Raw genomic sequence first — 45,172 nt, 5'->3', positions numbered from 1 at the left:
CCGGTATGTCTGCGTCCGGTAGATCAGACGGGTCTCACGACCCGGCCTGACGCGGATCATCCCGGCCATCAGGACCCGACCCGAGCCCTTGCCCGTGACTCTGACCAGCGGCGTCCGCCCGCGCCGTGACCAGGTGCGGCCTTCGCCGGGTTTCAGGTCCTGCCCGGCCTCGTCCTCGAAGACTATCCACGCGCCCAGGAGCTGGACCGTCCTCTTACCCGTGACCACTGCTCCGACCGCCACCGTGTCACGGCCTGCTCGTCGCGCTCGACCGCCCGGTGCGCGGGGACCTGCGGTGACCAGCCCAGCCGGTGCAGCAGGTAACGGAGGAGTCGGCCGAGCTGCTGGAGTAGCGAGCCGGTGCCGGGTGGGTGCTACCGGGCGCCGTTCGAGGGGGAGGGCGGCGTAGGGCAGTCCACGATCTGATGGGCGTGATCATCGCCCGGGGCGAGCGCCTGTACCACTCGCTCGGCCTCCTGGCGCCGATTGGTCTCGCACAGCAACCGGAGGAGGGCGTAGAGGGCGTCCCGGTCTCCGTCGGTCGCCCGGCTGCGCAGCTCCGAGTCCATGCCGCGTTCCCTGAGCGCTCTGTTCAGTCGACGGCGTGCGTGGACATCCGCGAGAGCGCGCTCTGCCAGTTCCGCGAACCGTCCGGCGCGGGCGAGCAGGTCCATGTGCCAGAGATGGTTGTCATGCCTGTGGTGATCAATGGAGTAGCACTCGGCGTGGGGTTGTACCAACGCGATGGCCTCCTCCCAGTCCTGGCGGTGTTCTGCGGTGAGGACGCGCTCGTGCCACTTCATTGAGGGATCGTCGCCCCGGCCGCGTGCCCTTTTGAAGCCCTGCGGGGCGGGCGTCCCCTCGGCGCCTGGGCTGCCCTGCGTCACACCCCCGGCGTCCGCATCGACATGAGGAGGTGCTGGTGGGTGGGGCCTGCGGTGAGGAGGGCGCGTTGGCCGGTGCCCTGGAGGTGGAGGTGGAGGGTGGGGGCCTCGAAGGTGGTGAGGGCTTCCAGGAGGTACGCCGGGTTGAAGGCGACCGTCAGTGGGGCTTCGCCCGCCAGGTGGGCAGGGACGTGCTGGGAGGCCACGTCGTCCTCGTGGCCGGCCTGGAGGTGGACCGTGTCGCCGGTGAACGTCAGGTGGATCGGGTTGTCCCGTTCCGCCACCACCGCCACGCGCTTCACCGCCTCCGTCAGGGGCGCGCGGTCGAGCGTGGCCGTCGCCGGGGTGCCGCCCAGGGCGAAGAGCTTGTCGTGGCGGGGCAGTCTGCCCTCCAGGAGGCGGGTCGTCGCGCGGCGCGTGGAGGTCGCCAGGGCCAAGGTGCCGTCGTCGAGGGCCACGGTCAGGGTGCCCGGTTCGGTCGCGAGGGCGCGGGTCAGTTCCGCCAGGCGGCGGGCGGGGACCAGGGCTTCCAGCAAGTGGGCCTCCACCGCGGGAGCCGCAGCCGCAGCCGCAACGCCTACCGCCGTAGGGGTCTCCATCGCGGAGGCCCCAGTCTCGGGGGCGTCTGTCTCGCGCGCTTCGGTCTCCGGGGCCGCTGAGGGGAGCCCCGCAGGTGCCGTGTCCGGTTCCGTCGGCTTCCACGGGATCGTGCGGAGGGCGTAGCGGTAGCGGTCCGTCGCCGTCAGGGTGAGCGTTTCAGAGGTGAGCGCCAGGCGGAGGCCCGTCAGCGCGGGGAGCGTCTCGTCCCGGCCCGCAGCGGCCGCCACCTGTGCCACCGCCGCCGCGAACGACGGCGCGTCCACCTCTCCGCGCACCTGCGGTACGGCTGGGGGCGCCGGGTAGTCCTGCAAGGGGAGGAGGGACAGGCCGAAGCGGGCGCCCCCGGCGCCGAGCGTCAGCCGCGACGGGCTGTCCACCGCGCAGGTGACCATGCCTTCCGGCAGCACCCGGCACACGTCCAGGAGTCTGCGGCCCATGACCAGGGCCCGGCCCGGCCGTATGGTCTCCGCCTCGGTCTCGACTCCGGCCGACGCTTCGTGGTCGAGGCCCGAGACGCGGAGGCGGCCGTCCTCCGCCTCCAGCAGCAGGCCGCCGAGGAGGGGCACTGGCGACCGGGTGGGCAGGACCCTGGCCGCCCATGTCACGGCCTCGGTCAACGCGTGCTGCTCGATGCGCAGTTCCATGCCGTCGACGCTAACGGCTGCCACTGACAACGGCCGGGAGCCGCCGGTGCCGGTCCGGGTATGGGCGGCTGTGGCGGCGGATAGGCCGGGGCAGCGGGCGGCGGTCGCGGTCTCGCGGCGGGGGTACGGGCGCTATCAGCCGTCCCGGCCCTCCGGCCACGCGTACCACTCGGCGAAGGTGGGGATGCGGCCGTCCGGGCCCCGCAGGGGGATGATGCGGTCGCTCGTGGCCCGCTGGTCGAACCACATCGTGTCCCGGTACCGGCCCGAGACCACGTACAGCGTGCGGAAGCCGTGGCCGTGCTCCACCAGGTGCACCGCACCCGCCGTCTTGCGGTCCTCCAGCTCCTCGCACGCCTCGTCCCACGCCTGCCAGGCCGCCGAGAACTCCGCCCGGGCCGCGAAGTCCTCCTCCCGCGGTTCCCCGTCGGCGAGCGCCTCGTCGTCCTCCCGGTACGTGTCCGGGTGCGGGAACGGGGCGGGCAGGAGGGGCAGGACGGTGTACGGATCGTCCTCCCAGCCCCAGCCGTTCGGGCCGAGACGCAGGGGCTTGAGCATCCCGCCCGCGTGCGGTCGGCGGCCTCCGGCGCTGACGTGGAGGAGGTGGTGGCGGTACGCGGCCGGGAAGACCACCCCGAGCGCGGCTTCCGCCGTCTCCAGTTCCCGGAGGGTCAGTGGTGGGCGCGGGCCGGTGTCGTGCATGTGGTGAGCGTAGGCATGGCCGGATCGGTGTACGGAATGCGGGGCGGGCCGGGGGAGTTGTCGCCCTCGTACGACTGATCTTGTTCCAGCTCATGACCAGTGGGGAGTCGCGGCGATGGCTGCAGAGACAGAGCGGACGTTTCTTTTCGTACTGGGGAGCTCACGCCCGGACGGCAACACCGAGCAGCTCACCCGGCGAGCGGCCGAGCGGCTGCCCGCGGGTGTGCGGCAGGAGTGGGCGGACCTGCGGCAGCTGGCGCTCCCGGAGTACGTGGACCTGCGGCACACCGGGGACGGGACGCACCCGGCCCCCGACGGGGACGCCAAGTGGCTGATGGACGCCACCCTGGGCGCGACGGACGTCGTGATCGCCTCACCGCTGTACTGGTACAGCTTCTCCACGCCGGTGAAGCACTACCTCGACCACTGGACGGGGTGGATGCGGGTGCCGGGGCTCGACTTCAAGGAGCGCATGGCCGGCAAGACGCTGTGGGGGGTCAGCGTGCTGGCCGAGGAGGACCGGGCGGTGGCGGACCCGCTGGACGTGGCGCTGCGGTACACCGCCTCCTACATGGAGATGCGTTGGGGTGGGCTGCTGCTCGGCAACGGGAGTGCTCCCGGGCAGGTCCTCGCCGACGAGGGCGCCCTGGCCGAGGCGGAGGGGTTCTTCGCGCGTGAGCCGGTCGACGCTGCGGAGGCCGTGACCGCGGCTGGTTGACGTCGCCCGCGCGGCGGTCGGGGGCCTGGCCGGTGTTGCCCGGGTGGGACCTACCGGGCAGGAGGGCCACGGGTGCAAGGCCGGGACCCGGGCGAATCCGCCCTGGTCGGACCGGGTCGCGGTGGGCCGCGTCCCGGTCGCCCGGGACATCTTCCAGGGAAAGAACGAAGGAGGTAAGGCACCTTCCCCACCCACCCCTACCTACCCGTCACTCACACGAGTGGATTGTCCAACTGAGGTCAGGGTTCGGATGGTTGGGCGGCATATGCTCGCACCGAGAGCGAAGCCAACCACCGCAGACATGCGGCGGCCCCCAGCCAGGACTACCGATCCTTGGAGGGGGCCTGACCACTCAGGAATGGACGTTCCCAAATGGATACCCAGCAGCTTAGCGCGGTGCCCCCCGCAGAGGACCCGCTTCACCCGACCGCCCCACGATCAGGCGTCCTTCACGTCAACGCCCGGCACACGCACCACTTCACCGTGGTGGGCAACCACCTCGCCCAGCACCGGCGGCTCAGCCTCCTCGCCATCGGACTCGCCCTGCACATCCAGTCCCTGCCGGACGGCGCCCGGATCAGCATCCGGTTCCTCGCCGCCCGCTTCCCGGAGAGCGAGGAGCGGATCGCCGCCGGGCTGCGGGAGCTGGAGGCCGCCGGATACCTGACGCGGGAGCGCACGCGGCTCCCCAACGGCAAGCTCGTCACGCGGACCGTCTTCTACAACCAGCCCAAGAGCTGCGGCGGGGACCACCTGAAGGCCACCGCCGGCACGGCTGCACCCGGCCCGGCGCGCGGGGCGGGGGCGGGCGCCGGCCCCGGCGGGCGGGCACCGGGCGCTGTGCCCGGCGTGGGCCTGGGCGCCGTTCCCGACACGGGTCCCGCGGCCGTGCGCTCGGCTGCGCTCGACGTGGACGGGGGGTCCGTCGACGCTCACTGGGCTGCTGCTCACGCCTCCGCCCCCACCTCCGCCCCTGCCCCCGCCGCTGCTTCTGCCTCCGCCCCTGCCTCCGCCTCGGCCCCTGCCTCCGTTCGGCCGGTGGCTTCTGCTCAGCCGGTGGATCTTGCGGGGCCGGTGGTCCCCGCTCAGCCGGTGCCTCCTGCGGGGCCCGTGCCTCCTGCGGGGCCCGTGCCCCCTGCGGGGCTGGTGCCGCCTACACAACCGGTGGTTGCTGACCAGCCTGTGGTTTCTGCCTGGCCCGTGACTCCTGCTGCGTCCGCTGGGCCTGCCGTCCGGGACACCCCGCAAGCGTGCGCGACGGTGGCCTTGCCCAAGCCCGTTGGGGAGCCGGTGCCCGCCGCCACTGGGCACGGTGCCCCCGTTCGCGGGCCCGCCGTGCAGTCCGTACCCGCCGCTGGCGGGGAAGTCCCCGGCCCCGCCGCGCGGCCGGCTCCCGCCGCCCAGGCAGCCCCCGCCTACGGGGTCACGACAACCCCCGCCCCCGAGGCCAAGGCAGCCCCGTCCCTCACGGTTCGGGAAGCGCCCGCGCCTGCTCGGACCGCCGTGCCCGCCGCCGCTGCGGAGGCAGGCACGGTCACCGCCCGGCACACCGCGCCCGCCGCCAGGCGCAAAGCGCCGCTGCCCGTGCCGCGCGACGCCGATCCCGAGCGGCTGCGGGTGGCCGCCGAGCTGCTGACCGGCCTTCGCTGCCACGACCCGCGACTGCTGCTCGCCGAGGCGGACGTGCTGCGCCTCGCCCCCGCCGTCGCCGCCTGGCTGGAGCGGGACGCCGCCCCCGCCGCCGTACGCCAGGGGCTCACGCACGGGCTGCCCGAGAAGATGGCGTACCCCGCAGGGTTCCTGGCGCACCGGCTCACCGCACTCATCCCGCCGCCCCTGCCAAACCGGCCCGCTCCCGACCGGCCGCACCCCCTCCACACGTGCGAGGGCTGCGACCGCGCCTTCCGGGCCCCGCAGCCCGGCCGCTGCCGGGACTGCCTCCCGACGCCGTCCTGACCCCGCAGGCGCCTCGGCCGTCGTCGCAGCAGGTCCCGTCCCGCCCCAGGAGCAGCGACGCCGAGGCCCCTGCGGGGGGTGCCCGCCCGTCCCGTTCCGCTACGCGGGCCGGTCCCGGCCCCCGTCGCCGGTGTGCGTACGCCAGTCGCGGACCAGGTCTTCCACATCGAGGGGCTTCAGGTTCAGGGCAGGGCCCGGCGGCGGGCGGCGGACCGCGGCGGCGATCTTCTCGTTGAGGTCCGTCGCGAGGCGGCGCACCTCCGCCTCCGAGGACGCCCGGGCGATCTGCTCCAGGGCCTCCTCGGCCTCCTTGCGCAGGGCCAGCGCGGGCGGCAGGGCGGACAGGCCCTCGCGTCGCATCTTGCCCTTGATCCACCACAGTTCGTCGTACGGCGCCGAGTCGTCGGGCAGCGGTTTTCCCAGGCCCGCGAGGTCCTGGAAGGCGCCGCGCTCGGCGGCCTCGCGGATCTGCCTGTCGACCCATGACTCGAAGGTGACACCGGGAGGTTTCCGCTCGGTCATGGCTCCAGCGTACGAGGCGGCACGCCCTCCCGGGAGGACGGGCACTTCACGCCCGCGCGCCACGTTGATCACACGTCAGCCGACACGACAGGGGAGGAACCGCGTGAGCGTGAACGGACGTCTGACCGTGGCCGTGCTGGGACCCGGAGGGGTGGGCGGGCTGCTCGCCGGCCTGCTCGCACGGGGCGGGCACCGGGTGGTCTGCCTGGCGGGGGAGGAGACCGCGGGTGCGCTGCGCGACGGGGGGATACGGGTCCGCAGCGGGCAGCACGGGGACTTCCACGTGGCCGTCGAGGCCGCCACGCGGCTCGCGGACGCCCCTGACCTGGTGCTGGTCGCTGTGAAGGAGACCGCCCTGCGGGAAGCGCTGGAGCGGGTGCCCGCCGACGTGCTGCGCGACGACACCCTGGTCGTGCCCCTGCTGAACGGGATCGAGCACCTGGAGCTGCTCCGCGAGCGGTACGGGACCGGAAGGGTCGCGGCCGGGGTGATCCGGGTGGAGGCCACGCGGGTCGCGCCCGGGGTGATCGAGCACGGCACACCGTTCACGGAGGTGGAACTGGCGGGACCCGAGGCGCTGCGGGCACGGCTGGAGGCACTGGCCGGGGTGCTGCGCGGCGTCGGCGTCGGCGTGAGCGTGGGGCAGGACGTGGCGGCGGCCCTGTGGGGGAAGCTGGCGCTGCTCGCGCCGTTCGCGCTGCTCACCACGCGGTACGGCCTGCCCGTCGGCGAGGTGCGCGTGGAGCGGCGTGACGAGCTGGTCGCCGCCGTGGGCGAAGCCGTCGCCGTGGCCCGGGCCGCCGGCGTCTCCCTCGACCCCGAAGCGGTCATGGCGCGGTACGACGCGTTCCCCGCGGCCACGAAGTCGTCCATGCAGCGGGACGCCGAGGCGGGGCGGCTCCTGGAGGTGGACGCCGTCGGCGGGGCGCTGCTGCGGGCCGCCGAGCGGCACTCCGTGCCCGTGCCGGTGTTGTCCCGGCTGGTCCGGGAGATCGGCTGACGGGGCCCGTACGGATGGGGCCCGTACGGATGGGGCTCGTACGGACGGGGCCCGTACGCGTGCGACCGCCGCCACGTCCGCGGCGGCGGCCGTGCGTCCGGGCCCGGACGGGCGCCTTCCGGAGCCGAGGGGGCTTGCCGGCGGGCCGCGGTCCGGCCGGTCCGCAAGCTCCCGCCCGGGATTTGCCTTCGGGAAAAAGGGCAGGGGCCCCGTTCGCAGCAGAAACGCTGGAACAGGGCCCCTTGGGGTACTGCTAAGTCAGGAGACCGTGACGTTCTCCGCCTGCGGGCCCTTCGGGCCCTGCGTCACGTCGAAGGTCACGACCTGGTTCTCCTCAAGCGAACGGAAACCGTTCGCGTTGATCGCGGAGTAGTGGACGAAGACATCCGGGCCGCCGCCGTCCTGGGCGATGAAGCCGAAGCCCTTTTCAGCGTTGAACCACTTGACGGTTCCGGTAGCCATAAAGCCCTCCTTGGGCCAAAGGGTCGCCCTGCTCCAGAACCTGCAAACAAGTCTGAAAACTACGAGAGCCCGCGGTCACATGCTCCGCAGGCTCTGTACTGCAAGGGAAACCAAACTGCAACTTGCGTTGAGCCTAGCACGCACGGTCCGAGCAGCGGTAGAGGGAAAGATCACCCCTTCCAGATGTCACCCGGATGTTTGAACGGGGGCAGGTCGGGCCAAGGGCGGTTTTCGGGTCGCCGGTACGGCGCCCGGTCCCCGGCCGACGGGCAAGGTGGAGGAGGCGGGCGGCAGGGCATCGGCGTATCGGCGGGGCCGGAATCCCGTGGTTTCGCAGGGTACCGGCTGGGATTTCCCGCCCTTCTGTCGGGTTCGGTGCCGTCCCTGTCGGGGTCCGGGAGGGCGGTGGCAGGGTTCCGGGACGGCGGCGCATGAGGCGGGCTTCACCGGGCGGTACGGCCGGATGGGGGTAGACGGGGCTGGGCCCTCGCTTCCCGGGGCGTGGCCCGGTGGGAAGGCCGGACGGAGAAGGCTCGATCGAGGAGGCCCGATGGAGAAGGCCGGGGGAGAGCCGGACGGAAAGCCTGGGGCGTGTTGGACGGGAAGGTCCGGCAGAAGGGTGCGGCGGGGAGGGCCGGACGGAAGGGACCGGCGGGGAGGGCAGGGCGCAAGGGCCTGGCGGGGGCGCCGGGCGGGCAGGGGAGAGAAGCGTCTGCTGCTGCGCCGGTCGCGGGGCGTTCCGCGTGTCGGCGGGATGTGGGCGCGGGCGTGGCCGGCCCGCCGGGTGGGTCCCGGGGCGGCGGTAGGGGTGGCGCAGACGGGAGGCGAAGGGGGCAAGAGGGAGGGGGCGGCGGCCGCAGGAGAGGGAGGGGGCGGCGACTCCGGGACGGGTGCCGGGCGGACGGGTGCCGGGCGGGCGGTGCCAGGTGCCGGGCGGTGGGTGACGGGTCTCGGGCCGGGCAGGCTTCCGGGTCGGAAGGAACTCGGGGCGGTTCCCGCGCGGCGCGTGCCCGCTGGTGAGGGCGGCCACCCGGTGGGACGGGGGTGGTCAGGCGGGGTCTAGCCTCACCATGTGGACACAGTGGACACCTCTCGGCGTACCCGGCCCCGTGTCGGGCACATCCAGTTCCTGAACTGCCTGCCGCTCTACTGGGGGCTCGCCCGCACCGGGACCCTGCTCGACCTGGAGCTCAGCAAGGACACCCCGGAGCGGCTCAGCGAGCAGCTCGTCGCCGGGGGCCTCGACATCGGCCCGATCACCCTCGTGGAGTACCTGCGGCACGCCGACGAGCTCGTGGCCTTCCCGGACATCGCCGTCGGCTGCGACGGGCCCGTCATGTCCTGCGTGATCGTCTCCCAGCGGCCCCTGGAGGAACTGGACGGCGCCCGGGTCGCGCTCGGCTCCACGTCCCGCACGTCCGTGCGGCTCGCGCGGCTGCTGCTCGCCGAGCGGTACGGCGTGGCGCCCGACTACTACGCCTGCCCGCCCGACCTGGGCGTGATGATGCAGGAGGCGGAGGCGGCCGTGCTGATCGGCGACGCCGCGCTGCGGGCCTCCCTGCACGACGCGCCGCGGCTCGGGCTCCAGGTCCACGACCTGGGGTCGATGTGGAAGGAGTGGACCGGGCTGCCCTTCGTGTTCGCGGTGTGGGCGGCGCGCAAGGACTACCTGGCCGCCGCCCCCGAGGTCGTACGGGAGGTGCACACGGCGTTCCTGGCGTCCCGGGACCTGTCGCTGGAGGAGGTCGGGAAGGTCGCCGAGCAGGCCGCGCGGTGGGAGACGTTCGACGCGGACCTGCTGGAACGCTACTTCACGACGCTGGACTTCCGGTTCGGCCCCGAACAGCTCGCCGGCGTGCGGGAGTTCGCCCGCCGGGTCGGACCCACGACCGGGTTCCCGGCGGACGTGCGCGTCGAACTGCTGGGGCGTCAGCGCGGGTGACTCACGGGGCGGGGACGGGCGCCTGCATGTGCTTGCTGATCCACTCGATGGAGCCGTCCCCCATGCCCCGCACATAGCTCCTGGCGTTGTGGCCGCCGTCCTGGATGACCTCCAGGCGGGTCTTGACCGGGCCCTTGCCGTACTTCCCCATGAACGAGCGGAGGTTCTGCAGGCCGGACTCCTCCGAGCCGATCTGGAACGCGATGTAGACGTCCTTGGCGGGGTCGCTCGGCTGTCTCGACAGGGCCTCGGCCAGCTTCTCCGGGTTGTTCGCCTGCTTCTCCGCCTCGTGGCCCGCCCAGAGCGGTGAGTCCGGCACGGTGTCGGGGCCCGACGCGATCACCGCCTTGAACTTCTCCGGGTGCTTGAGGACCGACTTCAGGCCGACGAAGGCGCCCGAGGAGGAGCCCATGAACGCCCACCCGTCCCGCGAGGTGAATGTGCGGAAATTCGCCTTGACGAAATCGGGAACGTCTTCCGTCATCCAGGTGCCCATCTTCTCGCGGCCCGGTATGTCGCTGCCGTCGTAGTAGTGGGTGTCGTCCGGGTTGAGCACCGGCATCACGACGATGAAGGGCAGGCTCCTGCCTTCCTTCGACCACCGGCTGATGCTGCTCTGCAGCTTCAGGTCGGTGCCCATCCAGTAATTCTTGGGGTAGCCGTTGCCGCCCGGCAGGGCGATCAGCACCGGGAACCCGCTCTTGGCGTACCGCGGTTCGAAATACTGCGGCGGGGCCCAGACCCACACCTGCCCCCTGAAGCCGGACTTCCTGCCCTCCAGGGTCGTGACGGCGATCTTCGTGCCGTCCTCGACGGTGTTCGCCTCGGTGAACTCGGCGCGCGGGCCGGTCGGGAGCAGGGTCCTCGCCGCCGCCCCGTCGGCCGGGTCCCCGTTCTTCCCGGCGTCGCGCCCCGCGTGTGCGTCCCCCCGGGCGGCCGGCGGGGCGGCCGTGGCAGCCGGGGTGTCGAACGACACGGGCTCGCCGGAGCAGCCCGCGGCCAGGGTGAGCGTGCCGAGCAAGGCGGCTGCCGCGAGGGTCTTCAGCGGACGTTTCATCGAAGGTCTCCGGGACGTGTGCTTCTGGTGGCGGACGGGCGGGGGCGTTGTCGACTACGGCCAGATAGAGGGGGGATTGCCCGGATCGGTTGGCTCGCGCGGTCCGTGTTCCGGCAGGCAATCCCTGGGAGGGCGGCCGCGGCGGGCTCTACGCTGCTGTCGCGGAGCCGCTGCGAACGCCGTGGCGAACACGGTGCCGCGCGGGCGCCGCGGCACCGCCGCGGGCCACCGGGCCGCAGCGGACGTACGGGTACGGAATCGGGGGAGCACGGGCACATGCAGCCGTTGGATGCGGACGAGCCGCACGTCATCGGTCCCTACCGGCTGCTCGGCAGGCTCGGTGCGGGCGGCATGGGCCGGGTCTACCTGGCCCGCACCCAGGGCGGCAGGACGGTGGCCGTGAAGGTCGTCCACCCGCACTTCGCGCTGGACGAGCAGTTCCGCGAGCGGTTCCGCCGCGAGGTCGCCTCCGCCCGGCGCGTCGGCGCCCGGTGGACCGCGCCCGTCCTGGACGCCGACCCGGAGGCGCCCGTCCCGTGGGTCGCCACCGGCTATGTCGCCGGGCCGTCGCTCGCCGAGGCCGCCGCCGCGCACGGGCCGCTGCCCGAGCGGTCCGTGCGGGCCCTGGGCGCCGGGCTCGCGGAGGCGCTCGCCGCCGTCCACGCCCTCGGGCTCGTCCACCGCGACGTCAAACCGTCCAACGTGCTGCTCGCCCTGGACGGCCCCCGGCTCATCGACTTCGGGATCGCCCGCGCCACCGACAGCACCGCCTCCCTGACCTCCACGGGCGTGTCCGTCGGCTCGCCCGGCTACATGTCGCCCGAGCAGATCCTCGGCAAGGCGGGCGGCCAGGGCGTCGACGGGGCCACGGACGTCTTCTCCCTGGGCGCCGTGCTCGCCTTCGCCGCGACCGGAGTCCCGCCCTTCTCCGGTGACTCGTCGGCGGCGCTGCTGTACAAGGTCGTGCACGAGGAACCCGAGCTGGCGCCCGGGCTGGCGGGCACGCTGCGGGAGCTGGTGGCCGCGTGCCTGGCCAAGGACCCGGCCGCCCGCCCCGCGCCGGACGAGCTGGCCCGTGCCCTGGCACCGGACGGCGCGGCCGCGTCGATGGCGGGCGGCTGGCTGCCGCCGCCGGTCGTGGAGGACGTCAGCCGCGCCGCCGTACGGCTGCTGGACCTGGAGGCGGGGCCGCACGCCGCCGCGCCGGGGCCGGATGCGGGGCCGCACGCCGGGCCCGGAGCGGGCGCCGACTCCGGCGCGGGACCGGCCGCGGGCGCGAGTGCGGAGCCCCTGCCTGGTACGGGGCCGGGGTCGTTCACCGGCACGGCGACCCCGCCCCCGCCCACGGCCGCCGACTCCGCCGGGGCGTTCGGGCCGCCGCCCGTCGCCCACCTCCCCACCGCGGACGCGGTGCCCCCGCCGCCCCGCACCCCGCCCGTCTCCCTGTCGGTCACCACCAGCGCCGAACCCGCCGGGCCGCGCGGCGGGCGCAAGGTGAGCTGCAGCGTCGCGCTGGCCGTGGCGGGGGCGCTCGCCGCCGTCACCGTGGGCGCGGCGGTGCTCTTCGACGTGCTCCCGGGCGGCGACAGGCCCGAAGACGGACCCGTCGCCGCCTCTCAGGGGCCCAGCGCCTCCGCCTCCGCGCCCGGGGGCGGCGCTGGCGGCACCGCGCCGACCGGCCCCTCACCCTCCGGTTCCGGGTCGCCCGCGCCCGTGACCTCCGTGCCGGAGGCGTTCGTCGGCACGTGGAAGGGCCCCTTCAAGCTGACCTTCGCGGGCACCGAGATCTCCGCGGGCACCTTCACCGTGGTCATCACCGAAGGCGCCACCGGCGAACGCGTCGGCACGGTCAACCAGTTCGACGCGTTCGGCAACTTCACCTGCGAGGACGACATCACGCTCACCAGCGCCACCGAGGACACGCTGCTGGTCGAGGGCAGGGCCAGCGCCAAACCCCTCAACCGGTGCACCAGCGGCACCCACACGGTGAAGCTCACGCTGAACGGGGAGCGGCTGGAGTACGCCTCGGACGAGCCGCGCGCGGGCAATCCGTCCGCCACCCTCGACCGCTTCCGCTGAGCGCAGCGCGCCGCGCCCTCCAAGCGGGCCGGAGGCCACGGCCCCCGCCGGCACCACGTACCGGGCAGCGCCCCCCCCGCTCCGGGCGGACCGCCCCTGCGGTGAGCGGCGGAGCCCCCTGCACGCGGGCGGCCGCCGCTCCGGCCGGCCGACGCCCTTCGCTTCGGGCGGCCCGCCGCTGCGGTCAGCGAGGGACCCGGCCCACCCGGAGCCCCGCCCCTGCGCGGAGCGGTCACCCCGCGCCTGTGGTGAGCGGTGGGCGCGGCGCCTCGGGTGACTCGGCTGCGCGGGAACACCGCGCCCCTCCGGCGGACGAGTACGCGGGCCCCGCCCCTCCGGCGGACGGCTGCGCGGGCCCTGGTGCCCCGGACGGCCCGCTGCCCCCGTGGGCGAAGGCCCCGGGCAGCCCGCGCGACCCCCTGGCGTAGGCTGAACCAGTCCGCCCGCAACCCGCCGAAAGGTACGCAACCGGTGACCGAGAAGGCCGAGCTCCAGTCCGTTCTCGACCGCGCCGCCGACGGCGGGCGGATCACCCCCGAGGAGGCGCTGGAGCTGTACCGCTCCGCGCCCCTGCACGCCCCCGGGGTCGCCGCCGACGCCGTGCGGCGCCGCCGCTACGCCGGTACGGAGCACATCGCGACGTACATCATCGAGCGGAACATCAACTACACGAACGTCTGCGTCACCGCCTGCAAGTTCTGCGCGTTCTACGCCCCGCCGAAGAGCGACAAGGGCTGGACCCGCGGCCTCGACGACATCCTGCGCCGCTGCGCCGAGACCGTCGAGCTCGGCGGCACGCAGATCATGTTCCAGGGCGGCCACCACCCGGACTTCGGCGTCGAGTACTACGAGGAGCACTTCTCCGCCATCAAGAAGGAGTTCCCGCAGCTCGTCATCCACTCCCTCGGGGCGTCCGAGGTGGAGCACATGGCGCGGATCTCCGGTGTCGGCGTGGAGGAGGCCATCCGCCGCATCCACGCCGCCGGCCTCGACTCCTTCGCGGGCGCCGGCGCCGAACTGCTGCCGGAGCGGCCCCGCAAGGCCATCGCCCCGCTGAAGGAGTCCGGCGAGCGGTGGCTGGAGATCATGGAGATCGCGCACGGGCTGGGCGTGGAGTCGACCTCCACGATGCTCATGGGCACGGGCGAGACCAACGCCGAGCGCATCGAGCACCTGCGGATGATCCGCGACGTCCAGGACCGCACGGGCGGCTTCCGCGCCTTCATCCCGTACACGTACCAGCCCGAGAACAACCACCTGAAGGGCCGGACGCAGGCGACCCTCTTCGAGTACCTGCGCGTGATCGCCGTCGCGCGGATCTTCCTCGACAACGTCGCCCACATCCAGGGCTCCTGGCTCACCACCGGCAAGGAGATCGGCCAGCTGTCGCTGCACTACGGCGCGGACGACCTCGGCTCGATCATGCTGGAGGAGAACGTCGTGTCCTCCGCGGGCGCCAGGCACCGCTCCAACCGGATGGAGATCATCGACCTCATCCGCAAGTCCGGGCGCGTGCCCGCGCAGCGGTCCACGACGTACGAGCACCTCGTCGTCCACGAGGACCCGGCGAACGACCCGGTCGACGACCGCGTGGTCTCGCACATCTCCTCGACGGCCATCGAGGGCGGCACCGCCCACCCCGAACTGAAGCTGCTCGCCCCCAACTGACGGGCGGGACCGCCATGCTCACCCTGCACGCCGCGCCCCTCGTCGTCCCCCTGGCCGGTGAGCTCGTGCCGGAGGGCGCCGTGCTCGTGGACGGCGGGCGGATCGCCGCCGTCGGCCCGTACGAGGAGCTGGCCGCCGCCCGCCCCGAGGCACGGGTGCGGCGCTGGCCGGGGCTGCTGACGCCCGGGCTGCGGCAGTGGCACACCCGCTGGCTGCTCACGCGGCTCTACCACCCCGACCCCAGGGAAGCGGACCGGCTGGGCACCGAGCCCGTGCCCGTCGACGCGCTGGCCGCGCCCGAGACGTACGACTGGGCGGGCAGCGCACGGCGCGGGATCCAGCGCATGCTGGCGCACGGCACCACCGCCGTCGCCGCCGCGGGCGACTTCCCGGACCCGGTGCGCCCGGCCGTGGCCCGGTCCGGGCTGCGGGTGGTGTCCGCGCACGGCGGCCCCGGCATCCTCGTGTCCGGCCCGAACCTCGACCCGCTCGTGGAGGGCCGCGGCCTGCCGGGCGCCGTGCACGGGCCGCTGGAGGCGGGCGGCCCCGCCGACCTCGCGGTCTTCGACGTCCCGGACCCTGCCGCCCTCCTGGAACGCGGCGCGGCGACCTGCGTGGCGACCGTCCTGGGCGGCCGGCTCGTCCACCGGCGGGCCTGACGGACCGCACGGCCGGAGGGCCGCGGTCCGTGCTCGTGCGGCGGCGGCGCGGGACCACGGCGGGGCCTCCGGGCCGGCCGTGCGACGCGGGGCCCGGGCCCGGGGCGTGCCGTCCGGGCCCTGCCGCGGCCCTGCTTGAATGGGCTGCGTGACCCGAGCAAAGCTGGACAAGCAGCCGCACGAAGTCGCCTCGATGTTCGACGACGTCGCGGCCCACTACGACCTCACCAACGACGTCCTCTCCCTCTTCCAGGACCGGCGCTGGCGCAAGGAGGTGGCCGGGGCCGTCGACGCCCGGCCCGGGCAGACCGTCCTGGACCTGGCCGCGGGCACCGGGACGTCGTCCCTGGCGTTCGTGGAGAGCGGCGCCTACGTCGTGCCGTGCGACTTCTCCCTCGGCATGCTGAAGGAGGGCAAGCGGCGCCACCCGTGGCTGCCGCTCACCGCCGGCGACGCGACGCGGCTGCCGTTCCGCGACGACGCGTTCGACGCGACGACCATCTCCTTCGGGCTGCGCAACGTGCAGGACACGGACGCCGCCCTGCGCGAGCTGTACCGGGTGACGAAGCCCGGCGGGCGGGTCGTGATCTGCGAGTTCTCGCACCCCACGTGGGCGCCGTTCCGCACGGTGTACGAGGAGTACCTGATGCGGGCCCTGCCGCCGATCGCCCGCGCGGTCTCGTCGAACCCCGACGCGTACGTCTACCTCGCCGAGTCCATCCAGAGCTGGCCCGAGCAGCGGGACCTCGCCGGCATGCTGCAGAAGGCGGGCTGGTCCCAGGTGGCCTGGCGCAACCTGACGGGCGGTGTCGTCGCCCTGCACCGGGGAGTCAAGGCGCCCTGACGGCACGGGCGTTGCTGCCGTGGCGGTGCGGGGAGGGGGCAGGGCCGGTCCACGGCTGCCCGGCCCCGGCGGCGCGCCCGGGGGCGGAGAGCCGACCGGCGCCCGCGCCCCCGTACCCCGGCAGCGTGAGGGCCGGCGGGCGGAGGCCCAGCGGCAGGCGACCCGGTCGCCGCGGCGGGCGCCGCCCGAGGAGGCCGCGGGGTGGGGACAGGCAGGGGGCGGGACGGCGGCGGGTCCCCCATAGACTGCCGGGTGTCCAGTGCCCCTGCACGCGAACTCGAGCCTCGGGAGACCCGCCGTGACCGCCGTGACCGAGACCCCCTCGACCCCCTCCGAACGCACCGCGGACGTGATCGTCGTCGGGGCGGGACCGGCCGGTTCGACCGCCGCCTACCACCTCGCCAAGTCGGGTCTCGACGTGCTCCTGCTGGAGAAGACCTCGTTCCCGCGCGAGAAGGTGTGCGGCGACGGCCTCACGCCCCGCGCGGTGAAGCAGCTCGTCGCCATGGGCATCGACATCTCCGAGGAGGCGGGCTGGCTCCGCAACAAGGGGCTGCGGATCATCGGCGGCGGGGCGCGGCTCCAGCTCGACTGGCCCGACCTCGCCTCGTACCCGGACTACGGACTGGTCCGCAAGCGCGACGACTTCGACGAGCAGCTGGCCCGGCAGGCACAGAAGGCGGGCGCCCGGCTGTACGAGCAGTGCAACGTCGGCGCGCCGGTCGTCGACGACCGCACCGGGCGGATCACCGGCGTGCACGCCAAGCTCGGCGAGGAGAAGACGCCGGTCACCTTCCACGCCCCACTGGTCGTGGCCGCCGACGGCAACTCCACGCGGCTGTCGCTGGCGATGGGGCTGCACCGGCGCGACGACCGGCCTATGGGCGTCGCCGTCCGCACCTACTTCACGACCCCGCGGCACGAGGACGACTACCTGGAGTCCTGGCTGGAGCTGTGGGACCGGCGCGGCCCGCAGGACCGGCTGCTGCCCGGCTACGGCTGGATCTTCGGCATGGGCGACGGCACGTCCAACGTGGGCCTGGGCATCCTGAACTCCTCGTCCGCCTTCCGGGAGCTGGACTGGCGGGAGGTGCTGAAGGCGTGGTGCGCGTCCATGCCGGAGGACTGGGGCTTCACGCCCGACAACATGACCCAGCCCATCCGGGGCGCCGCGCTGCCGATGGCGTTCAACCGGCAGCCGCACTACACGCGCGGGCTGCTGCTGGTCGGTGACGCGGGCGGGCTGGTCAACCCGTTCAACGGCGAGGGCATCGCGTACGCCATGGAGTCCGGGCAGCTGGCCGCGGACGTCGTCGTGCAGGCCCACGCCCGCACGACGCCGGCGCAGCGGGAGCTGGCCCTGCAGAACTACCCGAAGATCCTGAAGGACACCTACGGCGGGTACTACACGCTCGGCCGCGGGTTCGTGAAGCTGATCGGCAACCCGAAGGTCATGAAGATCGCCGCCCAGCGCGGGCTGACCCACCCGATGCTGATGAGGTTCACGCTGAAGCTGCTGGCGAACCTCACCGACCCGACGGGCGGCGACGCGATGGACCGGATCATCAACGGGCTGTCGAAGGTGGCGCCGAAGGCGTGACCCCATGACGAAGGGCCGGTGCTCACCCCGTCAGGGGGAGGCACCGGCCCTTCGCCGTGCTTCCGTGGTGACCGCAGCCTGGCCCGGCCCGGTCGGGCCCGGTCATCCGGCGGGGCCCCCGGCCGTGCACGGGTCACGGCGCAGCGCAGGCCCCGAGCCGGGCAGGCCGGCAGGCCGTCCGCTCACCGGGCTGTACAGGGGCCGGGCCCGCCTGGCGCCGTCGTCCACGCGTCAGCGCACCGCGTGCGTCAGAGGATGCGCACCGCGCCCGACGGGCGGTCCCAGTCGAGGGAGCGCTCGACGACGCCCGTGCTCGGGTTCTGCGCGCCGACGAACTTGCCGCCGCCCACGTAGATCGCCACGTGGTACGAGCCGCTGCGGCTGCCCCAGTAGAGGATGTCGCCGGGCTGCAGGGCGCTCAGGGACACGGAGCGGCCCATGCTGGACTGGGAGCCGGAGACGCGCGGCAGGTCGATGCCGGCCTGCCGGTAGGCGGCCTGCACCAGGCCGGAGCAGTCCCAGGCGTTGGGGCCGGTGGCGCCCATGACGTACGCGTCGCCGACCTGGGCGCGGGCGAAGGCCACGATGGCGGCGGCGGAGCCGCTGGCGGGGGCGGAGGCGGTGCTGCTGCCCGTGCTCGCGGAGGTGGAGGCGGAAGCGGGAGCGGACAGGGTGGTGCGCTCGCTGCTGCGGGAGGCGCGCTCCTGGGCCTCGGCGCGGGCGCGCTCCTCGGCCTCGCGGGCCTTGCGCTCCTCGGCCTCCTTGGCCTTGCGCTCGGCCTCGGCCTTGCGGTCCGCCTCGTCCTTGGCCTTCTTGGCGTCCTTGGCCGCCTTCTCGGCCGCCGCGTCCTCCTGCGCCCGCAGATCCTGGACGAGGGCGTCGTGCTGGGTCGCCTCGGCGGAGGCGGCGACCGCGGTGGACAGCGCCTCGGAGAGGTCCACGCCGGCGAGCGTGGGCATCTCGACGGTCTCGGTCACCGTCTCTGCCTGGGCGGGCGAGGCGGCCACCGCGATGGTGCTGAGGACGCCACCGGCAACTCCGGCGCGCAGCGTGAGCTTCGACGCGCTGCGGCGGGGCTTCCGGTGGCTGGGTATGTGAGCGGTGTGGGACATGGGAACAACCGCTATCAGGGCGTTACGGTTCCCATCAAGAAACGTGGTGTGCGACACAGTTGTGCTTGGAGGGGTTGAATCCGCTTCCTCCGCACCTTTATTGACGCCGTAACGGACATTTCGGTCCCGAGGTGTCGGGCCTATGATCAAGGGCTTTCGGTAAAACGCCCGAATTGCCGCCCGCTTACCACTTGTTGCTGCGATTGGCCAAGCCCGTCATTTCTGACGGGTTGTCGTACGTGGCGCAGGTCACAGGACGGCAACATCGTTCGGCATGTGCTTCTCGTGAACGCGTGCACGTGGGACGTCCGCGTCCACCTCCGTACCCGGAGGGCCCTCGCGCGGGTGGGGTGAGTCCCTCTATCACCCGCAGGAGTCCATAGCGAATTTGCTTGCTACGGGAACCCTTTGATAGAGCGCACCCCCTCTGACCAGCGCTGACCGGCGCAGATGTCGCGTATCGTCACCACTTGAACACGCCTGGTGCGAGGAGGACCGTTCATCCGAATTCATGATCGTTCGCCAGGTGGCAGAGATCACAAAGACGTTGACGTACCCCGTGTCGCAGATCACAGATCGACGGGCATAGGATGCGTGGCAGACGGGCTTGTGAACTGCCTCACATGAAACCGATCTTCCCGCTCCGAGAGGGGCCGGCGGGTCTGCGGAAGCGAGGCGGCGGAACGCACGCCCGCGGTGCGGTCCAACGGTCAAGGACGACTGGAAGGAGCGAGGAGCGTGAACATCTACACGCCCATCCTCGTGCTCGGCGCCCTCGGCGCGGCGTTTGCGATCTTCTCCGTGGTCATGGCCACGCTCATCGGCCCCAAGAGGTACAACCGGGCCAAGCTGGAGGCGTACGAGTGCGGCATCGAGCCGACGCCCACGCCGGCCGGAGGCGGCCGCTTTCCCATCAAGTACTACCTGACGGCGATGCTCTTCATCGTCTTCGACATCGAGATCATCTTCCTCTATCCCTGGGCCGTCACCTTCGACGCGCTGGGGCTCTTCGGCCTCGTCGAGATGCTGCTCTTCGTCCTCACCGTCTTCGTCGCCTACGCCTACGTGTGGCGGCGGGGCGGCCTGGAGTGGGACTGAGCAGGCATCGGGGCCAGTGGGGTTACTGAGGAGTTACTGAGGGGCTGAGGGCACACTCATGGGACTCGAAGAGAAGCTGCCGAGCGGATTTCTGCTGACGACGGTCGAGCAGGCCGCGGGATGGGTGCGCAAGGCGTCCGTCTTCCCCGCGACCTTCGGCCTCGCGTGCTGCGCCATCGAGATGATGACGACGGGCGCGGGGCGCTACGACATGGCCCGCTTCGGCATGGAGGTCTTCCGCGGCTCCCCGCGCCAGGCCGACCTGATGATCGTGGCGGGCCGGGTCAGCCAGAAGATGGCGCCCGTCCTGCGCCAGGTCTACGACCAGATGCCCAACCCGAAGTGGGTCATCTCCATGGGCGTCTGCGCCTCCTCGGGCGGCATGTTCAACAACTACGCGATCGTGCAGGGCGTCGACCACGTCGTCCCCGTCGACATCTATCTGCCCGGCTGCCCGCCGCGCCCCGAGATGCTGCTGGACGCGATCCTCAAGCTCCACCAGAAGATCCAGACGTCCAAGCTCGGCGTCAACGCGCGCGAGGCGGCCCGCGAGGCGGAGGAAGCGGCGCTCAAGGCGCTGCCGACGATCGAGATGAAGGGGCTGCTGCGGTGACCGACAGCCAGGCGAACGGGCCCGAGCCGATCCGGCGCGAGTCGAACCAGCCCAAGCCGACCCGGCCGGACTCCGGGCCGCCCGAGCCCACCCGGCCCGAGCGCTCACGCGAACCCGCCGAGGCGCACGAGCCGAACCCCGAGAAGGACCTCTCCGCGCAGAACCTCCCGGGGCAGCGCGGCGAGCACGGCGAGGAGATCCGCGTCCAGCGCGGCATGTTCGGGGCGAGCAAGGGCGGCGACACCTCCGGATACGGCGGCCTCGTCCGCTCCGTCCGCCTGCCCGGCGCGGCCACCCGCCCCTACGGCGGGTACTTCGACGAGGTCGCCGACGAGCTCGAAGGCGCCCTGGACGAGCAGGGGCTCCTGCCCGAGAACGCCATCGAGAAGACCGTCGTGGACCGCGGCGAACTGACCTTCCACATCGCCCGCGAGCACCTGCCCCTCGTCGCCCGCACCCTGCGCGACGACCCGGCCCTCCGGTTCGAGCTGTGCCTCGGCGTCAGCGGGGTCCACTACCCCGGCGACACCGGCCGCGAGCTGCACGCCGTCTACCACCTGCGCTCGATCACCCACGGGCGGCGGCTGCGCCTGGAGGTCAGCGCGCCGGACGGCGACCCGCACATCCCGTCGCTCGTCGCGGTCTACCCGACCAACGACTGGCACGAGCGCGAGACGTACGACTTCTTCGGCATCGTCTTCGACGGCCACCCGGCCCTGACCCGGATCATGATGCCGGACGACTGGCAGGGCCACCCGCAGCGCAAGGACTACCCCCTCGGCGGCATCCCCGTCGAGTACAAGGGCGCCCAGATCCCGGCTCCGGACCAGCGGAGGTCCTACTCGTGACCAGCTACCACGCGCCAGAAGCGGAAGCCCGGGAGACCACCGAGGGCACCGTCTACACCGTCACCGGCGGCGACTGGGACGAGGTCGCCGAGTCCGCGGTCAAGGCCGACGACGAGCGGATCGTCGTCAACATGGGCCCCCAGCACCCCTCCACGCACGGCGTGCTCCGGCTGATCCTGGAGATCGACGGCGAGACCGTCACCGAGGCCCGCTGCGGCATCGGCTACCTCCACACCGGCATCGAGAAGAACCTCGAGTACCGGACGTGGACCCAGGGCACCACGTTCGTGACGCGCATGGACTACCTGACGTCGTTCTTCAACGAGACGGCGTACTGCCTCGGCGTGGAGAAGCTCCTCGGCATCGAGGACCAGGTGCCCGACCGGGCCACCGTCATCCGCGTCCTGCTCATGGAGCTCAACCGGCTCTCCTCCCACCTCGTGGCCATCGCCACCGGCGGCATGGAACTGGGCGCCACCACGATCATGATCTACGGCTTCCGGGACCGCGAACTGATCCTGGACCTGTACGAGCTGATCACCGGGCTGCGCATGAACCACGCGTTCATCCGCCCCGGCGGCCTCGCGCAGGACCTGCCGCCCGGCGCCGTCGACCAGATCCGCGAGTGCGTGAAGACGCTCCGCAAGAACCTGCCGGAGTACGACAAGCTCGCCACCGGCAACCCCATCTTCAAGGCCCGCATGCAGGACATCGGCCACCTCGACCTGGCCGGCTGCATGGCCCTCGGCGCCACCGGGCCGATCCTCCGGGCCACCGGCCTCCCGCACGACCTGCGCAAGTCCGACCCGTACTGCGGCTACGAGACGTACGAGTTCGACATCCCGACCGCCGACACCTGCGACTCCTACGGCCGCTTCCTCATCCGCCTGGAGGAGATGCGCCAGTCGCTGCGGATCGTCGAGCAGTGCCTGGACCGGCTCGAACCCGGCCCCGTCATGGTCGCCGACAAGAAGATCGCCTGGCCCGCCCAGCTCGCCCTCGGGCCCGACGGCCTCGGCAACTCCCTCGACCACATCAAGAAGATCATGGGCACCTCCATGGAGGCCCTGATCCACCACTTCAAGCTGGTCACCGAGGGCTTCCGGGTCCCCGCCGGACAGGCGTACGCCGCGGTCGAGTCGCCCAAGGGAGAGCTCGGCGCCCACGTCGTCTCCGACGGCGGCACCCGCCCCTACCGGGTCCACTTCCGCGACCCGTCCTTCACCAACCTCCAGACCATGGCGGCGATGTGCGAAGGCGGCATGATCGCCGACGTCATCGTCGCCGTCGCGTCCATCGACCCCGTGATGGGAGGCGTCGACCGGTGACCGACGTGACTGCGACGAGCCTCGGCATGCCCGAGCTCCCCGCACCCGACTACCCCGCCGACGTACGCGCCCGGCTCGACGCGGACGCCAAGGAGATCGTCGCCCGCTACCCCGACTCCCGCTCCGCGCTCCTCCCGATGCTGCACCTCGTGCAGGCCGAGGAGGGCCACGTCACCCGCACCGGCATGCGCTGGTGCGCCGAGACGCTCGGCCTCACCACCGCCGAGGTCACCGCCGTCGCCACCTTCTACACCATGTACCGGCGCAAGCCGAGCGGCGACTACCAGGTCGGCGTCTGCACCAACACGCTGTGCGCGGTCATGGGCGGCGACGCCATCTTCGAGGAGCTGAAGCAGCACCTGGGCGTCGGCAACCAGGAGACGACCGAGGACGGCAAGGTCACCCTCGAACACATCGAGTGCAACGCGGCCTGCGACTTCGCACCCGTCGTGATGGTCAACTGGGAGTTCTTCGACAACCAGACGCCGGAGAGCGCCAGGAAGCTCGTCGACGACCTCCGCGCCGGCCGCCCCGTCGCCCCCACCCGCGGCGCGCCCCTGTGCACCTTCAAGGAGACCGCCCGCATCCTCGCCGGCTTCCCCGACCCGCGCCCCGACGCGGTCGAGGCCACCGGCGGCGCCGGCCCCGCCTCCCTCATCGGGCTGAAGCTCGCCAAGGGCGAGGCGCTCCCGCCCCGGGTCGTGCACCCGCGCGGCGAAGCCCGGCAGGACGCCACCCGGCACGACACGAACACCGAGGGGGAGTGATGACCTTGGCACCCGAGATCGGGGAGACCAGCCCCGAGAAGCTGCTCTCACCGGTTCTGTCCGCCTTCTGGGACCAGCCCGACTCCTGGACCCTGGACACCTACCGGCGGCACGACGGGTACGAGGGCCTGCGCAAGGCCCTCGCCATGACGCCCGACGACGTCATCGCGTACGTCAAGGACTCCGGCCTGCGCGGCCGCGGCGGCGCAGGCTTCCCCACCGGGATGAAGTGGCAGTTCATCCCCCAGGGCGACGGCAAGCCCCACTACCTCGTGGTCAACGCCGACGAGTCCGAACCCGGCACCTGCAAGGACATCCCCCTCCTCTTCGCCAACCCGCACGCCCTCATCGAGGGCATCGTCATCGCCTGCTACGCGATCCGCTCCAGCCACGCCTTCATCTACCTGCGCGGCGAGGTCGTCCCCGTGCTGCGGCGGCTGCACGAGGCGGTGCGCGAGGCGTACGAGGCGGGCTTCCTCGGCAAGGACGTGCTCGGCAGCGGCATGGACCTCGACGTCACGGTGCACGCGGGCGCGGGCGCGTACATCTGCGGCGAGGAGACCGCCCTGCTCGACTCGCTCGAAGGGCGCCGCGGCCAGCCCCGGCTCCGGCCCCCGTTCCCCGCGGTCGCCGGCCTCTACGCGTGCCCCACCGTCGTGAACAACGTCGAGTCCATCGCGTCGGTTCCCGCGATCCTGAACCGCGGCAAGGACTGGTTCCGCTCGATGGGCAGCGAGAAGTCCCCCGGCTTCACGCTGTACTCGCTCAGCGGCCACGTCGCCGGACCCGGCCAGTACGAGGCGCCGCTCGGCATCACGCTGCGGCAGCTGCTCGACATGAGCGGCGGCATGCGGCCCGGCCACCGCCTCAAGTTCTGGACCCCCGGCGGCTCGTCCACGCCCATGTTCACGGACGAGCACCTGGACGTCCCCCTCGACTACGAAGGCGTCGGCGCCGCCGGGTCCATGCTCGGCACCAAGGCGCTCCAGTGCTTCGACGAGACGACCTGCGTCGTCCGGGCCGTCACCCGCTGGACCGAGTTCTACGCCCACGAGTCCTGCGGCAAGTGCACCCCCTGCCGCGAGGGCACCTACTGGCTCGTGCAGCTGCTGCGCGACATCGAGGCCGGCAAGGGGCAGCTCGCCGACCTCGACAAGCTCGCCGACATCGCCGACAACATCAACGGCAAGTCCTTCTGCGCCCTCGGCGACGGCGCCGCCTCACCGATCTTCTCCTCCCTGAAGTACTTCCGCGGGGAGTACGAGGAGCACATCACCGGCAAGGGCTGCCCCTTCGACCCGGCCAAGTCGACCGCCTGGGCGGACAACCACGTGGAGGTGAACGCATGACCGTCACCACGTCCTCCACCGGTGGAGGCGCGGGCCCGGCGGTGCCGCCGGAAGACCTGGTCTCGCTGACCATCGACGGCATCGAACTCTCGGTCCCCAAGGGGACCCTGGTGATCCGCGCCGCCGAGCAGCTCGGCATCGAGATCCCCCGCTTCTGCGACCACCCTCTCCTCGACCCGGCCGGCGCCTGCCGCCAGTGCATCGTCGAGGTCGAGGGCCAGCGCAAGCCCATGGCCTCCTGCACGATCACCTGTACGGACGGGATGGTGGTCCGTACTCAGCTCACCTCCCAGGTCGCGGAGAAGGCCCAGGTCGGGGTGATGGAGCTGCTGCTCATCAACCACCCCCTGGACTGCCCCGTCTGCGACAAGGGCGGCGAGTGCCCCCTGCAGAACCAGGCCATGTCCCACGGGCAGGCCGAGTCCCGTTTCGAGGGCCGGAAGCGGACCTACGAGAAGCCGGTGCCGATCTCCACGCAGGTGCTGCTGGACCGCGAGCGGTGCGTGCTGTGCGCCCGCTGCACCCGCTTCTCCCAGCAGATCGCCGGCGACCCGATGATCGAACTCGTCGAACGGGGCGCCCTCCAGCAGGTCGGCACCGGCGAGGGCGACCCCTTCGTGTCGTACTTCTCCGGCAACACCATCCAGATCTGCCCGGTCGGCGCGCTCACCTCGGCGGCGTACCGGTTCCGCTCCCGCCCCTTCGACCTGGTCTCCACCCCCTCCGTGTGCGAGCACTGCGCCGGGGGCTGCGCCACCCGCACCGACCACCGGCGCGGCAAGGTCATGCGGCGGCTGGCCGCCGAGGACCCGGAGGTCAACGAGGAGTGGCTGTGCGACAAGGGACGCTTCGCGTTCCGCTACGCACAGCAGCGCGACCGGCTCACCACCCCCCTGGTGCGGGGCGCGGACGGCGCCCTGCAGCCCGCGTCCTGGCCGGAGGCCCTGGAAGCGGCGGCGCGGGGCCTCGTCCGTGGCCGCACCGGCGTGCTGACGGGCGGACGGCTCACCGTCGAGGACGCCTACGCGTACGCCAAGTTCGCCCGCGTGGCGCTGGACACCCACGACATCGACTTCCGCGCCCGCGTGCACAGCAGCGAGGAGGCCGACTTCCTCGCGGCCCGGGTCGCGGGCCGGGGCGTGGACCTGGACGGCACCAGTGTCACGTACCGCTCCCTGGAGCAGGCCCCCGCGGTGCTGCTCGCGGGCATCGAGGCCGAGGAGGAGGCGCCCGGCGTCTTCCTGCGGCTGCGCAAGGCGTGGCGCAAGCACGGCCTGCGGACCTACTCCGTGGCGCCGTACGCCACCAGGGGGCTGGCCAAGGCGGGCGGCACGCTCCTGCCGGCCGCGCCCGGCACGGAGACCGAGTGGCTCGACGCCCTCGCCTCCGGCACCTCGCTCGACGGCCCCGGGGCCGCCGCCGCGGAGGCCCTGCGCACCGAGGGCGCCGTCATCGTGGCCGGCGAGCGGCTCGCGGGCGTGCCCGGGGCGCTCACGGCCGCCGTGCGGCTCGCCTCCGCGACCGGCGCCCGGCTGGTGTGGATGCCGCGCCGGGCCGGCGAGCGCGCCGCGCTGTGGGCGGGCGCCGTCCCGTCACTGCTGCCCGGCGGACGGCCCGCCACCGACCCGCGGGCCCGCGAGGAGACAGCCGTCGCCTGGGGGCTGCGGGACCTGCCGCACCGCTACGGGCGGGACACCGGCCAGATCCTGGAGGCCGCCGCCACCGGTGAGCTGGGCGCGCTGCTGGTCGCGGGCGTGGACGTCGCCGACCTGCCCGACCCGCAGCGGGCGCGCCAGGCGCTCGACGCGGCGTTCGTGGTGTCGCTGGAGCTGCGGCCCGGCGAGGTCACCGAGCGGGCCGACGTGGTGCTGCCGGTGGCCGCGGTCGCCGAGAAGCCGGGCACGTTCCTCAACTGGGAGGGCCGGGTGCGGATGTTCGAGGCCGCGCTCAAGCCGGACCAGATGACCCGGCCGCTGCCGCCGACCGACGCGCGGGTGCTGCACATGCTGGCGGACGCCATGGACGTCCACTTCGGGCTGCCGGACCTGCCGTCCGTGCGGCGCGAGATGGACCGGCTCGGCGCGTGGGACGGCGCCCCCGCGGGCGACCCGTCCGAGGCGGCGCTGCCGCTGCCCCGCGCCGGCGAGGGCGAGGCGGTGCTGGCCGGCCACCGGATGCTGCTGGACCGGGGGCGGCTCCAGGAGGGCGACGAGGCCCTGGCCGGCACCCGGCACGCCGCGGTCGCCCGGCTGTCGCCGGTCACGGCGGCGGAGAGCGGCGTCGGGAACGGCGACCTGCTGGAGGTCGGCGGCCCGTCCGGGACCGTACGGCTGCCGCTCCAGGTGACGCCCGAACTTCCCGACCGGGTCGTGTGGCTGCCGCTGAACTCGGTCGGAGGCGGCGTCCTGTCCGACACCGGGGCGGTGCCGGGCCGGCTGGTCCGCATCGGTCCCGCCGCGGTCGACGCGGCCCCCGCGGCCGCACCGGCCCCGGTGGGGACACCCGACTCACCCGACCCGTCGAACCCGTCGGAGGTGCAAGCGTGAACCCGGCCCTCCTCGCGGCCGAGGACCTGTCGATGTTCGGCCGCGACCCCTGGTGGCTCGTGGTCGTCAAGGCGGTCTTCTGCTTCGCCTTCCTCATGGTCACGGTCCTGATCTCCATCGTGATGGAGCGCAAGGTCGTCGGCTGGATGCAGCGGCGCGTCGGGCCCAACCGGCACGGCCCGTGGGGCATGCTCCAGTCCCTCGCCGACGGCGTGAAGCTCATGCTGAAGGAGGACGTGGTCGTCAAGCGCGCGGACAAGGTGATCTACGTCCTCGCGCCCGTCCTGGCCGCGATCCCCGCCTTCATGGCCGTCGCCGTCATCCCCTTCGGGCCCGCCGGCAACGAGGTGTCCGTCTTCGGGGTCCGCACCACGATGCAGCTCACCGACCTGCCGGTGGCGATGCTGTACGTCCTGGCGATCGGCTCGCTCGGCGTGTACGGCTTCGTCCTCGGCGGCTGGTCCTCCGGGTCCACCTACCCGCTGCTCGGGGGCATCCGGTCGGCGGCGCAGGTCATCTCCTACGAGATCGCGATGGGTGTGGCCTTCGCGTCGGTGTTCCTCTACTCCGGTTCGATGTCGACGTCGGCCATCGTCGAGGCGCAGCAGGACCGCTGGTTCGCCGTGCTGCTACCGGTGTCGTTCCTCGTCTACATGGTCACGATGATCGGCGAGTCCAGCCGGGCGCCGTTCGACATGCCGGAGTCCGAGGGCGACCTCGTCGGCGGCTTCAACACCGAGTACAGCTCCATCAAGTTCGCGATGTTCATGCTGGCCGAGTACATCCACATGGTCACCGTGTCGATGATCGCGGTGACCCTGTTCCTGGGCGGCTGGCGGGCCCCGTACCCGGTCTCCGCGTTCTGGGAGGGCGCCAACCACGGCTGGTGGCCGCTGCTGTGGTTCGTGGGCAAGGTCGTCGCCTTCGTCTTCTGCTTCGTGTGGCTGCGCGGCACCCTGCCGCGGGTCCGCTACGACCAGCTGATGAAGCTGGGGTGGAAGGTCCTCATCCCCGTCTCCGTGGTGTGGCTGATGCTCGTCGCGACCGTCCGCGCGCTGCGCAACGAGAACGTCGCGTTCCAGCAGATCGTGCTGTACGTCGCCGGGGCGGTGCTGGCGGTGCTGCTGCTGTCCTTCGTCGCCGACATGTTCCGCGACCGGAGGGCCAAGGCCGAGGAGGAGGCCGCGGAGGCGGCGCAGGACGCCGGCTTCGACCCGATGGCCGGCGGGTTCCCGGTGCCCCCGCTGCCCGGGCAGACCCTGCCGCCGGTGCCGCGGCGCAGGCCCAGGGCCGACCGAGAGCTGATTGTCAGTGGCGGCCCCGATACTGCCAGTGACGGAAAGGAGACGGAGGGTGTCTGACTTCCAGAACCCGGTGGCCGGCTTCGGCGTGACCTTCAAGGCCATGTTCAAGAAGCGGCTGACCGAGCAGTACCCGGAGCAGCAGAAGACCACGGCGCCCCGTTTCCACGGCCGCCACCAGCTCAACCGGCATCCGGACGGGCTGGAGAAGTGCGTCGGCTGCGAACTGTGCGCCTGGGCCTGCCCCGCCGACGCCATCTACGTCGAGGGCGCCGACAACACCGACGAGGAGCGCTACTCGCCGGGCGAGCGGTACGGGCGCGTCTACCAGATCAACTACGCCCGCTGCATCTTCTGCGGACTGTGCATCGAGGCGTGCCCCACCCGCGCGCTGACCATGACCAACGAGTTCGAGCTCGCCGACAGCTCCCGGGCGAACCTCATCTACACCAAGGAGCAGCTCCTCGCCGGCCTTGAGGAGGGGATGGTCGACAGCCCGCACGCCATCCACCCGGGGATGACCGAGCAGGACTACTACCGGGGCCTGGTCACCGAGGCCGCGCCCGGCACGGTCCGTCAGCCGGTCTCCGACGAGGGCGCGCCGCAGGAGGCCGCGTCGGACTTCGGCCCGGGCGAACCCGCCTCGGAGAAGGTGGTCGAGGCATGACCGCGCAGACCCTGGCCGCCGCGTACACCACCTCGACCGGTGAGGCCGTGCAGTTCTGGCTGCTCGGCACGGTCGCCGTGATCGGCGCCCTGTGCACCATCCTGATGAGGAAGGCCGTGCACAGCGCGCTCTGCCTGGCCGGCACCATGATCATCCTCGCCGTGTTCTACCTGGCGAACGGCGCCTACTTCCTCGGCATCGTGCAGATCGTCGTCTACACCGGCGCCATCATGATGCTGTTCCTCTTCGTCGTGATGCTCGTCGGCGTCACCGCCGCGGACTCGCTGAAGGAGACCCTCAAGGGTCAGCGCTGGCTGGCGGCGCTGTGCGCCCTCGGTTTCGGGGCCCTCCTCGTCGCGGGCATCGGCAGCGCCTCCCTGGAGACCTTCAACGGGCTGGGCGCCGCCAACTCCGGCGGGAACGTGGAGGGCCTGGCGGCGCTCATCTTCACCAAGTACGTCTTCGCCTTCGAGATCACCGGTGCGCTGCTCATCACGGCCGCGGTCGGCGCCATGGTGCTGACCCACCGCGAGCGCACCGAGAAGGCCCGCACCCAGCGGGAGCTGGCCGAGCAGCGCGTACGGGAGGGGACGCAGCTCCCGCCGCTGCCCGCGCCCGGTGTGTACGCCCGGCACAACGCGGTCGACATCGCCGGCCTGCTGCCCGACGGCACCCCGTCCGAGCTCACCGTCAACCGCACGCTGCGGGCGCGCGGCCAGGTCCGCGACGTGTCCGCGCAGGCGCTGGACGACCTCAAGGCCCTGGAGCAGCGCTCCCAGGAGCGGCTCGGCCGGGAGCAGGAGGACGTGCGCGGGCTCGGAAGCGAGCGCGACCGGTCCGCCCGGCGGGACGGAGAGGAGGCGGCCAAGTGAATCCCGTCAACTACATCTATCTCGCCGCCCTGTTGTTCACCATCGGCGCCGCGGGCGTGCTGATCCGGCGCAACGCGATCGTCGTGTTCATGAGCGTCGAGCTGATGCTCAACGCCTGCAACCTCACCCTGGTCGCCTTCTCCCGCATGCACGGCAACCTCGACGGCCAGATCATCGCGTTCTTCACGATGGTCGTCGCCGCCGCGGAGGTCGTGGTCGGGCTGGCGATCATCGTGTCGCTGTTCCGCATCCGCCATTCGGCCTCGGTCGACGACGCCAGCCTGATGAAGCTGTAAGGGGTCGCTGCATCGTGGAGAACCTGATCGCGCTGCTCATCGCGGCGCCTCTGCTCGGAGCGGCCGTCCTGCTCTGCGGCGGCCGGCGGCTGGACCGGGCCGGACACTGGCTCGGCACGCTGCTCGCGGCCGCCTCCTTCGCCCTCGGCCTGGTGCTGTTCGCCGACATGCTGGGCCGGAGCGCCGACGAACGGACGCTGAGCCAGCGGCTGTTCACCTGGGTCCCGGTGGAGGGCTTCCAAGCGGACATCGCCTTCCAGCTCGACCAGCTGTCGATGACGTTCGTGCTGCTCATCACCGGTGTCGGCACGCTCATTCACGTGTACTCGATCGGGTACATGGAGCACGACGAGCGCCGCCGCCGCTTCTTCGGCTATCTGAACCTGTTCCTCGCGGCGATGCTGCTGCTGGTGCTCGCCGACAACTACCTGCTGCTGTACTTCGGCTGGGAGGGCGTCGGCCTCGCCTCGTACCTCCTCATCGGCTTCTGGCAGCACAAACCCACCGCGGCCACCGCCGCGAAGAAGGCGTTCCTGGTCAACCGGGTCGGCGACATCGGCCTGTCGATCGCGATCATGCTGATGTTCACCACCTTCGGCACCTTCGCCTTCGGTCCGGTGCTCGGCTCCGTCGGCGAGACGTCCGAGGGCACCCTCACGGCGATCGGGCTGATGCTGCTGCTCGCCGCGTGCGGCAAGTCCGCCCAGGTGCCGCTGCAGTCCTGGCTCGGGGACGCGATGGAGGGCCCCACACCGGTCTCCGCCCTCATCCACGCCGCCACCATGGTGACGGCCGGCGTCTACCTGATCACCCGCTCCGGGGCGATCTTCAACGCGGCCCCGGACGCCCAGCTGGCCGTGGTCGTGGTCGGCGCGGTCACGCTGCTCTTCGGTGCGATCGTCGGTTGCGCCAAGGACGACATCAAGAAGGCCCTCGCCGGGTCGACGATGTCCCAGATCGGGTACATGATCCTCGCCGCGGGCCTCGGCCCGATCGGCTACGTCTTCGCGATCATGCACCTGGTGACGCACGGCTTCTTCAAGGCCGGGCTGTTCCTCGGCGCGGGCTCCGTCATGCACGGCATGAACGACGAGGTCGACATGCGCAAGTACGGCGGCCTGCGGAAGTACATGCCCGTCACCTTCGTGACCTTCGGGCTCGGCTACCTCGCCATCATCGGGTTCCCCGGCCTGTCCGGCTTCTGGTCCAAGGACAAGATCATCGAGGCGGCCTTCGCGAAGGGCGGTGCCGAGGGCTGGATCCTCGGCGCGGTCACCCTGCTGGGCGCCGGCCTCACCGCGTACTACATGACCCGCGTGATGCTGATGACCTTCTTCGGCGAGAAGCGCTGGCAGCCCGCCCCCGACGCGGACGAGGTGCCCAGCGCGGAGCCCGCCGCGGAGGCGCAGCCCGGGCGGATGCCGCACCCGCACGAGTCGCCGAAGTCCATGACCGTCCCGATGATCCTGCTGGCCTTCGGGTCGGTCTTCGCCGGCGGCCTGTTCTCGCTCAACAACGCGTTCGTGAACTGGCTGACGCCCGTCACGGACTTCGAGCACGGCCACCCGCCGGTGAGCGCCGCCGTGATCACCACGTCCACCATCGTGGTGCTGCTCGTCGGCGCCGGCCTCGCCTACGCCCAGTACGGGCGGCGGCCCGTGCCGGTGGTCGCGCCGCGCGGCTCGCTGCTCACCAGGGCCGCCCGCCGCGACCTCTACCAGGACGACGTCAACCACGTGGTCCTGGTGCGCGGTGGCGAGCACCTCACCCGCTCGCTGGTCTACGTGGACCACACCCTCGTCGACGGCGTCGTCAACGGCACGGCGGCGTCGATGGGCGGACTGTCCAGCCGGATGCGCAGGTTGCAGAACGGCTTCGCCCGCTCCTATGCGGTCTCGATGTTCGGAGGTGCTGCGGTGCTGATCGCCGCGACCCTGCTCATGAGGGGGGTGTGACCGCGATGTCCTACCTTCTGACGGCGACGGCGGCCGTGCCCGCAGCCGGTGCGATCGTCACGGCCGCCGTGCCGGCGGCCCGACGCACCGCGGCCAAGTGGGTGGCGCTCGTCTTCTCCCTCGCCACGCTCGCGCTCGCCGCGACCGTGTTCGCCCGCTTCGACCCGGGCGGCGCCCGCTACCAGCTCACCGAGTCCCACGCCTGGATCCCGGACTTCGGAGTGCGGTACGAACTGGGCGTCGACGGCATCGGCGTGGCGCTCGTCGCGCTCACCGCCGTCCTCATCCCCTTCGTCATCCTCGCGGGCTGGCACGACGCCGACGCCCCGGCCGCGTCCGACGGCGGCTCCGCCGCGGACCAGTCGAAGAGGTGGCGGCCCACCCAGGGGTTCTTCGCGCTGATCCTCATGGTCGAGGCGATGGTGATCCTCTCCTTCGAGGCCACCGACGTCTTCCTCTTCTACATCGTCTTCGAGGCCATGCTCATCCCGATGTACTTCCTCATCGGGGGGTTCGGGGACCGGGCGCACGCCGGGACCGAGGAGCACGCCGCCGCCCAGCGGTCCTACGCGGCGGTGAAGTTCCTCCTCTACAACCTGGTCGGCGGACTCATCATGCTGGCCGCCGTCATCGGACTGTACGTCGTCGCCGGCAACTTCTCCCTCACCGAGATCGCCGCCGCCCGCGCGAGCGGCGAGCTGGAGATGGCCACGAACACCGAACGGCTGCTGTTCCTCGGCTTCTTCTTCGCCTTCGCGGTGAAGGCGCCGCTGTGGCCGCTGCACACCTGGCTGCCCAACGCGATGGGCGAATCCACGGCCCCGGTCGCCGTCCTCATCACGGCCGTGGTCGACAAGGTCGGCACGTTCGCGATGCTCCGCTTCTGCCTCGGGCTGTTCCCGGAGGCGTCGAAGTGGGCGACCCCCGTGATCCTGGTCCTCGCACTGGTCAGCATCGTCTACGGGGCGCTGCTCGCGGTCGGCCAGCGGGACATCAAGCGGCTGATCGCGTACGCGTCGATCTCCCACTTCGGCTTCATCATCCTCGGCATCTTCGCGATGACCAGCCAGGGCCAGAGCGGCGCCACCCTCTACATGGTGAACCACGGGCTCTCCACGGCCGCCCTGATGCTGGTCGCCGGGTTCCTCATCTCGCGGCGCGGGTCGCGGCTCATCGCCGACTACGGCGGTGTGCAGAAGGTCGCCCCGGTGCTGGCGGGCACCTTCCTCGTGGGCGGTCTCGCCACGCTGTCGCTGCCGGGGCTCGCCCCGTTCGTCAGCGAGTTCCTGGTGCTGGTCGGCACGTTCGCCCGGTACCCGGCGGCCGGTGTCGTCGCCACCCTGGGCATCGTGCTGGCCGCGCTGTACACGCTGGTCCTGTACCAGCGGACCATGACGGGGCCCGTCAAGGACGAGGTGCGGGCCATGCCCGACCTGCGCGCCCGTGAACTGGCCGTGGCCGCACCGCTGATCGCGCTGCTGCTGTTCCTCGGTGTGTTCCCGAAGCCGGTGACCGACGTGGTCAACCCGGCGGTGCGCCACACCATGTCCGACGTCGACCAGAAGGACCCCGCACCCGAGGTCCGGCCCCAGGTGGAGGCGGCGAAGTGAGCACAACGGACTTCCACAGCCTGTGGACAGCGGCGGCCGGGCCGGTCGCGGAGCCGCTCGGCGCCATCCAGGCGCCGAAGATCGAATACGCACAGCTGGCACCGATCCTCATCGTGGTCGGCGCGGCCGTGCTCGGCATCCTCGTCGAGGCCGTGGTCCCGCGCCGCGCCCGCTACCACAGCCAGCTGTTCCTGAGCGTGGCGGCGCTGGCCGCCGCGTTCGCCGCCGTCGTCGGCCTCGCCGTCGCCGGGTACGGCACCACCAAGGCCGGGATCTCCGCGATGGGCGCCATCGCCGTCGACGGGCCCGCGCTGTTCCTCCAGGGCACGATCCTGCTGGTCGCGCTGGTGTCGGTGTTCACGTTCGCCGAGCGGCGGCTCGACCCGGCCAGGCACGGCCACAAGGTCGACTCCTTCGCGGCCGAGGCCGCGGCCGTGCCCGGCAGCGACCATGAGAAGGCCGCCGTCAAGGCCGGGTTCACCACCACCGAGGTGTTCCCGCTGGCGCTGTTCGCCGTCACCGGCATGCTGGCCTTCCCGGCGGCCAACGACCTGCTGACGCTGTTCATCGCGCTGGAGGTCCTGTCCCTGCCGCTGTACCTGCTGTGTGCGCTGGCCCGCCGCAAGCGGCTGGTGTCGCAGGAGGCCGCCGTCAAGTACTTCCTGCTCGGCGCCTTCGCCTCCGCGTTCTTCCTCTTCGGCATCGCCCTGCTGTACGGGTACGCGGGCTCCGTGTCGTACGCGCGGATCGCGGACGTCGTGGACGGGGCCGTCGGCACCGTCGACCCGGCGCTCGCCGCCACCATGGGCAGCGACGTGCTGCTGCTCATCGGCTTCGCCCTGGTGCTGATGGGCCTGCTGTTCAAGGTCGGCGCCGTGCCGTTCCACATGTGGACCCCGGACGTCTACCAGGGCGCGCCCACCCCGGTCACCGGCTTCATGGCCGCGGCCACGAAGGTCGCCGCGTTCGGCGCGATGCTGCGGCTGCTGTACGTGGTGCTGCCGGGGCTCCGCTGGGACTGGCGGCCCGTCATGTGGGGCGTCGCCATCGTCACCATGCTGGCCGGTGCGATCGTGGCCATCACGCAGACCGACATCAAGCGGCTGCTGGCCTACTCGTCGATCGCCCACGGCGGGTTCATCCTGGCGGGCGTCATCGCGGCCACCCCGTCCGGCATCTCCTCCGTGCTGTTCTACCTGGCCGCCTACTCCTTCGTCACGATCGGCGCGTTCGCCGTCGTCACGCTGGTGCGGGACGCCGGCGGGGAGGCCACGCACCTGTCGAAGTGGGCCGGGCTCGGGCGGCGCTCACCGCTGGTGGCGGCCGTGTTCGCGGTGTTCCTGCTGGCCTTCGCCGGGATCCCGCTGACGTCCGGGTTCTCCGGCAAGTTCGCCGTGTTCAAGGCGGCGGCCGAGGGCGGCGCCGGGGCCCTGGTGGTGGTCGGCGTGGTCGCCTCCGCGATCGCGGCGTTCTTCTACATCCGGGTCATCGTGCTGATGTTCTTCAGCGAACCGCACCCGGAGGGCCCGACCGTGGCCGTGCCGTCGCCGCTGACGATGACGGCGATCGGCGTCGGCGTCGCGGTCACCCTGGTGCTCGGCCTCGCACCGCAGTACTTCCTGGAGCTGGCCTCGCAGGCGGGCGTGTTCGTCCGGTAGCGCGGCGGCGGGTCGCACACAGCGGTCGGGCGGGGCGCGGTGGCGTGCCCCGCCCGACCGCTGTGTGCTGCCTCGCGGGCGGTCAGTCCGCGGGGCAGGACACGTGCGGGTTCCACTCGTGGAACATCCCCTTGGGGTTGGGCTTGTAGATCCACACGTGCAGGTCGTAGTGGGCGGCGACGCCCTCCTCGACGCCGGGCGACGGACCGAGGAAGGGCTGTCCGAACATGGCGGGCCGGTCGTCGTCCGTGCTCAGGTCCTGGTCGGCGTCTTCGACGAACCACTCGATCCCCACCAGCCGCAGCGTGCCGCCCGGCCCCGGCTCGTACATGAGGGCGGAGGGGTGCGCCGGGTCGGTGGTGTTGTTGTAGGCCGTGTTGACGTAGTGGTACCCCATGCCGCCCTCGCCCTCCCGCTCGATGCAGCCGCGCATCGGCCGGTAGCCGTCCTGGAGGGCCCGTTCGACGGAGTGGTACTTGAGCGTCGCCTGGTACGCGGTGACGAGGTCGGCGTGCGCGGACCCGCTGCCGTCGGCGGACGCGGTCCCTCCGGCGGACGAGGCGGACGCGGACTCCTCGGCGGACGCGGACGCGGCGGGTGCCGCCGGTCCTGCCAGGAGGGTCAACGAGGCGAGAGCGGTGACCGCGGCAGCGGATATGGGCCCCTTCGGGTGCATGCGGTGCTCCTTGCGACAGTGCGTGCGTGCCACCCGTCGACCGGGCGGTCCCGGGCGGCGGACCGTGCCGCCGCCGGGCCCTGCCGGACGCCGCCGGTGTGCCGGACGCGGACTCGGCCGGTCCGCACCGAGCCCGGTGTCCCCGGGGGCCGGTCGCCCGGACGGGTCCGGTCACTCGGCGGCTCAAGCCGGGCGGCCCTGCCGTGCAGGCGCCCCGACGTGGTCCGGGCGGCTCCGGTCGGTACGGGTGCGTCCGTCGGTACGGGTCCGTCCGGTCGTGAACGGGCGGCTCTGGTCGTACGGGCGGGTCCGGTCTCCGTCCGGACGAAGCCGGGCCCGGGCGGTTCCCTGCCCCGCCCCCAGCAGCATGTGCCGCCCGGCGCACCGCCGCACCCGGAGGGGGGCCGTCGGGCGGAACGTGCCCTGTCCCGGCAGGTCGCCCCGTGGCATGGTGGCCGGAGGTGATTGGTCTGGACCTGTAGGGGGTGGCGGGGATGCGACGCGGTCGGATCGCCGGGGACGCGGTGCTGCCGACGCACCGACTGGAAGTGCCCCGGCCGCAGGACCTCCCCTTCGCCGTCGGCACCTTCGACACCATCGGCCCCCTGTCCCGCGCCGCCTTCCCGCACCGGCACACCTTCTACGAGATCGTCCACGTCACCTCGGGCCGCGGCGTCCACGTCGTCGACCTCGCCCGCCAGGAGCTGCGCCCGCCGCACCTCGGGGTCGTCGCCCCGGGGCAGGTCCACCACTGGGAGGGCGCAGCCGGCCTGGACGGGTCCGTCATCCTCTTCACCGAGGACTTCCTGCTCGACCACCCCGGCGACCGCGAGCTGCTGCGCAGGCTGAGCGAGCGGCCGTGGCTCCGCCTCGACGGGGCCGCGCGCCCCGCCGTCGCCCGGCTCGTCCACGACCTCCACGACGAGTACCGCGGTGGCGCCGAGGGCTTCGCGTCCGTCCTGCGCGCCCTCCTCCACGTCCTCGTCGTCCGGGCGGCCAGACTTTCCGCGCCCTTGGCCGGCCCCGGTTCCGCGGAGGGCCCCGCCGCGCCCGCCCGGCCCGGCCGCGTCGTCGAGGAGTTCGGGCGGCTCGTCGCCCGTGGGCAGGCCGAGTCGTGGTCGGTGCGCGCCTGCGCCGACAGGATCGGCGTCACCCCGGGGTACCTCGCCGAAGCCGTCAAGGCCGCGACCGGCCGCACCCCCGGGCAGCTCGTCCGCGACGCCCGCACCCGGGAGGCGAAACGCCTGCTGGCGAAGACCGACCTGACGGTCCGGCAGGTCGCCGGACGGGTCGGCTTCGACGACCCCTCGTACTTCTGCCGCTTCTTCCGGCGCGAGACCGGGCTGAGCCCCGGGGACTTCCGGCGGGGCGCACAGGGCGGCCGGGATAAACACCACGACCACCGCATCCCGTCCCTCGCCCCGCCCGGAGGCCCCCCATAGGTTCGGTGGTGCTCCGCCCCGTCCCGCAGACCTCTTCGCCACGAGGAGCCACCGGCATGGACCACCACCCCCGGAACCCCAGCCGCAAGGCCGTGTTACGCGCCGCGCTCGCCGCCGGCGTCGCGACCCCCGCCGCGCTCATGGGCGTCCCCGCCCTCGCCCGCACCGCCACCGCCGAGACGCCCCCGGCGCTCACCCCGCAGTGCGACGACGGCGACGACCCCACGCCCCCGCAGATGGAGGGCCCCTACTTCAAGCCGGACTCCCCGCGCCGCACCTCGCTCCTGGAGCCCGGAGGCCAGGGCGTCCGGCTCGACGTACAGGGATACGTCTTCGGGCTGGCCTGCCGGCCCGTGGGCGGCGTCCTCCTGGACTTCTGGCAGGCCGACGCGAACGGCGCGTACGACAACACCGGCTTCCGCTACCGGGGCCACCAGTTCACCGACGAGCGGGGCGCGTTCCGGCTGACCACCATCGTCCCGGGCCTCTACCCCGGGCGCACCCGCCACCTCCACGTCAAGGTGCAGGCCCCCGGCCGGCCCGTCCTCACCACCCAGCTGTACTTCCCGGGCGAGCCGCGCAACCACACCGACGCGCTGTTCGACCCGCGGCTGCTGATGACCGTGCAGAGCGCGGGCGGCGCCAGGACCGCCACGTTCGACTTCGTCCTGGCCGTACCGCAGGACCCGGGGCCCTCGCCCACGCCCACCCCCACCGGCGGCACATGGGCCGCGGGGACGGCGTACCGCGCGGGCGACCGCGTCACGTACGGCGGGCGCGGCTACACCTGCCTGCAGGGCCACACCGCGCAGCCCGGGTGGGAGCCGCCGAACGCGCCCGCCCTGTGGCGGACTGACTGACCACCCAGGGGCGCGGCCCGGCTGTGGGAGCCGCGCGGGCCCGGCACCCCGTGAGCCGGGGGTGCCGGGCCCCCCGCCCGGCCGCGGATCAGACCGCGGGGGCGATCCGGCCGGTGACCTCGCCGAGGCCGACCCGCACGCCGTCGGGGCCAGGCGCCCACGCCGTGAGCGTGACCTCGTCGCCGTCCTCCAGGAACGTCCGCTTGCCGCCGGTCAGTTCCAGGGCGTCCCGGCCGTTCCACGTCAGCTCCAGCAGCGAGCCCCGCTGGTGCACCTCGGGCCCGCTGACCGTGCCCGAGCCGTACAGGTCGCCGGTGCGCAGCGACGCGCCGTTCACCGTCATGTGCGCGAGCTGCTGGGCCGCCGTCCAGTACATGGTGGAGAACGGCGGCTCGGCCACGACCTCGCCGTTGATCCGCACCGTGATGTGCAGCTCGAAGCCGCCCGGCTCGTCCTCGTCCGAGTCGTCGAGGTACGGCAGCAGCGGGAAGTCCCGGGCGGGCGGCGCCACCCGCGCCGCGTCCAGCGCCTCCAGCGGCGTCACCCAGGCCGCCACCGACGTGGCGAACGACTTGCCCAGGAAGGGACCCAGTGGCACGTACTCCCACGCCTGGACGTCCCGCGCCGACCAGTCGTTGAGGAGCGTCAGCCCGAAGACGTGGTCGCGGAAGCCGCCCAGCGGCACCGGGCGACCCAGCTCGGACGGGGTGCCGACGACGAAGCCGACCTCCGCCTCGATGTCCAGCTTCGTCGACGGGCCGAAGACCGGCGCCGCGTCCTGCGGAGCCTTGCGCTGGCCCGAGGGCCGCACGACGTCCGTGCCGGACACCACCACGGTGCCGGAGCGGCCGTGGTAGCCGATCGGCAGGTGCTTCCAGTTCGGCGTCAGCGGCTCGCCGTCGGGGCGGAACATCCGGCCCACGTTCGACGCGTGGTGCTCGCTCGCGTAGAAGTCGACGTAGTCCGCCACCTCGTACGGCAGGTGGAGGGCGACCGCGCCGGGGCCGTCCAGCGGGTGCAGCAGCGGTTCCACGGCGGCGCGGTGCGCGGGGGAGGTCACCCATGCGGTGAGGGCCCGGCGCACGTCGCGCCACGCGGTGCGGCCGGCCGCCATCAGCGGGTTGAGGCTGGGCTGCGCCAGCAGGTCCGCGTAGGGGGAGCCGAGCGCGTGCGCGGCGGCGCCCGCGTCCAGCACATGGCCGCCGATCCGGACGCCGACGCGGCGGCGCGCGGGTTCGTCCGCCGTCGAGAACACGCCGTACGGGAGGTTGTGCGGGCCGAAGGGGTCGCCCTCGGCGAGGTCGAGCGGGCTACGCGGCCTCTGTTCGGACCGCTCGGACTGCTCGGGCATCGGTGCTTGCCTCGCTTTCCACGTGTGTGGGGGACACGTTACGGCCGGGGCAGGTGCTTCTCCCAGGTGCGGTGGAGGAGGACCTCGTCACCTCCGTCCGCGCCCTCACCGACGGTGCCGGTGCAGACCAGCTCGGTGCGCACGAGCAGCCCGTCGGTGTCGTACCCCGCCTCGGCGCGCACCTCCACGGCGGCGTGCCACGGCGGGTCGAGGTCCGGGCGGTGCCAGCGCATGTGCCACTCGGCGCGCATCCGCGCGGAGAGCGGCCCGGCGCCCTCGTCGATCTCGTACGTCTCCACGGCCCGCTCGGTGAGCTCCAGACCGTCCGGGTAGGCGCGGACGCTGCCGTGCTCGCCGCTGCACGCGTCGGCCTCCAGGCGCCACACGCCCCGGGCGACGTCCCGTACGACGAGGAGCGGCGGCCGGTCCCCGTCGGGCGCGCCGAGCATGGCGGGGACGCCGACGCCCAGCGGCGGGGCCTGCTCCGGCCCGGGGAACCCGACGGTGGCGTCGTGCGGCGCCGGTGCGCGGACGGGCAGGAGCAGCGAGCAGCCCGCCGGGTCGAGGGTGAAGCCGCCGGGCGGGGTGCCTCCGGGGTCGCCGGATGGGGCGGCGGCGCGCGTGCCGTGGGCGCCGGCGGCGGGGCCCCGGGCGCGGGTGTCGCCGGGCGCCGGGGCTCCGGGGGCGGGCAGCGGCCACACCCACGGCCAGTACGCGGACGAGACGGCGACACGGATCCGGTGGCCCGGCGGGAACGCGTGGCCGCTGGCCCCGCACCGGACGGCGTGCGTGCCGGAGGCGCCCGTGGCGGTGCCCCGGGCGACGAGCACGGAGGTCCCGTCCGGGGCGACGTCGCACAGGCGGACCGTGATCCGGGCGGCGGGCCCGTCCGCCCGGACCGCGAGGCGGACCACGGGGTGGCCCAGCACTTCCACGGGCGGCCCCCCGGACGGTACGGCGACGTCGAAGCAGGCCGACAGGGCGTCCTCCGCACGCTGGTCCGGCGGCAGGTCGGCGTCCCCGCCGGAGGGCGCGAAACGCCCGGCGTCCAGACCGGTGTGCAGCGGCGAGCGCACCGGCGCGGGCCCGCCTTGGAGGGCGTACGTGACGGGGGTGACGTGCGGGGGCGGCCAGGTGTCGTCGCCGCGCCAGCCGCGGGTCCAGGAGCGCAGCAGCGGCTCGTCCATGACGCCGGTGCGCAGGCCCTTCAGATGGTGGTCCCACCAGCGCAGCGTCTCCTGGAGGAAGCCGATCGCCGGGCCCGGCGGCTCGCCCCGGTCGGGGTAGCGGCACGGCCACGGGCCGAGGACGCCCCGGACGAGGTGGCGCGGCAGGCGCTCCAGCAGGCGCAGCACGGTGTCCCGGCGCGGGTCGTGCCAGCCGGCCACCGCCAGGACCGGGACGCGCACGGCGTCGTACGCGAGGGGCGTCCCGGCGTCCTCGGGTCCCGCCGGGTCTCCCGCGTCCAGCGCGGCCAGCCGCCGGGCCCACAGGTCGGGCCACGCGTCCCCGGCGTAACGCGGGTCCGGGGGCGCGGCGGCAGCGGCGAGCGCGGCGGCCCCGGCGGTGAGGGGCGGGGCGAAGCCGCCGCTGCCCCGGTCGTGGGCGACACGCCCGCCACCGCCGCCGGGACCGTCGGCCCCGCCGTACGCGTCGTGCCCGTCGTGCGCGCCGACGGCGACCACGGCCGCGAGCGCCGGTGCGGCCTCGGCGGACAGGGCGGCCGCCCGCAGGGCCGTGTCGCCCCCCGGGCCCAGGCCGGTCATGCCGATCCGGCCGGTGCACCACGGCTGAGCGCCGAGCCACGCCACGACCGCGGCCGCATCCCCCGCGTCCGTACGCCTGTGCGGCAGCCCCTGGCTGTTGCCGCGGCCGCGCGGGTCGACCCGGACCGACGCGTAGCCGTGACCCGCGTACCAGGGGTGGCGCTGGGCGTCGCGGGGCGCGGTGCCGTCGGTGAGCCGCCCCGGGTCGTACTCCAGCAGCGCGGGGACCGGCTCGTCCGTCAGCGGCCGCCAGATCCGTGCGTACAGCAGGGTGCCGTCGGGCAGCGGGACCCGGACGTCCGTGCGGTCCGCCGGGTACGGGAAGGAGGAGCGGACGCGGGGGCGCATGAGCGGAGCCTCCTGTTCCGTACGGGCGCGCGGGGGACGGTCCGGGGGCCGGCCGGGGCACGCGCGACGGTACGCTTAAAAGCGGTTATTTCATCCGGAAACGCTGATCACGAACATACCGGGGGTGGCGGGAAGGTGCCCACGGCGATCCAAACGGGACCGGATACGCTGACGTGAGTGAATCCAGCGACACATCGACAATCCGTGTGAACGGTGAGCGTCGTGATCGTCAGCAGACAGGAGACCTCCTCGTGACCGCAGTCGGGCCGTTCGGGCTGAGCGTGCGGGACCAGGCTCTCGAAGCCGATGTCCAGACCGGATTGGCGGCGGTCGAGGCCGGGCTCCTCGATGCCACCAAGAGCGACGTGCCGTTCATCACGGAGGCGGCCCAGCACCTGGTGCTGGCGGGAGGCAAGCGGTTCCGGCCCCTGCTGGTGATGCTCGCCGCGCAGTTCGGCGACCCGCACGCGCCCGGTGTCGTCCCCTCCGCCGTCGTGGTCGAGCTGACGCACCTGGCGACGCTGTACCACGACGACGTCATGGACGAGGCGGTCGTGCGGCGCGGGGTGGACAGCGCGAACGCACGCTGGGGCAACTCCGTCGCCGTCCTCACGGGTGACTTCCTCTTCGCCCGCGCCTCACACATCCTGGCGGATCTCGGCCCCGAGGCGGTGCGCATCCAGGCGGAGGCGTTCGAGCGGCTGGTCACCGGCCAGATCCTGGAGACGGCGGGGCCGCGTGAGGGCGACGACCCGGTCGCGCACTACCTCGACGTCATCGCGGGCAAGACCGGCTCGCTGATCGCCGTCTCCGGACGGTTCGGCTCGATGATGGCGGGCGCGGACGAGCGGGTCGTGGAGGTCCTGACGCAGTACGGCGAGCGGCTCGGCGTGGCCTTCCAGCTCGCGGACGACGTGCTGGACATCGCCTCCGACTCCCACGAGTCGGGCAAGACGCCCGGCACCGACCTGCGCGAGGGCATCGCCACGCTCCCGGTCCTGCACCTGCGGGCCGAGGCGGAGCGCCACCGGCGGCCCGAGGACCTGGAGCTGGTGGAGCTCCTGGACGGCGACCTGACGGACGACGCGCGGCACGCCGAGGCACTGCGGCGGCTGCGCGCCCACCCGGCGCTGGAGCGCGCCCGCAAGGACACGGTGCGGTACGCCCAGGAGGCCCGGGCGATGCTGGCCCCGCTCCAGGAGTGCTACGCGCGGGCCGCGCTGGAGGAGCTCTGCGACCTGGTGGTCCACCGGGCGGGCTGAGCACGGGGCCGTGCCGGGGGCGCCGCGGGAGTGGTCGGGGCCGGCGCGTGGACGACGCGGGTGCGGGCACGAGGCTTGCGCGAGCGGCCCAGGGGCGGGGACCGGGTGCGCTGCCCGCGGGGGGCGGTTCCCGGTGCGTGGTTCGTGGGGGTGGTTCGGGGGCGCGGTTCGTGTGGGTGCCCCGGGGCGCGTGGTCCGGCGGTGGGCTGCCCGGCGCGCTTCCGTTGCCTGGTACCTGGTGCGGTGGTGCTGCGGAGTGGGGCTGCTGAGGTGCGGCTGGTGAGGTGGACGCGGTGAGGCACCTGAAGCGGTGCGGCGGGTTGCCGAGGTGGTCCGCCGGGGAGCGGCGGTCCGCGGAGGTGGTGCCGCCGGGGTGCGGCGCGGGTCCGCGGGAGTACCGGCACCGAGATGCGGCGGGCGGGTCCGCCGGGACGGCATGGGGGAGACCCTGAGAGGGCGTCATCCCTGAGAGGTATGCCGAGTTGATCCCGTGGACTGACGCTTTCGGGGGTGTGGCTTTGGTCAGATGGACACACCACACCACGGAGGTAGCCCACATGGAACCGAACGACAGCGCCCGCACTGCGACCCCGGCCGTCCCGGCCGCCCGCAGGAGGATGGCGCGGTACGCGGTCCCGGTCGCGGTGGCGGGGGTCGCGGCGGCGACCATCGGGCTCGTCCCCGCGCTGGCCGCGGCCGGCGACCCCGACCTGCCGGAGATCACGGCACAGGAGCTCATCGAGAAGATCGCCGCGTCCGACGTCGAGCAGATGTCCGGGACGCTGAAGGTCAGCACGGACCTGGGCCTGCCCTCGTTCGCCGGCCTCGGCGACCTGCTGGGCGAGGCCGGTGCCGGGGAGGCGAAGGAGGCGGAGGCCAAGCTGCTGGAGCTCGCGTCGGGCACCCACACCCTGCGCGTCGCGGCGGACGGACCGGACCGGCAGCGGCTCACGATCCGGGAGGGCGACGACGAGTACACGGTCGTCCACCGCGACGGCGAGGTCTGGACGTACGACAGCGAGGCCAACGAGGTCCTGCACGCGAAGGACGACGCCTACCGGAGCGGCGGCGCCGACGAGACGCACGAACCGCAGGTCACCCCGAAGGAGCTGGCGACCGAGGCGCTGAAGGCCGTCGACGGCACCACGTCGGTCACCGTGGGCGGCACGGCCCGGATCGCGGGACGGGACGCCTACCAGCTCGTCATCAAGCCGAAGCAGAGCGGCTCCACGATCGGTGCGATCAAGGTCGCGGTGGACGCGCGGAACGGTGTCCCGCTGAAGTTCACGCTCACGCCGAGCACCGGCGGCAAGGCCGCGGTCGACGCGGGGTTCACCCAGGTCGACTTCGCCAAGCCCGCCGCGGACACCTTCGCCTTCACCCCGCCCAAGGGCGCGAAGGTGACGGAGCTCGACGAGGAATCCCTGCACGCCGACGGCGCGGACGGCGAGCCCGGCGGCCCGGCAGGAAAGGAACTGGAGGAGTTCCGCAAGGGCCTCGGCAAGGACTTGGGCGGCCTGGAGTCCGCCGAGGACTTCCCCGGTCCGAACGTGATCGGCGAGGGCTGGACCACGGTCCTGGAACTTGCCGGCCCCGCGGCGCCGTCGGGCGCGGGCGGGGAGGGGCTTCCGGCGGAGGCCGACAAGCTCCTCGGCGCCCTGGGCGACCAGGTGACCGGGAAGTTCGGTTCCGGCACCGTCTTCAAGACCCGCTTGGTCAACGCCCTGCTGACGGACGACGGCAAGGTGTACGTCGGCGCCGTGACCGAGAAGGCACTGCTGGACGCCGCGAACCAGGCCGCCCGGTAGGCACCCGGCGCGCGTCGGTGATCCGGCGCACGACGCCGTGGACGCCTCCCGGGCGCGCGGCGGCCCCCCTCCGGGCCGTCGCGCACCGGGCCCCGGGAGTCGCGGGGCCCGAAGGCCGCGGGGGCCGCACCGGTGCCCGGTGCGGCCCCCGCGACGTGCACGCCGTCCGTCAGAAGGTCAGCTTGAAGCTGTTGATGTACCCGGTGTCGTAGCGGGCCGTGTCCTGCACCCGCAGCTGCCAGGTGCCGTTGGCGGTCTCGGCGGAGGCGTTCACGGTGTACGTCTCGCGGACGTTGTCGGCC

The 45,172-nt window shown here is 73.1% G+C and carries 39 protein-coding genes and 1 pseudogene; 27 read left to right on the top strand and 13 right to left on the bottom strand.

Going from position 1 to position 45,172, the window contains the following annotated elements; genetic code table 11:
* The 5 genes and pseudogenes from BJP40_RS34970 to BJP40_RS21360 form a co-directional block, all read right to left on the bottom strand.
* A pseudogene (locus tag BJP40_RS34970) lies at positions 1–243 on the bottom strand (IS630 family transposase); the annotation flags it as partial.
* Entirely contained in the window at positions 183–317 is a 135-nt protein-coding gene (locus BJP40_RS32065; protein WP_226962890.1) for a winged helix-turn-helix domain-containing protein, read from the bottom strand. The pseudogene BJP40_RS34970 and the gene BJP40_RS32065, both read right to left, overlap by 61 nt.
* A gap of 57 nt (positions 318–374) precedes the next feature.
* Entirely contained in the window at positions 375–803 is a 429-nt protein-coding gene (locus tag BJP40_RS32060) for a hypothetical protein (protein ID WP_079169388.1), read from the bottom strand.
* Positions 804–883: 80 nt separating this feature from the next.
* Positions 884–2,128: a DNA polymerase III subunit beta gene (locus BJP40_RS21365; RefSeq protein ID WP_071281707.1), complete on the bottom strand. Its 1,245-nt coding sequence runs from the start codon at positions 2,126–2,128 to the stop codon at positions 884–886.
* A gap of 135 nt (positions 2,129–2,263) precedes the next feature.
* Positions 2,264–2,830 (bottom strand): SMI1/KNR4 family protein, encoded by a 567-nt coding sequence (locus tag BJP40_RS21360; RefSeq protein WP_071281706.1) that lies wholly within the window; start codon positions 2,828–2,830, stop codon positions 2,264–2,266.
* A 115-nt stretch (positions 2,831–2,945) separates the two neighbouring features.
* Between BJP40_RS21360 and BJP40_RS21355 the strand changes: the two genes are divergently transcribed.
* Positions 2,946–3,548, top strand: a complete 603-nt coding sequence (locus BJP40_RS21355; RefSeq protein WP_071281705.1) for a flavodoxin family protein — start codon at positions 2,946–2,948, stop codon at positions 3,546–3,548.
* A gap of 396 nt (positions 3,549–3,944) precedes the next feature.
* A complete protein-coding gene (locus tag BJP40_RS36375; RefSeq protein ID WP_371258673.1) occupies positions 3,945–5,504 on the top strand; it encodes a hypothetical protein in 1,560 nt (519 codons plus the stop codon).
* Between the two features lie 99 nt (positions 5,505–5,603).
* On the opposite strand, the gene BJP40_RS21340 is transcribed toward BJP40_RS36375, so the two are convergent.
* Positions 5,604–6,026, bottom strand: coding sequence for a DUF1992 domain-containing protein (locus BJP40_RS21340; protein WP_071281702.1), 423 nt, complete (start codon positions 6,024–6,026; stop codon positions 5,604–5,606).
* A 109-nt stretch (positions 6,027–6,135) separates the two neighbouring features.
* Here BJP40_RS21340 and BJP40_RS21335 point away from each other — a divergent pair, with 109 nt between their 5' ends.
* Positions 6,136–7,026: a ketopantoate reductase family protein gene (locus BJP40_RS21335; RefSeq protein WP_226962507.1), complete on the top strand. Its 891-nt coding sequence runs from the start codon at positions 6,136–6,138 to the stop codon at positions 7,024–7,026.
* 258 nt (positions 7,027–7,284) lie between these two features.
* Here the strand turns inward: BJP40_RS21335 and BJP40_RS21330 are convergent, their stop codons facing one another.
* A complete protein-coding gene (locus BJP40_RS21330) occupies positions 7,285–7,488 on the bottom strand; it encodes a cold-shock protein (protein ID WP_071273049.1) in 204 nt (67 codons plus the stop codon).
* Between the two features lie 1,081 nt (positions 7,489–8,569).
* On the opposite strand from BJP40_RS21330, the gene BJP40_RS21325 reads away from it, so the two are divergent.
* Positions 8,570–9,430 (top strand): menaquinone biosynthetic enzyme MqnA/MqnD family protein, encoded by an 861-nt coding sequence (locus BJP40_RS21325; RefSeq protein WP_175500006.1) that lies wholly within the window; start codon positions 8,570–8,572, stop codon positions 9,428–9,430.
* Between the two features lies 1 nt (position 9,431).
* On the opposite strand, the gene BJP40_RS21320 is transcribed toward BJP40_RS21325, so the two are convergent.
* Positions 9,432–10,487 (bottom strand): esterase family protein, encoded by a 1,056-nt coding sequence (locus BJP40_RS21320; RefSeq protein WP_071281700.1) that lies wholly within the window; start codon positions 10,485–10,487, stop codon positions 9,432–9,434.
* Between the two features lie 276 nt (positions 10,488–10,763).
* On the opposite strand from BJP40_RS21320, the gene BJP40_RS21315 reads away from it, so the two are divergent.
* From BJP40_RS21315 to BJP40_RS21295, 5 genes are all read left to right on the top strand, one after another.
* Complete coding sequence (locus tag BJP40_RS21315; protein ID WP_071281699.1) at positions 10,764–12,566, top strand: serine/threonine-protein kinase; 1,803 nt, start codon at positions 10,764–10,766, stop codon at positions 12,564–12,566.
* A 471-nt stretch (positions 12,567–13,037) separates the two neighbouring features.
* Positions 13,038–14,234 carry a cyclic dehypoxanthinyl futalosine synthase gene (gene mqnC / locus BJP40_RS21310; protein ID WP_071281698.1) on the top strand — a complete coding sequence of 399 codons (1,197 nt, stop codon included), beginning with the start codon at positions 13,038–13,040 and terminating at the stop codon, positions 14,232–14,234.
* 14 nt (positions 14,235–14,248) lie between these two features.
* On the top strand, positions 14,249–14,893 hold the full coding sequence (locus BJP40_RS21305; protein ID WP_071281697.1) for a hypothetical protein: 645 nt from the start codon (positions 14,249–14,251) through the stop codon (positions 14,891–14,893).
* Between the two features lie 148 nt (positions 14,894–15,041).
* Positions 15,042–15,737 (top strand): demethylmenaquinone methyltransferase, encoded by a 696-nt coding sequence (locus BJP40_RS21300; RefSeq protein ID WP_071281696.1) that lies wholly within the window; start codon positions 15,042–15,044, stop codon positions 15,735–15,737.
* Between the two features lie 307 nt (positions 15,738–16,044).
* Positions 16,045–17,337 (top strand): geranylgeranyl reductase family protein, encoded by a 1,293-nt coding sequence (locus tag BJP40_RS21295; protein WP_175499798.1) that lies wholly within the window; start codon positions 16,045–16,047, stop codon positions 17,335–17,337.
* Positions 17,338–17,585: 248 nt separating this feature from the next.
* On the opposite strand, the gene BJP40_RS21290 is transcribed toward BJP40_RS21295, so the two are convergent.
* Positions 17,586–18,449 carry a C40 family peptidase gene (locus BJP40_RS21290; protein WP_071281695.1) on the bottom strand — a complete coding sequence of 288 codons (864 nt, stop codon included), beginning with the start codon at positions 18,447–18,449 and terminating at the stop codon, positions 17,586–17,588.
* Positions 18,450–19,187: 738 nt separating this feature from the next.
* Here BJP40_RS21290 and BJP40_RS21285 point away from each other — a divergent pair.
* From BJP40_RS21285 to nuoN, 14 genes are read left to right on the top strand one after another with little or no spacing between them, the layout of a single operon-like run.
* A complete protein-coding gene (locus BJP40_RS21285) occupies positions 19,188–19,547 on the top strand; it encodes an NADH-quinone oxidoreductase subunit A (protein WP_071264774.1) in 360 nt (119 codons plus the stop codon).
* Positions 19,548–19,605: 58 nt separating this feature from the next.
* Entirely contained in the window at positions 19,606–20,160 is a 555-nt protein-coding gene (locus BJP40_RS21280; protein ID WP_071264776.1) for an NADH-quinone oxidoreductase subunit B family protein, read from the top strand.
* Complete coding sequence (locus BJP40_RS21275) at positions 20,157–21,008, top strand: NADH-quinone oxidoreductase subunit C (protein ID WP_226962506.1); 852 nt, start codon at positions 20,157–20,159, stop codon at positions 21,006–21,008. Before BJP40_RS21280 ends, BJP40_RS21275 begins: the two co-directional genes overlap by 4 nt.
* A complete protein-coding gene (locus tag BJP40_RS21270; protein WP_071264778.1) occupies positions 21,005–22,336 on the top strand; it encodes an NADH-quinone oxidoreductase subunit D in 1,332 nt (443 codons plus the stop codon). Before BJP40_RS21275 ends, BJP40_RS21270 begins: the two co-directional genes overlap by 4 nt.
* A 26-nt stretch (positions 22,337–22,362) precedes the next feature.
* Positions 22,363–23,103: an NADH-quinone oxidoreductase subunit NuoE gene (gene nuoE / locus BJP40_RS21265; RefSeq protein ID WP_071281714.1), complete on the top strand. Its 741-nt coding sequence runs from the start codon at positions 22,363–22,365 to the stop codon at positions 23,101–23,103.
* Positions 23,100–24,452: an NADH-quinone oxidoreductase subunit NuoF gene (nuoF, locus tag BJP40_RS21260; RefSeq protein ID WP_107416826.1), complete on the top strand. Its 1,353-nt coding sequence runs from the start codon at positions 23,100–23,102 to the stop codon at positions 24,450–24,452. The genes nuoE and nuoF overlap by 4 nt, the downstream gene beginning before the upstream one ends.
* On the top strand, positions 24,449–26,998 hold the full coding sequence (locus tag BJP40_RS21255; protein WP_071281693.1) for an NADH-quinone oxidoreductase subunit G: 2,550 nt from the start codon (positions 24,449–24,451) through the stop codon (positions 26,996–26,998). The genes nuoF and BJP40_RS21255 overlap by 4 nt, the downstream gene beginning before the upstream one ends.
* 32 nt (positions 26,999–27,030) lie before the next feature.
* Positions 27,031–28,359 (top strand): NADH-quinone oxidoreductase subunit NuoH, encoded by a 1,329-nt coding sequence (gene nuoH, locus BJP40_RS21250; protein ID WP_071281715.1) that lies wholly within the window; start codon positions 27,031–27,033, stop codon positions 28,357–28,359.
* The gene (gene nuoI / locus BJP40_RS21245) at positions 28,352–28,966 is read left to right on the top strand and encodes an NADH-quinone oxidoreductase subunit NuoI (RefSeq protein WP_236246347.1); all 615 of its coding nucleotides are present in this window, start codon (positions 28,352–28,354) and stop codon (positions 28,964–28,966) included. The genes nuoH and nuoI overlap by 8 nt, the downstream gene beginning before the upstream one ends.
* On the top strand, positions 28,963–29,838 hold the full coding sequence (locus tag BJP40_RS21240; protein ID WP_071281692.1) for an NADH-quinone oxidoreductase subunit J: 876 nt from the start codon (positions 28,963–28,965) through the stop codon (positions 29,836–29,838). Before nuoI ends, BJP40_RS21240 begins: the two co-directional genes overlap by 4 nt.
* On the top strand, positions 29,835–30,134 hold the full coding sequence (gene nuoK / locus BJP40_RS21235) for an NADH-quinone oxidoreductase subunit NuoK (protein WP_071264787.1): 300 nt from the start codon (positions 29,835–29,837) through the stop codon (positions 30,132–30,134). Before BJP40_RS21240 ends, nuoK begins: the two co-directional genes overlap by 4 nt.
* 14 nt (positions 30,135–30,148) lie before the next feature.
* Positions 30,149–32,089 carry an NADH-quinone oxidoreductase subunit L gene (gene nuoL, locus BJP40_RS21230; protein ID WP_071281691.1) on the top strand — a complete coding sequence of 647 codons (1,941 nt, stop codon included), beginning with the start codon at positions 30,149–30,151 and terminating at the stop codon, positions 32,087–32,089.
* 5 nt (positions 32,090–32,094) lie between these two features.
* On the top strand, positions 32,095–33,699 hold the full coding sequence (locus tag BJP40_RS21225) for an NADH-quinone oxidoreductase subunit M (RefSeq protein WP_071281713.1): 1,605 nt from the start codon (positions 32,095–32,097) through the stop codon (positions 33,697–33,699).
* Positions 33,696–35,357 (top strand): NADH-quinone oxidoreductase subunit NuoN, encoded by a 1,662-nt coding sequence (gene nuoN / locus BJP40_RS21220; protein WP_071281690.1) that lies wholly within the window; start codon positions 33,696–33,698, stop codon positions 35,355–35,357. Before BJP40_RS21225 ends, nuoN begins: the two co-directional genes overlap by 4 nt.
* 82 nt (positions 35,358–35,439) lie before the next feature.
* Here the strand turns inward: nuoN and BJP40_RS21215 are convergent, their stop codons facing one another.
* A complete protein-coding gene (locus tag BJP40_RS21215) occupies positions 35,440–36,033 on the bottom strand; it encodes a hypothetical protein (protein ID WP_071281689.1) in 594 nt (197 codons plus the stop codon).
* Positions 36,034–36,527: 494 nt separating this feature from the next.
* Here BJP40_RS21215 and BJP40_RS21210 point away from each other — a divergent pair, with 494 nt between their 5' ends.
* Complete coding sequence (locus BJP40_RS21210) at positions 36,528–37,475, top strand: AraC family transcriptional regulator (RefSeq protein WP_071281688.1); 948 nt, start codon at positions 36,528–36,530, stop codon at positions 37,473–37,475.
* 56 nt (positions 37,476–37,531) lie between these two features.
* Complete coding sequence (locus BJP40_RS21205) at positions 37,532–38,335, top strand: carbohydrate-binding protein (RefSeq protein ID WP_071281687.1); 804 nt, start codon at positions 37,532–37,534, stop codon at positions 38,333–38,335.
* A gap of 88 nt (positions 38,336–38,423) precedes the next feature.
* On the opposite strand, the gene fahA is transcribed toward BJP40_RS21205, so the two are convergent.
* Entirely contained in the window at positions 38,424–39,686 is a 1,263-nt protein-coding gene (gene fahA / locus BJP40_RS21200) for a fumarylacetoacetase (protein ID WP_071281686.1), read from the bottom strand.
* Between the two features lie 38 nt (positions 39,687–39,724).
* Entirely contained in the window at positions 39,725–41,800 is a 2,076-nt protein-coding gene (locus BJP40_RS21195; protein ID WP_071281685.1) for a CocE/NonD family hydrolase, read from the bottom strand.
* Between the two features lie 251 nt (positions 41,801–42,051).
* On the opposite strand from BJP40_RS21195, the gene BJP40_RS21190 reads away from it, so the two are divergent.
* Together BJP40_RS21190 and BJP40_RS21185 are read left to right on the top strand one after the other, a co-directional pair.
* Positions 42,052–43,062, top strand: coding sequence for a polyprenyl synthetase family protein (locus BJP40_RS21190; RefSeq protein WP_071264803.1), 1,011 nt, complete (start codon positions 42,052–42,054; stop codon positions 43,060–43,062).
* Positions 43,063–43,619: 557 nt separating this feature from the next.
* Entirely contained in the window at positions 43,620–44,870 is a 1,251-nt protein-coding gene (locus tag BJP40_RS21185) for an outer membrane lipoprotein carrier protein LolA (protein WP_071264805.1), read from the top strand.
* A gap of 169 nt (positions 44,871–45,039) precedes the next feature.
* Here the strand turns inward: BJP40_RS21185 and BJP40_RS35780 are convergent.
* Positions 45,040–45,172, bottom strand: a 133-nt coding sequence (locus tag BJP40_RS35780) for a proprotein convertase P-domain-containing protein (protein ID WP_226962889.1), incomplete at its 5' end; no start/stop codon positions are given.

The organism is Streptomyces sp. CC53, from assembly GCF_001865245.1.
Classification (GTDB): domain Bacteria; phylum Actinomycetota; class Actinomycetes; order Streptomycetales; family Streptomycetaceae; genus Streptomyces.
This window is presented reverse-complemented; position numbering and strand designations above follow the sequence as displayed.

Coding starts and splice junctions, on each gene's coding strand:
- BJP40_RS21215 (WP_071281689.1), bottom strand. CDS start 36,033: ATGCACCCGAAGGGGCCCATATCCGCTGCCGCGGTCACCGCTCTCGCC.
- BJP40_RS21290 (WP_071281695.1), bottom strand. CDS start 18,449: ATGTCCCACACCGCTCACATACCCAGCCACCGGAAGCCCCGCCGCAGC.
- BJP40_RS21205 (WP_071281687.1), top strand. CDS start 37,532: ATGGACCACCACCCCCGGAACCCCAGCCGCAAGGCCGTGTTACGCGCC.
- BJP40_RS21240 (WP_071281692.1), top strand. CDS start 28,963: ATGACCGCGCAGACCCTGGCCGCCGCGTACACCACCTCGACCGGTGAG.
- nuoH (WP_071281715.1), top strand. CDS start 27,031: ATGTTCGGCCGCGACCCCTGGTGGCTCGTGGTCGTCAAGGCGGTCTTC.
- BJP40_RS32060 (WP_079169388.1), bottom strand. CDS start 803: ATGAAGTGGCACGAGCGCGTCCTCACCGCAGAACACCGCCAGGACTGG.
- BJP40_RS21255 (WP_071281693.1), top strand. CDS start 24,449: ATGACCGTCACCACGTCCTCCACCGGTGGAGGCGCGGGCCCGGCGGTG.
- BJP40_RS21340 (WP_071281702.1), bottom strand. CDS start 6,026: ATGACCGAGCGGAAACCTCCCGGTGTCACCTTCGAGTCATGGGTCGAC.
- BJP40_RS21315 (WP_071281699.1), top strand. CDS start 10,764: ATGCAGCCGTTGGATGCGGACGAGCCGCACGTCATCGGTCCCTACCGG.
- BJP40_RS21360 (WP_071281706.1), bottom strand. CDS start 2,830: ATGCACGACACCGGCCCGCGCCCACCACTGACCCTCCGGGAACTGGAG.
- BJP40_RS21320 (WP_071281700.1), bottom strand. CDS start 10,487: ATGAAACGTCCGCTGAAGACCCTCGCGGCAGCCGCCTTGCTCGGCACG.
- BJP40_RS21305 (WP_071281697.1), top strand. CDS start 14,249: ATGCTCACCCTGCACGCCGCGCCCCTCGTCGTCCCCCTGGCCGGTGAG.
- BJP40_RS21210 (WP_071281688.1), top strand. CDS start 36,528: ATGCGACGCGGTCGGATCGCCGGGGACGCGGTGCTGCCGACGCACCGA.
- BJP40_RS21195 (WP_071281685.1), bottom strand. CDS start 41,800: ATGCGCCCCCGCGTCCGCTCCTCCTTCCCGTACCCGGCGGACCGCACG.
- BJP40_RS21280 (WP_071264776.1), top strand. CDS start 19,606: ATGGGACTCGAAGAGAAGCTGCCGAGCGGATTTCTGCTGACGACGGTC.
- nuoE (WP_071281714.1), top strand. CDS start 22,363: ATGCCCGAGCTCCCCGCACCCGACTACCCCGCCGACGTACGCGCCCGG.
- BJP40_RS21185 (WP_071264805.1), top strand. CDS start 43,620: ATGGAACCGAACGACAGCGCCCGCACTGCGACCCCGGCCGTCCCGGCC.
- BJP40_RS21355 (WP_071281705.1), top strand. CDS start 2,946: ATGGCTGCAGAGACAGAGCGGACGTTTCTTTTCGTACTGGGGAGCTCA.
- fahA (WP_071281686.1), bottom strand. CDS start 39,686: ATGCCCGAGCAGTCCGAGCGGTCCGAACAGAGGCCGCGTAGCCCGCTC.
- BJP40_RS21365 (WP_071281707.1), bottom strand. CDS start 2,128: ATGGAACTGCGCATCGAGCAGCACGCGTTGACCGAGGCCGTGACATGG.
- BJP40_RS21330 (WP_071273049.1), bottom strand. CDS start 7,488: ATGGCTACCGGAACCGTCAAGTGGTTCAACGCTGAAAAGGGCTTCGGC.
- BJP40_RS21225 (WP_071281713.1), top strand. CDS start 32,095: ATGTCCTACCTTCTGACGGCGACGGCGGCCGTGCCCGCAGCCGGTGCG.